The sequence below is a fragment of the Candidatus Roseilinea sp. NK_OTU-006 genome, assembly GCF_012931985.1.
In the GTDB taxonomy this organism is placed as follows: domain Bacteria; phylum Chloroflexota; class Anaerolineae; order J036; family Brachytrichaceae; genus JAAFGM01.
In genome coordinates this window covers 1-43497 of the sequence record NZ_JAAFGM010000026.1, presented here as the reverse complement: position 1 = coordinate 43497, position 43497 = coordinate 1, and the positions used below count along the sequence as shown (strand labels likewise).

At 63.4% G+C, this 43497-nt stretch carries 39 protein-coding genes and 1 tRNA gene; 21 read left to right on the top strand and 19 right to left on the bottom strand.

All coding sequences use genetic code 11. The features are described from left to right. Window positions 1-205: 205 nt before the first annotated feature. The 5 genes from GXH28_RS12310 to GXH28_RS12290 all read right to left on the bottom strand — a co-directional run bounded on the left by GXH28_RS12310 (window position 206) and on the right by GXH28_RS12290 (window position 3915). Entirely contained in the window at window positions 206-625 is a 420-nt protein-coding gene (locus tag GXH28_RS12310) for a cupin domain-containing protein (protein ID WP_169239330.1), read from the bottom strand. Window positions 626-777: 152 nt separating this feature from the next. Next, window positions 778-984, bottom strand: coding sequence for a YgaP family membrane protein (locus tag GXH28_RS12305; RefSeq protein WP_169239329.1), 207 nt, complete (start codon window positions 982-984; stop codon window positions 778-780). 118 nt (window positions 985-1102) lie between these two features. Further along, entirely contained in the window at window positions 1103-1783 is a 681-nt protein-coding gene (locus GXH28_RS12300; RefSeq protein ID WP_169239328.1) for a Crp/Fnr family transcriptional regulator, read from the bottom strand. Window positions 1784-1800: 17 nt separating this feature from the next. Beyond that, window positions 1801-2625: a phosphoenolpyruvate hydrolase family protein gene (locus tag GXH28_RS12295; RefSeq protein WP_169239327.1), complete on the bottom strand. Its 825-nt coding sequence runs from the start codon at window positions 2623-2625 to the stop codon at window positions 1801-1803. A gap of 6 nt (window positions 2626-2631) precedes the next feature. Beyond that, on the bottom strand, window positions 2632-3915 hold the full coding sequence (locus GXH28_RS12290; protein ID WP_169239326.1) for a Tm-1-like ATP-binding domain-containing protein: 1284 nt from the start codon (window positions 3913-3915) through the stop codon (window positions 2632-2634). A 120-nt stretch (window positions 3916-4035) separates the two neighbouring features. Here GXH28_RS12290 and GXH28_RS12285 point away from each other — a divergent pair, with 120 nt between their 5' ends. After that, the gene (locus tag GXH28_RS12285; protein ID WP_169239325.1) at window positions 4036-4290 is read left to right on the top strand and encodes a hypothetical protein; all 255 of its coding nucleotides are present in this window, start codon (window positions 4036-4038) and stop codon (window positions 4288-4290) included. A 210-nt stretch (window positions 4291-4500) separates the two neighbouring features. After that, complete coding sequence (locus tag GXH28_RS12280; protein WP_169239324.1) at window positions 4501-5958, top strand: undecaprenyl-phosphate glucose phosphotransferase; 1458 nt, start codon at window positions 4501-4503, stop codon at window positions 5956-5958. Between the two features lie 114 nt (window positions 5959-6072). On the opposite strand, the gene metG is transcribed toward GXH28_RS12280, so the two are convergent. After that, on the bottom strand, window positions 6073-7854 hold the full coding sequence (metG, locus tag GXH28_RS12275; RefSeq protein ID WP_169239323.1) for a methionine--tRNA ligase: 1782 nt from the start codon (window positions 7852-7854) through the stop codon (window positions 6073-6075). A gap of 243 nt (window positions 7855-8097) precedes the next feature. On the opposite strand from metG, the gene GXH28_RS12270 reads away from it, so the two are divergent. Beyond that, window positions 8098-8171, top strand: a tRNA-Pro gene (locus GXH28_RS12270). Between the two features lie 125 nt (window positions 8172-8296). Here the strand turns inward: GXH28_RS12270 and GXH28_RS12265 are convergent. Next, window positions 8297-9688, bottom strand: coding sequence for an MBL fold metallo-hydrolase RNA specificity domain-containing protein (locus GXH28_RS12265; protein WP_169239322.1), 1392 nt, complete (start codon window positions 9686-9688; stop codon window positions 8297-8299). A gap of 83 nt (window positions 9689-9771) precedes the next feature. Between GXH28_RS12265 and GXH28_RS12260 the strand changes: the two genes are divergently transcribed. The 8 genes from GXH28_RS12260 to GXH28_RS12225 all read left to right on the top strand — a co-directional run bounded on the left by GXH28_RS12260 (window position 9772) and on the right by GXH28_RS12225 (window position 18648). Continuing rightward, window positions 9772-10263 carry a bifunctional nuclease family protein gene (locus GXH28_RS12260; protein WP_240550377.1) on the top strand — a complete coding sequence of 164 codons (492 nt, stop codon included), beginning with the start codon at window positions 9772-9774 and terminating at the stop codon, window positions 10261-10263. A gap of 105 nt (window positions 10264-10368) precedes the next feature. Continuing rightward, a complete protein-coding gene (locus GXH28_RS12255; RefSeq protein ID WP_169239320.1) occupies window positions 10369-10860 on the top strand; it encodes a bifunctional nuclease family protein in 492 nt (163 codons plus the stop codon). Window positions 10861-10960: 100 nt separating this feature from the next. Continuing rightward, window positions 10961-12442: a glycosyltransferase gene (locus GXH28_RS12250; protein WP_169239319.1), complete on the top strand. Its 1482-nt coding sequence runs from the start codon at window positions 10961-10963 to the stop codon at window positions 12440-12442. A gap of 257 nt (window positions 12443-12699) precedes the next feature. Next, window positions 12700-14523 (top strand): ABC transporter substrate-binding protein, encoded by a 1824-nt coding sequence (locus tag GXH28_RS12245; RefSeq protein WP_169239318.1) that lies wholly within the window; start codon window positions 12700-12702, stop codon window positions 14521-14523. Window positions 14524-14743: 220 nt separating this feature from the next. Beyond that, window positions 14744-15661, top strand: coding sequence for an ABC transporter permease (locus tag GXH28_RS12240; RefSeq protein ID WP_240550376.1), 918 nt, complete (start codon window positions 14744-14746; stop codon window positions 15659-15661). A gap of 5 nt (window positions 15662-15666) precedes the next feature. Beyond that, entirely contained in the window at window positions 15667-16581 is a 915-nt protein-coding gene (locus GXH28_RS12235; RefSeq protein WP_169239316.1) for an ABC transporter permease, read from the top strand. Next, window positions 16578-17585, top strand: a complete 1008-nt coding sequence (locus GXH28_RS12230) for an ABC transporter ATP-binding protein (RefSeq protein WP_169239315.1) — start codon at window positions 16578-16580, stop codon at window positions 17583-17585. The genes GXH28_RS12235 and GXH28_RS12230 overlap by 4 nt, the downstream gene beginning before the upstream one ends. A gap of 46 nt (window positions 17586-17631) precedes the next feature. Continuing rightward, window positions 17632-18648: an ABC transporter ATP-binding protein gene (locus GXH28_RS12225; RefSeq protein ID WP_169239314.1), complete on the top strand. Its 1017-nt coding sequence runs from the start codon at window positions 17632-17634 to the stop codon at window positions 18646-18648. Between the two features lie 51 nt (window positions 18649-18699). On the opposite strand, the gene GXH28_RS12220 is transcribed toward GXH28_RS12225, so the two are convergent. The 5 genes from GXH28_RS12220 to GXH28_RS12200 form a co-directional block, all read right to left on the bottom strand. Further along, window positions 18700-19878 (bottom strand): acetyl-CoA C-acyltransferase, encoded by a 1179-nt coding sequence (locus GXH28_RS12220; RefSeq protein ID WP_169239313.1) that lies wholly within the window; start codon window positions 19876-19878, stop codon window positions 18700-18702. A gap of 128 nt (window positions 19879-20006) precedes the next feature. After that, window positions 20007-22382 (bottom strand): 3-hydroxyacyl-CoA dehydrogenase/enoyl-CoA hydratase family protein, encoded by a 2376-nt coding sequence (locus GXH28_RS12215; RefSeq protein ID WP_169239312.1) that lies wholly within the window; start codon window positions 22380-22382, stop codon window positions 20007-20009. Between the two features lie 109 nt (window positions 22383-22491). Beyond that, window positions 22492-22854 carry a four helix bundle protein gene (locus tag GXH28_RS12210; protein ID WP_169239311.1) on the bottom strand — a complete coding sequence of 121 codons (363 nt, stop codon included), beginning with the start codon at window positions 22852-22854 and terminating at the stop codon, window positions 22492-22494. A gap of 128 nt (window positions 22855-22982) precedes the next feature. Further along, window positions 22983-24254, bottom strand: a complete 1272-nt coding sequence (locus tag GXH28_RS12205; protein WP_169239310.1) for an acyl-CoA dehydrogenase family protein — start codon at window positions 24252-24254, stop codon at window positions 22983-22985. Between the two features lie 77 nt (window positions 24255-24331). Then, window positions 24332-24958, bottom strand: a complete 627-nt coding sequence (locus GXH28_RS12200) for a TetR/AcrR family transcriptional regulator (protein ID WP_169239309.1) — start codon at window positions 24956-24958, stop codon at window positions 24332-24334. 224 nt (window positions 24959-25182) lie between these two features. Between GXH28_RS12200 and GXH28_RS12195 the strand changes: the two genes are divergently transcribed. Continuing rightward, entirely contained in the window at window positions 25183-25425 is a 243-nt protein-coding gene (locus GXH28_RS12195) for a hypothetical protein (RefSeq protein ID WP_169239308.1), read from the top strand. After that, a complete protein-coding gene (locus GXH28_RS12190) occupies window positions 25407-26147 on the top strand; it encodes a glycosyltransferase (RefSeq protein ID WP_169239307.1) in 741 nt (246 codons plus the stop codon). Before GXH28_RS12195 ends, GXH28_RS12190 begins: the two co-directional genes overlap by 19 nt. Here GXH28_RS12190 and GXH28_RS12185 read toward each other — a convergent pair. The 3 genes from GXH28_RS12185 to GXH28_RS12175 are packed head-to-tail and all read right to left on the bottom strand — an operon-like array spanning window position 26059 to window position 29228. Continuing rightward, window positions 26059-27387 carry an MFS transporter gene (locus GXH28_RS12185; protein WP_169239306.1) on the bottom strand — a complete coding sequence of 443 codons (1329 nt, stop codon included), beginning with the start codon at window positions 27385-27387 and terminating at the stop codon, window positions 26059-26061. The two genes, GXH28_RS12190 and GXH28_RS12185, sit on opposite strands and share 89 nt — an antisense overlap. Before the next feature lie 12 nt (window positions 27388-27399). Further along, window positions 27400-28584: a glycosyltransferase family 4 protein gene (locus GXH28_RS12180; RefSeq protein WP_169239305.1), complete on the bottom strand. Its 1185-nt coding sequence runs from the start codon at window positions 28582-28584 to the stop codon at window positions 27400-27402. Window positions 28585-28595: 11 nt separating this feature from the next. Beyond that, window positions 28596-29228: a phosphatase PAP2 family protein gene (locus GXH28_RS12175; protein WP_169239304.1), complete on the bottom strand. Its 633-nt coding sequence runs from the start codon at window positions 29226-29228 to the stop codon at window positions 28596-28598. Between the two features lie 155 nt (window positions 29229-29383). Between GXH28_RS12175 and GXH28_RS12170 the strand changes: the two genes are divergently transcribed. Together GXH28_RS12170 and trpD are read left to right on the top strand one after the other, a co-directional pair. Next, a complete protein-coding gene (locus GXH28_RS12170; RefSeq protein ID WP_169239303.1) occupies window positions 29384-30154 on the top strand; it encodes an SDR family NAD(P)-dependent oxidoreductase in 771 nt (256 codons plus the stop codon). 71 nt (window positions 30155-30225) lie between these two features. Then, window positions 30226-31281, top strand: a complete 1056-nt coding sequence (gene trpD / locus GXH28_RS12165) for an anthranilate phosphoribosyltransferase (protein WP_169239302.1) — start codon at window positions 30226-30228, stop codon at window positions 31279-31281. Here the strand turns inward: trpD and GXH28_RS16460 are convergent. The 4 genes from GXH28_RS16460 to argC form a co-directional block, all read right to left on the bottom strand. Then, window positions 31278-33203, bottom strand: coding sequence for an argininosuccinate synthase (locus GXH28_RS16460; protein WP_206156836.1), 1926 nt, complete (start codon window positions 33201-33203; stop codon window positions 31278-31280). The genes trpD and GXH28_RS16460 overlap by 4 nt on opposite strands. 13 nt (window positions 33204-33216) lie before the next feature. Beyond that, entirely contained in the window at window positions 33217-34620 is a 1404-nt protein-coding gene (gene argG, locus GXH28_RS12155; RefSeq protein ID WP_169239301.1) for an argininosuccinate synthase, read from the bottom strand. Window positions 34621-34748: 128 nt separating this feature from the next. Beyond that, the gene (gene argB / locus GXH28_RS12150) at window positions 34749-35999 is read right to left on the bottom strand and encodes an acetylglutamate kinase (protein WP_240550375.1); all 1251 of its coding nucleotides are present in this window, start codon (window positions 35997-35999) and stop codon (window positions 34749-34751) included. After that, window positions 35996-37060, bottom strand: a complete 1065-nt coding sequence (gene argC, locus GXH28_RS12145) for an N-acetyl-gamma-glutamyl-phosphate reductase (RefSeq protein WP_169239299.1) — start codon at window positions 37058-37060, stop codon at window positions 35996-35998. Before argC ends, argB begins: the two co-directional genes overlap by 4 nt. 223 nt (window positions 37061-37283) lie before the next feature. On the opposite strand from argC, the gene GXH28_RS12140 reads away from it, so the two are divergent. From GXH28_RS12140 to GXH28_RS12115, 6 genes are all read left to right on the top strand, one after another. Further along, complete coding sequence (locus tag GXH28_RS12140; RefSeq protein WP_240550374.1) at window positions 37284-38384, top strand: dihydrodipicolinate synthase family protein; 1101 nt, start codon at window positions 37284-37286, stop codon at window positions 38382-38384. Between the two features lie 73 nt (window positions 38385-38457). Then, window positions 38458-38658 (top strand): hypothetical protein, encoded by a 201-nt coding sequence (locus GXH28_RS12135; protein WP_169239298.1) that lies wholly within the window; start codon window positions 38458-38460, stop codon window positions 38656-38658. Between the two features lie 125 nt (window positions 38659-38783). Beyond that, entirely contained in the window at window positions 38784-39497 is a 714-nt protein-coding gene (locus GXH28_RS12130) for a hypothetical protein (protein WP_169239297.1), read from the top strand. Window positions 39498-39548: 51 nt separating this feature from the next. Continuing rightward, on the top strand, window positions 39549-41396 hold the full coding sequence (locus GXH28_RS12125; RefSeq protein WP_169239296.1) for a hypothetical protein: 1848 nt from the start codon (window positions 39549-39551) through the stop codon (window positions 41394-41396). A gap of 232 nt (window positions 41397-41628) precedes the next feature. After that, window positions 41629-42507: a TolB family protein gene (locus GXH28_RS12120; protein WP_169239295.1), complete on the top strand. Its 879-nt coding sequence runs from the start codon at window positions 41629-41631 to the stop codon at window positions 42505-42507. A gap of 158 nt (window positions 42508-42665) precedes the next feature. Continuing rightward, window positions 42666-43349 carry a hypothetical protein gene (locus GXH28_RS12115; RefSeq protein WP_169239294.1) on the top strand — a complete coding sequence of 228 codons (684 nt, stop codon included), beginning with the start codon at window positions 42666-42668 and terminating at the stop codon, window positions 43347-43349. Window positions 43350-43497 lie beyond the last annotated feature (148 nt).

Below are 43497 nucleotides of genomic sequence, written 5' to 3'. Positions count from 1 at the left end.
ACAACGGTTCAATGCGCGCCCACAGACTATCAGACAGCTCCCAACTTGCAACGTCGGCGTATCGCGTCCCACTGGTATTATCCATATCCCTATTATGGCTCGTTCCGTAAGTTTAGAGATAGGTTCTAAGTTATAGGCAAGCACCCTTGTAACACAAGGTGAGTGCCTCGTCAAGGTCGAAAAGCTTAAAAGTTCCGATGCGTCCTCACGGCTTCGACGCATTCTCCGGCGGCGTCACCGTGCAACCGGGCAGCGTGCGGAAGAAGCGCTCTGGTCCAGGCGGCGCGTAGATGATGAACAGTTCGGCCGGCTTCCAGCCCACGTTCAGCGTCGCGTGATACACGTCGGCGGGAATGAAGATGCTCGCGCCGGCGTGCAAGCGCACCGGCGGCTGGTCGTCAATCATCTGTTCGATCTCGCCGCTGATGACGTAGATGATCTCGTCGCTGCCGGGGTGGTTGTGCCGTGCATGGCCCATGCCGGGCTTGACGATGACCACACCGGAGCTAAACCGCTGGGAGCCGGTCACTGCCGGCTCGTTGTGCATCTTCAGCGTGCCCCAGTCGAACTGGAGCGACTCGACGTCTTCGCCGTAAACGACATAACCTGCGCCGATCTTCTGCATGGCATACTCCTCGATAGTGAGATGTCGGACAGATTAGCATGTAGCAGCGCAGCGCGCAATGCGTAAGCCTTCGATGAGCCAAGCCCGTACAAGGGGCTCGGCCGGAGTGCCATGGCGTTCCGGCCGAGTTAGAAGCAGCGATGATGCAAGAATCAGCGCTCGCGCGGGCAGGTGCTGATGCCAAACGGCGCATACAGCGGACAGAAGCCGATGAGGCTGGTGAGCAGGAAGACCGCTGCCAACACGCCTAGAATGACGGCCAGCACACCGCTGATTGTGCCGGTGACGATGAGCGCAGCAACGATGACCGCAACGACGATGCGAATCCCGCGATCCAAATTACCCATATTCTTCTTCATCTCGAAACCTCCTGGATTGTGGACATATCGTGTTGACTATAGGGTAGCGTGCCAGCGGCGATTTGTCGGTGACAATGTCACACAACTGAGGCGATTCGCCCGCGCTCAACCGGCGGCATCACATCGCCCTGGCGCGGCGCAGGAGCCCGGCATGATCCAACAGCATGATCGTCCCCCGGCCGGTCTCGATCAGGCGGCTGGCGCGGAAGTCCTCCAGGATGCGGCTGACGACCTCGCGCGAGGTGCCCAACTCGGCTGCGATCTCCTGATGGGTGATGCGCAAGCTGGAAGCCGAGGGGCTGAGCCGACGAGCCAAGAAGTCGGCGATGCGCGCATCCATGCGCCGGAAGGCCACCTCGTCCACAACAGCCATGACGCTGGCCAGCCGTCGCGAGAGCAGGTCGAACACGTAGTCCCGCCACGGCTGATAACGATTGACCCAATCGCGGAACGCCGTCGCCGGAATCACGATGGCCTCCGCATCGCGCTCGACCATAGCGATGGCGGGGAACTGGCGATTGCCCAGGATGCAGTTGGCGGTGAGGATGCAGCTTTCCCCTTGCTCGAAGCGGTAGAGCGTGATCTCACGTCCGGTCTCGCCGATCTTGAACACGCGCACCACACCGCTGAGCAGGACCGCAATAGTGTTGCATTCATCGCCTTCAGCGAAGATCTGCGCGCCGGCGGGAACGGCGTGGATGCTCGCCTCGCGCAGAAAATCGCGGAGGAGTTCCGCCGGCGCATGCGCCAGAAACGGCAGCGCCGTCGTCGCGCGCTTCAGGTTTTCGGGCCGTAACATTAGATGCGCGGAAGCCGTCAGCGTCGCTGCAACTGCTTGAAGCGTCGGGCGTTTTCGGTGATCGCCACCTCAGTGGGCAGGCGCTCCATGCTGCTGGCGCCGAAGAAGCCGACAACGCCCGTTGTGCGCGAGAGCACATACTGTGCGTCCTCCGGCTCGGCGATCGGCCCGCCGTGGCACAGCACCATCACATCAGCGCGCACGCGCTTCGCGGCGTCGTGCATGCGCTGGATGCGCTCGACGCATTCATCCAGCGTGAGGGCGGTCTTCGCGCCGATGGCGCCTTTGGTCGTCAGCCCCATGTGTGGCACCAGCACATCCGCGCCGGCCTGCGTCATCGCGACGGCCTGATCTTCGTCGAACACGTATGGGCAGGTGAGCAAATCCATCTCATGCGCCAGCCGGATCATGTCCACCTCCAGCCCGAAGCCCATGCCGGTCTCCTCCAGCCCTTGACGGAAGACGCCGTCAATCAGGCCGACGGTGGGGAAGTTCTGCACGCCGGTAAAGCCGGCCTCCTTCACCTGCCGGAGGAAGACCGGCATCAACCGGAAGGGGTCGGTGCCACACACGCCGGCCAGCACCGGCGTATGCTTCACCACCGGCAACACCTCGTTGGCCATTTCCATCACAATGGCATTCGCGTCGCCGTAGGGCATCAGCCCGGCCAGCGATCCGCGCCCGGCCATGCGATAGCGTCCGCTGTTGTAGATGATGATGAGGTCCACGCCGCCGGCTTCGGCGCACTTGGCCGACAAGCCGGTGCCCGCGCCGGCGCCGATGATGACGCCGCCAGAAGCCACAGTCGCCCTGAGCTTCTCTAGCGCAATTGCTCTGTCCATAAGCTGTCAACCCCTTTGTCGCCGGGACGCATCCATCTCTCCCAGCGCCGCAGTACTTCTTCTCTTCTTCTCTTTTGCGCCGGCGATCATCCGATCCAGCTCGCGCGCCATTGCCTGCGCAAATTGCGGGTCATTGATGTCCGTATCCATCTCCCGCACCGGAATATCGGCGCGCAGGTTGGCCTTCAGCTCGCGAATCAGCGCTGCATCCGCTTCGGGATCATAGAACGGCTTGCCCTGCGTGGCGATCATCGAGACGCCCTTGAGCGGGATGAAGACTGCGGTCGGTCCGCTGGCCAAGTTCAACTTGCGGGCGATGATGCGGCCCAGCTCGGCGCATTCCTCGGCTGTGGTGCGCATGAGCGTCACGGCGGCGTTGTGCTGATAAAGGTTACGCCCGCGGAACTGCTCCGGCACGGTGTCCAGCGGCCCGAAGTTCACCATGTCCAGTGCGCCGAGCGACACCACCTGTGGCACACCCAGCTTGCCTGCCGCCTCCAACCGCTCCGGCCCGGCGCTCAACACGCCGCCCACCAGTTCATCGGCCAGCTCGGTGGTCGTGATGTCCAGCACGCCGGCCAAAAAGCCGCCCTTCACCAGCGCCTCCATGCTTTGTCCGCCGGTGCCGGTCGCGTGAAAGACGAGCACCTCATAGCCGCGCTCCTCCAGCCAAGCGCGCGCCGCGTTCACGCACGGCGTCGTGACGCCGAACATCGTCGCGCCGATCAGCGGTTTAGATTTGGAGGCGCGCTTGCGTTTGGCATACGCGGCGGCCATGCCCGCGATGGCCGCCGCTGCATTGCTTAAGATGCGCTCACTGACGCGGTTGACGCCGGCGATGTCCACCACCGAGTACATCAGGGTCACGTCGTTCGCGCCGACGTAAGGGCGCGTGTCGCCGCTGGCCAGCGTGCTGACGATGAGCTTGGGCACACCCACGGGCAACTCGCGCATGGCCGCCGCTGCGATGGATGAATTGCCGCTGCCGCCCATGCCCATGATGCCATCCAGCTTTTGCTCGGCATAGAGGCGCTTGGCGATCTCCGCCGCGCCCCGCGCCATGGTCATCACCGCTGCACCACGGTCGCCGGAGGTCGCCAAAGCGCGGATCTCCGCGCCTGCGGCGCGGGCCACTTCCTCGCGCGGAATGGTGGGCTTGATCTGGGGCGCGCCCAGGACGCCCGCGTCCACCAGGATCACCTCGGCGCCGTGTTGCCGAATCCGTTTGCGGACGAAGTCAAATTCTGCGCCCTTTGTGTCGAACGTGCCGATCAAAACGACGGTTGTCATAGTGCACCTCGCTAGCGTTATAGGCGCAACCTGCGCTTAGCGCAAATGCGCCTCTCAGCGGATGATCAGGTTGCATACATGGGCTTCATATGCGCAACCGGGAGCGTTCTGTCTGCATGGTTGGCCCACGCACAACTGGGCGATGCGGCGCAACCGGAGCCGGCAAGTGACATGATGAGCAGCCTGGTGCCGGCGCTGATGTTCAGCATGTTGGCGCAGAGCATGTTCTGGGGAACGGGCGGCTGGACGATGCCGGGGATGCTGAGCGAGCCGACGCCACAAACGCCGTTGCTCGGCAATGGCGACTTGCTCGAGGCCGGCGCGATGAGCGACTGGGATGACGCCGGCGGCTTAGACTTTGGCGGCGAGTTCTAACCTCCTCGCCTTCCCCAACGTGACATGGGTGCAGGCAGAGCCGGTCGAAGCCTGCGCCCACGCGTCTTTTTGGCTGGGCGTCGGCCGCACAGCAAAGATGAGCCACTGCCGGCGACCCTTGTGCAACGCCCTATAATCAGCGTGCGCCCTGACGACCGGCTTTGTTGGCCCAGGCGATCCGGCAACTCGGGCACATGGGGTGTAAGCGTTATGCACACGACCACGCTTTTTGCGGCCAAGTCGCGGTCCAGCTTTCTCCAGCGACACTATCAGACCCTCATCACGTTGTCGTTGCTGGCCGTGGACGTGCTTGGCATCGCGGCCAGCTTCTTCATAGCCTATCGCCTTCGATTGCTGATCCCCCTGCCCGAGCCGGCGCGCAGCGTGCCCGGCTTCGCTCAGTTCCTTCCTCTGCTGGCGCTGCAGGTCGTCGCGATTATCAGCACCTTCTTCTTCGGGAAGATGTACCATCGGCGCCGCACGCGCTATAACACCGATGACCTGGCCGCCATCTTCTCGGCGGTTTCCGTCGGCACGTTGATTAGCATCGCGCTCGTTTCGCTCACATTCAGGGGCGAATCGGCCATCGCCGACTTCCCGCGCGTTATGGTGATCTACGCCTGGTTGCTGACCATCGTCGCCGTTGTTCTGGGGCGCAGCATACAGGCGCGCATCCAACGCGCGCTGCAAATGCGCGGCATCGGCCGAACGCGCGTGGTGGTGGTGGGTGCTGGCGAGCCGGCAGCCACCGTGCTGCAGCGCATCCAACAAAATCCGCGGCTGGGTTATGACGTGGTCGGCATGGTGCCATACGACAGCCAAAAGCGCTGGGACGACGTGCGGCTGCTTGGCTCGCTGGATGACCTCTCGCGCCTGGTCGCCCGTGAGGCAGTGGACGAGGTGATCATCGCCCTGCCGGAAGCGAGCAGCGAGGACTTGCTAAACGTGATCGCCAAATGCGACCGCAGCACGATCAGCATCAAAGTGCTGCCCGATCAGTTTCAAATCATGGCCGGTCAACTCAGCATCGGCGAGCTGAGCGGCCTGCCGTTGCTGAACCTGCGCGATGTGGCGTTGCGCGGCTGGAAGGTTTCGCTCAAACGGGCCGTGGATTTAATCGGCAGCGCGGTCGGCCTGGTGTTGTTGTCGCCGTTCATGCTGCTGATCGCCGTCCTCATTAAGCTCGATTCGCCCGGCCCGGCGTTCTACACGCAAGAGCGGATGGGGCTGGACGGCAAGCGCTTCCATTTGATTAAGTTCCGCAGCATGCGCGTGGACGCCGAGCAGAGCGGCCCCGGCTGGACACGCCCCGACGACCCGCGCAAGACGCGCCTGGGCGCCTTCCTGCGACGGACCAACCTGGATGAGCTGCCGCAGCTCATCAACGTGTTGCTGGGCGACATGAGCCTGGTCGGCCCACGGCCCGAACGGCCGATCTACGTGGAGGAATTCCGCAAGCGCATCCCGCGCTACATGGAGCGCCACCGTGAGAAGGCCGGCATGACTGGCTGGGCGCAGGTCAACGGCTTGCGCGGCGATACCTCCATCGAGGAGCGCACGAAGTACGACCTGTGGTATGTCGAGAACTGGTCGGTCTGGCTCGACATCAAGATCATCCTGATGACGATCTGGCAGACGATCACCGGCGAGCACGAGAACGCGTATTGAGGAGTAAAGGGTCAGGAGTCAGGAAGCAGAGGTCAGAAGTTGAAAGTAGGGAGTGGGGAATCAGTTGAGTGGCAGATCTCCGACTTTCCACTCCTTATCCTCGAACTTAATTCCTCACCCCTCACTCGCTAACTCGATTTTGCTCACCAGCCCCCTCGGTTCGCCGCCCAGCGGTTGTCCCGGCGGCAGTTGGCTCGCCTTCCACTCGCCCTTCGCTCGGCCGGCGTCATAGCGCAGCACGTCGTGGCTGTGTGTGCGCTCGCGCAGCGTCTCGATGCGTTGTTCGCCGAAGAGCGGGTCGGTGTAGCCCAACTGCGCCCGCACCCGCTCCGACAAGCCCGGGGTGAAGGGCGCGAACAACACGGCCAGCGAGTCAATCACCCGCGCTGCAACGTAGAGTTGTGTGCCGGCGCGCGCCTTATCGGCCTTGATGGTCTTCCAAGGCGCTTCGAAGTCGAGGTATTGGTTCGTCGCCGTCGCCAGGTCGAGCACCTCGTTCAGCGCATCGCGCAGCCTGACTGCGTTCAGCTTCTCTCCCACGGAATCGAAGCTCGCTTCCACTTTTGCGATCAACGCCCGATCGGCCTCGGCCAAGTCGCCGGGTTGCGGGATGCGTCCCTCAAAGTTGCGCCAGATTTGCGAGAGCACACGCTGGATCAGGTTACCCCACTTGGCCAGCAATTCGCTGTTGTTGCGCTGGGCGAAATCGCTCCAGCTCCAGTCGCTGTCCTTGGTTTCGGGCATGATCGAGGTGAGGTAGAAACGCAGTGGATCGGCGCCGTACTTCTGCGCGAGCTCGATCGCATCGAGCGAAACGCCCAGGCTCTTGCTGAACTTCTGCCCGCCCAGGTTGAGGTACTGGTTCGCCGGCACGTCGTAGGGCAGGTTGAACTTCTGGTCGTCCGCGCGCGACGCAAGAACATCGTTGGGGCTATCCCATGGCTCGCCAAGCTGCTTCATGCCCATCAAAATGGCCGGCCACAGCACCGTGTGAAACAGGATGTTGTCCTTGCCAATGAAGTTGTAGATGCGCACGTTATCCGGCCGATACCAGAACTCCTTCCATGCGTCAGGTTGGCCCGAGACTGCGGCCCACTCGACCGTGGCTGACAGGTAGCCCAGCAGCGCCTCATACCACACGTAGATGCACTTGCCCTCCGCGCCTTCGATGGGGATGGGAATGCCCCACGTCAGGTCACGCGTAAACGCGCGCGGCTCCATTTCTTCGGCATAGCGCCGGGAAAACTCCAGCACCGCAGCGCGCCAGTAGCGATCCTTGTCCGACAGGTAAGCCAAAATCGGCGCGCGCAGCGCCGGCAGGTCGAAGAAATAGTGCTCGCTTTCGCGGATCGTCAGCTTATCGTCCGGCTGCGCGCGGCTGCGCGGATTAATCAGTTGGGTGCCATCGAGCAGACTGCCGCAGTTGTCGCACTGGTCGCCGCGTGCTTTGTCGTAGCCGCAAATCGGGCAAGTGCCCTCCACCAGGCGGTCGGGGAGAAACTTCCCCTGCGTCTCCGAGTAGAGCTGCTTCTGCTTCGCCTTAAACAGATACCCGTTCTCCATCAGCCGACGAAACATTTGACGGCCGATGGCGTGGTGATTCTCCGTGTCGGTGTGCGTGAACAGGTCATACGAGATGCCGAGCAGCCGTTGCGTCTCCAGGAAGCGCCCGTGAAAGTACTCGAACACCTCGCGAGGCGTTTTGCCCTCTTTTTCGGCGCGCACGACGATGGGCGTGCCGTGCGCATCGCTGCCGCTGACCATCACCACGCGGTTGCCCTTCAAGCGGTGATAGCGCGCAAAGATGTCGGCAGGCAAATACGCGCCTGCGATGTGGCCCACGTGTAAATCGCCGTTGGCATACGGCCAGGCGACGCAAACGAGAATGTTCTCCATACTTCGGTAATTCGGTGAAGGGTTGTCCGTCGCAAGTCCAGTGAGCCCGGCGTCCCAAACAAGAGCCGCCCGGCGCATACGCGGGCGGCTTGTTCCTCAAGCGACAGGCGGTCGGACGTGATCACCTCGCCCGTGTGGCGTTACACGTCGGGCATGCGCATCGGGGCGCCGGCGATGTTCAGGATGCCTGCGACCGTCATCGGAATGCAATCATAGCGCATGACGTGTTAAAATCAAACCGATCGAGGTGTGGCGCAGCCTGGTAGCGCACTTGCATGGGGTGCAAGGGGTCCCGAGTTCAAATCTCGGCACCTCGACTGGGACTTGTCCGGATACAGCGCAGGCGCACCTTGGCCTATGCCTCAGGCGCCGCGCCGTTTCGTTTCAGACAGGTTTACGGAGGGTGATCGTATTCCTGGAAGAACTTCGCCCCGCGATGTGTTCATAGCTCAAACGATTCGCCCCGCTTCGGCAAGCGCACATCGCCGATCCCCAGCTCGGTCAATCCCTGCGCCAACGCGCGCATCGGCCCGCTCTCGCCATGCACCAGGAAGACGCCGCGCAGCCGGCGCGCCTGTGGGCGCACCCAATCGAGTAGCTCATGGCGATCGGCGTGCCCGCTAAACGCCTCGATGCGCCGCACCTCGGCGCGCACGGCGAACTCATCGCCCAGGATCTTCACGTAGCGCTGGCCGTCCAGGATGCGTCGGCCCAGGGTGTCCTGCGCTTGAAAGCCGACGAACAGGATCATGTTCTTGGGATCCGCGATGGTGTGGCGCAGGTGATGCAACACGCGCCCGTGTTCGGCCATGCCGGATGCGCTGATGATGACAGCCGGCCCGTCCAGTTCATTCAGCGCTTTGGAGTCCTCAACGCGTCGAATGTAGGTCAGCCGGTTGAAGCCGAACACGCTGCCGTCGGCGTCCGCGTGCAACATCCGCTGAGTTTCATCGTCATAGCACTCCGGGTGGGTTTGAAAGGCTTCCGTGACGTTCACCGCCAGCGGGCTATCTACGAAGACCGGCACGTCGGGCAACTCGCCGCGATTGACCAGGTCGTTCAGACGGTACACGATCTCCTGCGTGCGGCCCACGGCGAAAGCGGGGATCACCACTTTGCCGCCTCGGGCGACCACATCGCTGATGGCGCGTTGCAAATCCAGCGTCGCCTCGTTGACCGGCGGGTGCAGACGGTCGCCATAGGTGCTCTCCAGGATGAGATAATCCGCCTCGGGCAGGGGCGCCGGATCGCGCAGGATGGGCAATCCGCGCCGGCCCAGGTCGCCGCTAAAACAGAGCCGCGCGGTGCGCGCGCCTTCGGTCAGTTCCAGGAGCACCCACGCCGAGCCGAGCATGTGGCCGGCGTCGCCGAACATGGCGCGGGCATGCCGAGTGATCGGGATCCAGCGCGCGTAATCGTATCCGGCGAACCGGCGCAGCGATCGCTCGGCGTCGGCCAGGGTGTAGATCGGCGCCAACGGCTGAGGGGATTTGCGATGCCGGTTGAGATAGCCGACGTTTTCTTCCTGGATCGCGCCGGAATCGCGCAACATCACTGCGCACAAGTCGCGTGTCGCATGGGTGCAGACGACGCTGCCGCGGAAGCCATTCTTGACCAGATTAGGGATGTTGCCGGCGTGATCAATGTGGGCGTGGGAAAGGAGCACCACATCCACGGCGCGCGCGTCGTATGGCAGTTGTTGATTGACGGCGTACGACTCGGCGCGCCTGCCCTGGAAGAGGCCACACTCCAGCAGGATCCTGTCGCTTGCGGCCTCGATGAGATGTTGCGAACCGGTCACGGTTTGGGCAGCGCCCCAGAAGGTGATTTGCATGGCATCCGAAAGTGGTCTAGCGCACTTGCGTGAGTATAATTTTGCGCCACAGATAAGCAGGAGGCTGCTCGCGCATGATCGAGATGAGGATCGAAAGCATTCGCATTAGCCTGATGAGCACGAATCAGCAGGTGGTGATCCTGAAAGAGCTGGATGGTGAGCGCCGCCTGCCCATCTTCATCGGCAAGCCGGAAGGAGACGCGATCGTGTTTCACCTCAACGGAGTCAGCGTCCCGCGCCCCCTCACCCACGATTTGGCAGCCAACATCCTCAACAAGCTCGACGCGCGACTCAGCCATGTGCTCATCAATGACCTGCGCCATCAACACTTCTACGCGTCCATCATCGTGCACGCGGGGGACGATGAGCAAGAAATCGCGCTGGACGCCCGACCGAGCGACGCGATCGCTCTCGCCGTGCGCCTGGATTGTCCCATCTTCGTTGCGGAGCACGTCCTGGACGAAGCCGGCGTCGAGCCGCTGGGCGCACCCGAGACGAGCAACAAAGAAGACCTGGGCGCGTTCAGCGATTTCATCAGCTCGCTCGATCTGAGTGACCTGGATAAGGATAAATGACCGTCCGCGCGGCTTGGCCCACTTTATGAAGGCCGTTGAGGCAAAATCGCCGCGACGCGCGGTTGCGGCTTGGCAGGAGTATAGATACGAGGAGGCATATACCCCATGGTGGAAGTGAAGGTGGATGCAGTGCGGGTCAACCTGATGGGTTCGCACCGAGTGGTCATCCTGAAAGATGTGGAATCTGAGCGCTTTCTGCCGATCTGGATCGGGCAGCCCGAAGCTGAGGCAATCACCATTCACCTCACGAATACGCGGGTCGCTCGTCCGCTGACGCATGACCTGATCGTGAACGCCATTCGCGAGCTGGGAGCCACGGTGCGCTATGTGGTGGTCAACGATCTGCGTGAGGAGACGTTCTACGCCCGGATCGTCCTGAGGACGCGCGACGGCAAAGACCTGAGCATAGATTCGCGCCCCAGCGACGCGATCGCCATCGCTGTGCGCGTCGGTTGTTCGATCTACGTGGACGACGACATCATGGCCCAACATGGCCAGGAGCCGGAAGAAGAGGCCGGCCAGGAATCGGAAGAAGACCTGGGGGCCTTCAAGGACTTCCTCGGCACACTCGACCTGGACGACCTGGACAAGAAATGACCCCCGAGCGCAGCCGGGGTGAGCCACGCGTGTTCATTCGCATTGAATGAACACCTGCGTGGCTTTTTGTTTGCTGCGCTTCGCTGCCATTGCCACCTGCATGGAAGTTGTCATCGCGCTGCACGCCTTGTGTCTGATCCTGCTTTCGGCCTATGCGTTCCATCAGGGCGTGCTGCTAGTGCTGTATCTGCGCCCGCGATCGCACCACCCTGCATCGCCGATGCCCCGAAGACAGGCGCGCCACGATGCGCCGACCGTCACCCTGCAGATCCCCCTGTTCAACGAGCGCTACGTAGCCGAGCGGATCATCGCTGCGGCGGCGGCGCAGGACTACCCCCCCGACAAACTCCACATCCAAGTGCTGGACGACTCGACCGACGACACGACGGAAATCGCGCGCCGGTCTGTGGCATGCGCGCGTCGGCGCGGCGTTCGCATCGAGCTGCTGCACCGCACCCACCGTGCCGGATACAAAGCCGGCGCATTGGCCGCCGGCCTGGCTCGCGCCAAGGGCGAGCTAATCGCCATCTTCGACGCCGATTTTCGGCCTGCGCCGGACTTCCTCCGCCGGCTGATCTGCGAACGACGCATCTTCGACGACCCGCGTGTGGGCTTCGTGCAGACGCGCTGGGATTACCTCAACCGCGATGCAAGCCTGCTCACCCGGGCGCAGGCCATGACGCTGGACGTGCATTTCATCATCGAGCAGCCGGTGCGCAGCCGCCACGGCCTGCTCATGAACTTCAACGGCTCAGGCGGCATCTGGCGCCGCGCGTGCATCGAGGACGCCGGCGGCTGGCAACACGATACGCTGACGGAGGACCTCGACCTGAGCTATCGCGCAGCGTTGCGCGGCTGGCGCGGCGTCTATCTGGCCGACGAGTCGGCGCCTGGCGAACTGCCCAACGACGTGCCGGCCTACAAACGCCAACAGGCGCGCTGGGCGCGCGGCACGTTACAGACCGCGCGCAAGCTGCTGCCCACCCTCGTCGCCTCTTCGCTGCCGTGGCATTGCAAACTCGCCGCCTGGATGCATCTGACCGGATATTTCGTTCACCCGCTCATCTTCCTGACGAGCCTGACTACGCCATTGCTGGTGTTACACGCCCTGCTCGGCATACATCGCGGCGCGTCCGCCGACTTGCCCGTCTGGGTGAACGCAGTCAGCTTGCTGAGCCTCGCGCCGATCGCCTCGATGTTCGCTGCGCACGCCGCGCGTGGGCGCCCCGTGCTTCAATTCCTGCGCGACCTGCCGGCCTCCCTCATGCTCGGCATCGGCGTCTCCTTTTCTAACACCGTCGCTATGCTCAAAGCGCTCTGCGAAAGGCACACCGGCGATTTCGCACGGACGCCGAAGCTCCACTGGAGCACGCCTCACGCTGCGCCCAAAGCCTACCTGATCCGGCCGGATTGGACGATGTGGATCGAGCTAGGGTTGGCGCTATATGTCGGCGGCGTCGTGATCTCCATCCTGACGCTGGGTTACTGGTTGTCGGCCGCGCCGATGCTGATCTACCTGTTGGGCTTCGGCGGCGTGTGGCTCAACCAGATGATGAACGTGCTGCGCAGCGCGGAACGCTAGCGCATCTCACGAACCCCTGCACGATCCCCCTATGCGCCGAGCTGGGGATACGGCCATTGGTTTCGACCGATGTCAAAATCCCCCGGTGAACCTACAGCAACCAGAGTTTGTCAATCCCCGGAGATTGTGCTAGAACAACGATCTGTGCTGATGAGGCGACAATCGGTTGCACTCGAGAACCCGTCCAGGCTTCTGCAGCTAGGTCGCTGATGAATGCCCAGCATATCCAGCATTCGATCCAGGAGGATAAACCCGATATGACACGGAACAAGATCACTCGAAGACAACTCTTGCGCCTGTCTGCCCTCGCCGGCACCGGCGCGGTGATTGCCGCATGCGCACCTGCCGCGCCCGCCGCACCGGCGGCCGAACAACCCGCGCAGCCCGCTGCCGGAGCTACAACTGCGCCCGCAGCCGCAGCGCAAATTCCGGAAGTGCCCCGCAACCGCACTGTCATCATGGGCTGGACCGTCAGCGACTTCGACAACATCGGCGTGACCAGCCCGTTCGCAGCCGGCCACAATCACCAGAACTTCAATTCGTCGCTATGGGATCCGTTGTACTACTGGGCGGCCTTCTCGGACACGGTGTATCCGTGGCTGGCAGCCGGCGACCCGGAATACAACGCCGACTACACCGAAGTGACGATCAAGCTACGCGACGGCATCGAGTGGAGCGACGGCACGCCGATCACCTCGAAGGACGTGGTCTTCACCGTCAACACCTGGCGCGACAACGACAAGCTGGACTACCACAGCCGCGTCGCGCCCTATGTGAAGGAAGCGGTCGCCGTTGACGACAAGACGGTCAAGATCATCTTCAAGCAGCCTTCGCCGCGCTTCGTGTTCGACGTGCTCACGGTGCACTTCGACACCGGCCGCCCAATCGTGCCGGCCCACGTGCTCGAGAAGGAAGCAGACGTCACCGCCTTCCCCGGCGGCCTGGACATGCCGCACTCCGGCCCCTACAAGCTGGTGTCGTGGACCAACAACCAGAAGATCTTCGACCTGCGCGAGGACTGGTGGGCGATCAAGACCGGCTTCCAACCCGTGCCCGAAGTCAAGCGTGTGATCATGCAGCGCATCGGCGACGATATGGGCGTCGTCGCCCAGCGCGTGGTGAATAACGAACTCGACACGGCGCTGGACTTCCGCAACGACATCATCGCCAACATCCTGAAGCAGAACCCCAAGGTGACCACCCATACCGGCGATAAGGAGCCGCACGGTTATCTCGACTGGTGGCCGAACTCGCTATGGATGAACCACGAGATCGAGCCGTTCAGCGACGTGCGCGTGCGCCGCGCCATCAATCGCGCGGTCAACCGCGAACAGATTGACGAGGTGGTGTATGGCGGCGCAAAGGTGAGCACCATCTATCCCTTCCCCCTCTATCCGCCGCTGCAGAAGTTCGCCGATTCGCCGGGCGTCCGGGCGATCGTCGAGAAGTATCAGCCGGGCAAATTCGACCTTGAAGAGTCGGCCAAGCTCATGGAAGAAGCCGGCTACAAGAAGAATGCCGACGGCCTTTGGGAGAAGGACGGCAAGACGGTGCCAGCGCAGATCAGCGGCTTTGCCGGCATCCACTCGGACATCGTGCCGGTCTTGGCCGAGATGCTGCGCCAGGCAGGCTTCGACACCGGCGAAGGCCCGGACTTTTCGCCGGAAGCCTACAACAACATGGCCCAAGGCCGACCCGGCCTGTACATGTTCGGCCACGGCGCCAGCCTGCGCGATCCCTTCGCCGTGTTCGAGCTATTCAATACCAAGCCGACGGGCAACACCGCCGGCAGCAACAACTTCTCACGCTACAACAACCCCGAGTTCGAGAAGCTGGTGTTGGAGATGGCGAAGTATCCCGCCGGCGATCCGAGGTTCGACGAGTTGGCGCTCCAGGCGATGGAGTTCTACTACAAGGACGTCATTGACGTGCCGATCATCCAGTGGCTGCACCGCATCGCCTACAACCAGACCTACTGGGTGAACTGGCCGACCGAGACGAACGTGGGAGAAGGCTACAACGGCGCGTTCTGGCACTGGACCGGCCCGCGTGTCATCGCCGCGTTGAAGCCGGCCAGCTAAACCCGAAGCGTGCGCTCAGCACTCGCCCGCAGTTCGCCCTGGCCTTCCTCTTTCGGGGAGGCCAGGGCTTCATTCCCCTTCATTACAGCTCACGTTCGGCTATGATTGCTCTTGCGGCGCTTCGAGCAATCCGATGAGGCTAGCATATCTCGTTAAACGCGTTCTCTTTTTAATCGCGGTGGTGTGGGTGGCCGCGACGATCGTTTTTTTCATCCCACGCTTGTCCGCTCGCAATCCGATCCGCGAGCGCTTCGCCGAGATCGCTCGCTCAACGGGCTTCGCCCCGAAGGACCTGGAGCAAATCATCGCCGCCTACGAAGTGAAGTTTGGCCTGAACAAGCCGCTGCTCCAACAGTATGTCGAGTATATGGGCGGCGTGCTGCGCGGCGACCTTGGGCCGTCGCTGACGCGCTTCCCGAAGACCGTCCTGGAGCTGATCTTCTCTGCGCTGCCGTGGACGATCGTGCTGTTGATGCTTACGACGCTGCTCTCATTCGCCCTGGGCAACCTGCTCGGCGCGCTGGCCTCATGGCCGCGCAGCCCGAGGTTCGTGAAGGGCTTGATGGCCCCGTTGATGATGTTGCAAGCGGTGCCGGCTTACCTGCTCGGCCTGCTGCTCATCTTCTTCATCGCCTTCCGCTTGAAGCTGCTGCCGATGGGCGGCGCGTATTCGCAGGGCGTCACGCCCTCGTTGACGCTGGAGTTCATCCTCGACGCGGCACGGCACCAAATCCTGCCGGCCATCTCGCTCATCCTCGCTTCGCTGGGCTTCTGGGCGCTGGGCATGCGCGGCATGGGCATCACCATCCAGGGCGAAGACTACGTGAACTTCGCCGAGCACAAAGGACTGCATCCGCGCACGATCTTCACCCAATATTACGTGCGCAACGCGCTGCTGCCCCAAGTCACCGGCTTAGCCCTGGCGTTCGGCAGCGTCATCGTCTCCGGCGTGCTGGTCGAGCAGTTATATGGCCTGCCCGGACTCGGGGGCTTGCTGGGAGACGCCATCCTGAAAAACGATTACTTCGTCATTTACGGCATCACACTCTTCGTGATTCTTTCGATCGCCATCCTGATGTTCTTGGTTGACCTGATCTATCCACTGCTCGATCCACGGATACGCTACGAATCAAGATGACGCAGATGGCTGCTGTTGGACCCCAACCGGACGCTCAGGAGATCCGTTACGAGCAGCCTTCGCGGCTGACGCTCACCGGGCGTTACCTTCGGCGCAACAAGAGCCTGGTCCTGGGCCTGGCCATCGTGATCGCTCTGACGCTGTTCACGGTGATTGGCTCGTTGACCATTGACACCGAGAAACGCGCCTACCCGCTGGCGGTGAAGCCGAAGCAGCCGCCCAGCGCCGAATATCCGCTCGGCACCGACTTCTTCGGTCGCGACCTGTTAGCCGTGATGGTGCGCGGCATCTGGCAGACGGCGGTGATCGGCCTGATCGCCGGCGCAATCGGCACCGGCGTGGGCGTGATCCTTGGCTTCCTGTCGGCTTACTACGGCGGCGTCGTGGATACGCTCATCCGCGCCATCACCGAGGTGCTGTTGCCGATTCCGGCCTTTCTGATCCTGGTGATCATCGCCGGCTCCATAGACCGCAAATCGGTCACCATCTACACCATGGCGCTCATCGTATCGCTGCTGGCCTGGATGGGGCCGACGCGCGTGATGCGCGCGCAGGTGCTCACGCTGAAAGAGCGGCTGTTCGTCAACGTCGCCCGACTCTCCGGCATGAGCAACCTGGAGATCGTCTTCAAAGAAATCCTGCCGAACATGCTGCCGTTCATCCTGGCCAGCTTCGTCAGCGGCGTATTTGCGGGCATCTTCGCCTCGTTCGGCCTGTCGGTGCTCGGCCTCGGGCCGCTGCGCGAGCCATTGATCGGCAACACCATCTGGTTTGCGCAGCAGCAGGCTGCTTTCTTCAACGGCTGGTGGTGGTGGCCGCTGTGGCCGTCGCTGGCGCTCGTGCTGATCTTCGTGTCGTTGACGTTGATCAACGTCGGTCTGGACGAGCTGGCGAACCCGCGCGTGCGGAGGGCGGAATGACCGCTTCATCGCCAATCCTGCGAGTCATCGATCTCCAGGTGAGCTACTACACCGAAGCCGGCCGCGCGCTGGCGCTCGACCGCGTCAGCCTGGAGCTGTATCCCGGGGAGAAGCTGGGCATGGTCGGCGAGTCCGGATGTGGCAAGTCCACCATGGCGCTGGCGATGATGCGCATGATCAAGCCGCCCGGCCGCATCGAGGGCGGCAAAGTCTTCGTGGGAGACACCGAGCTGACCGCCCTTCCCGAAGAACAGATGCGCCGAGCGCGCCTGAGCCTGATCAGCTACATCCCGCAGGGCGCGATGAACTCGCTCAACCCGGTGCTGCGCATCGAGACACAAATGCGCGACGCGATCCAAGAGCACCGGCCGGAGATGAGCAAGGCCGAAATCCAGGAGCGCATCTATCACGCGCTCGAATCGGTGGAGCTGCGTCGCAGCGTCGCGCGCATGTATCCACACGAACTGAGTGGCGGCATGAAGCAGCGCGTCTGCATCGCCATCGGCATCTTGCTTGGCCCGAAAGTCATCATCGCCGACGAGCCGACCAGCGCGCTGGACGTAGTCACTCAACGTCAAGTGATGGAGACGCTCGGCCGCGTGCAACAGCAACTCGGTTCCGCCGTGATCTTGATCGGCCACGATATGGGATTGATGGCGCAATTCGTGGACAAGGTGGCGGTGATGTACGCCGGCAAGTTCACCGAAATCAGCCCGGTGCGCGACATGTTCACCCATCCCCTGCATCCCTACGCGCGCGCGCTGATCGAGAGCCTGCCCACGCTTGACAACAAGGGCGTGTTCAAAGGCATCCCCGGCTTGGCGCCATCGCTGATTCGCCGGCCGTCCGGATGCGCCTTTCACCCGCGGTGCGCCTACGCGATGGAGATCTGCCGAAGCGTCACGCCGGCCCTCGAACGCCTACCCAGCGGACGATTCGTCGCCTGTCACCTGTATGACCGGGAGGGCAATGTGGTGAACGCCGAACTGAAGACAGCGGGGTGAGCATGGACGGCGCCGCCGTGCGTCGCCCACATTCTCAAACACACGCATGACGCCCCTACTCGAATTTCGCAACGTCACGAAGATCTATACCAAAGGGCTGCTGTCGCGCGCAGCGACGACGGCGCTGGACGACGTCTCGCTCAAGATCGAGGATGACCAGCCGACGATTCTGACGATCGCTGGCGAAAGCGGCAGCGGCAAAACCACGCTGGCCATGCTGCTGCTCGGGTTTATCGCGCCCACACATGGGCAGATCCTCTACAAAGGCAACGACATCACGCGCCTGCAAGGCGAGGCGAAGACTAACTTTCGCCGAGAAGTGCAGGCGGTCTTTCAAGACCCGTTCGCCGTATTCAACCCGTTTTACCCGGTGGATCACTTGCTGAGCGTGCCTATCGAGAAATTCAAGCTGGCGCGCAACAGACGCGAAGCGCGCGACAAGATAGACGAGGCGCTCAACGCCGTCGGCCTGCGCCCCGAAGATGTCTTGGGGCGCTTCCCGCACCAGCTTTCCGGCGGGCAGCGCCAGCGCATCAACGTGGCGCGCGCGCTGCTGCTCAAGCCGCGTTTGTTAGTCGCCGACGAGCCGGTTTCAATGGTGGATGCCAGCCTGCGTGCCACCATTCTGGAGAGCTTGCGCAACCTCAACCGCGAATACGGCATCTCGATCATCTACATCACGCACGACCTGACCACAGCGTACCACGTGGCCCACTCGATCATCGTGCTGTATCGCGGCTCGGTGATGGAGGCCGGCAGCATTGACCGGGTGATCCGCGAACCACAGCACCCTTACACGCGCTTGCTGATTGACTCGATCCCCTGGCCGGACATCAACCGCAAGTGGGGTCAGACGGAGATCGTCGCGCGCGAACAAGAGCACGGCAGCATCGAAACTGGCTGCAAGTTCGCCTCGCGTTGCCCGTTCGCCATGGACAAGTGCCGGCAAGCGCCGCCGCCGCTCTACAGAGTCGCGCCGGAACAGGCCGCCTCATGCTATCTATACGACGCCCAGCCCGTGGTTGCGCGCGAGCGGCTGAGCGAGGTGTTGCCGGTGTCATAGGGTCAACCCAAGCAGCCGCCCCCGCCTGTCCCTACCCCGTTGCTTGGGGCGCTAACTGAGATTCTCGAAGATGCCCGCTGCGCCCATGCCGCCGCCGATGCACATGGTCACCATGCCGTAGCGCGCGTTGCGCCGGCGCATCTCATGCAGCAACGTGACGGTGAGCTTGGCGCCGGTGCAGCCGAGCGGATGGCCAAGCGCGATCGCGCCGCCGTTCACGTTCACCTTCTCGAGATCCAGCTCCAGCGCGCGGATGACGGCGAGCGCTTGCGCGGCGAATGCCTCGTTCAACTCGATCAGGTCAACCTGGTCGAGCGTCAATCCGGCTCGCTTGAGCGCCTTGGGCACGGCGACAGTGGGGCCGATGCCCATCACCTCCGGCGGCACGCCCCCTACGGCGAAGCTGACGAAGCGCGCCATCGGCTTGAGGCCGAGCTGCTTGGCCTTGTCCGCGCTCATCACCACGACGGCAGCCGCGCCGTCGCTGGTCTGCGACGCGTTGCCGGCAGTGACGGTGCCGCGCGCATGGAAGACCGGTTTGAGCTTGGCCAGCGCTTCGAGCGAAGTGTCGCGCCGCACCCCTTCGTCGGCCTGGAAGGTATAGGATCGGGTCACGGCGCGCGCGCCGTCGAACTGTGTGACGCTCACTTCCAGCGGCGTGATCTCCTCATCGAATTTGCCGGCATCAATGGCCGCTGCTGCGTTACGGTGCGAACGCAGTGCGAACTCGTCTTGATCCTGACGAGAGACGTTGAAGCGTTGTGCTACTTCCTCGGCAGTCAACCCCATCGGCATATACACCTCCGGGTTCACATCCACCAAGTCGGGGTTGGGCGAGAAGAAGTTGCCGGACATCGAGACCATGCTCATGCTCTCCGTGCCGCCGGCGACGATCACCTCGCCCTGTCCGGCCATGATCTGGTTGGCGGCCAGCGCGATGGTCTGCAGGCCGGACGAGCAAAAACGGTTGACCGTCTGTGCCGGCACGCGGTCCGGCAGTCCGGCGCGGAGGGCGGCCAGGCGCGCCACATTCAGGCCCTGCTGGGCCTCCGGCATGGCGCAGCCGATGATCACGTCGTCAATCTCGTTGGGGTCGAGGCCGGGCGCGCGCTCGACGGCGGCACGGATGGCGGCTGCCGCCATGTCGTCCGGCCGCACCGTCCGCAGGCTCCCTTTTGTCGCTTTGCCTACGGCGGTTCTCGCGCCGCTGACGATGACTGCTTCGGGCATGATGACTCCTGTTCAGGATGAGATGATAGGTTGCAGGTTGCGGAAGGCGCGGGCCGGCGGCCGCGCCGCCGCCTCGAGGCGTTGAATCGTCGCTATCGCTCGCCCGCGATCCGCACTTGTCACCTGCACTAATTCCTCAACGGCCTGGCGTATTTCAGCATGTGGCTGATGCGCTCTTGGGTCTTCGGCTCGCCGAGCAACGAGCAGAACGCCTCGCGCTCCAGGTCGAGGATGTATTGCTCGGTCACCCACTGCGGGGCCGATAAGTCGCCGCCGCACAGCACGTGCGCCAGCTTGCGCGCGATCAGCGCATCGTGCGCGCTGATGTATTGGCCCCAGCGCAGCGTATTCACGGCCATCTCCATCGCCGCCTTGCCGCGCCGGCCGATGGCGTAGATCGAAGCCGCGTTGCGGTCGGGCGGCGTGTAGCCGGTCTCGGCCAGGTGGATCGCCGTCGCCTTGGCTGCGCCGATCAGGTCGTCGTCGTTCATCACGATTAAGTCGCAAGGCGAGAGAAAGCCGCGCTCGCGCGCGACGAACGCGCTCTCGCTCACTTTGGCGTAAGCGATGGTCTCGAACACTTGCTGCAGGTAGCCGAGCGCGTCCACTTGGTCGTTGGTCATGTGCGGCGAAACCACGCGACGCAGCAGTTCTTTGCAGCCGCCGCCGGCCGGGATCACCCCCACGCCGAACTCGACCAGGCCGATGTAGGTCTCCGCGGCAGCGACGGTGCGCGCGCCGGCCATCACCACCTCGGCGCCGCCGCCGAGCGCGCGCTGGCGCGGCGCGGTCACCACCGGCTTGGGTGCGAAGCGGAAGGCCATCAAATAGTCCTGTAGTCCTTTCACCGCGTTCTCAATCGCGTTCGGATCGCCCGTGCCGGCCAGCAAGATGAACAACCCGATGTTCGCGCCGAGGCAAAAGTCCTTGCCCTGATTGGCGACGACCAGTCCGCGCCACTCATCGCGCTCGAGCATCTCCAGCGCTGCCAGCGCCAGGTCGTTGATGTAGTGATCCAGCGTATTGCCCTTGGAGTGAAACTCCAGGTTGAGGATGCCATCGCCCAGATCGTGGATGCTGGCGCTGGCGTTGCGCCGCAGCTCGCGCGGCGTGCCCCGGTTCTCGGCCAGCACGATGTGAAATTTGGAGCGACGCAGCGGCGCATAATGCGCCTGCGGCTGATACACGCCGACCACGCGCCCATCCACGCGCTGATAAAACGACTCGACGCCGGCAGCCAGCATCTCGTCCACCCACTGCGGCACGGCGATGTCGCGTTCGCGCATCATTTCGCGCCCGCGCCGTACGCCGATCATGTCCCACAGCTCGAATGGTCCGGCCTCGGTGTTGAAGCCCCAGCGCATGGCGTTGTCAACGTCGGCGATGCTATCGGCGATCTCCGGGATGCGTCGCGCGGCGTAGGCCAAAATCGGCAGCGTAGTCTCGACGATGAACAGGCCGCCGCGATCGTCGGCGAAGCGATCGAAGATCGCCCGGATGCGTTCGGGCAGCGCCAGGTCTTTGGTCTGGTCAATCACGTCGAAGCGCGGTTGGGTCGGCGGCTCGTACTGCATGGTCTGCAGGTTCAAGACGTGATATTCCGTTGCGCCGTCGGGCGTTGTGACTTTCTTGTAGAAGCCGGCGCCGGTCTTGTTGCCGAGGGCGTTTTGCGCGATCAGGCGCTGCATCACCTCGGGGATGACAAACGCCGCGCGGCTCTCGTCCTCCGGCGCATACTCGTACAAGTTGTTGACCACGTGCGCCATCACGTCCAGCCCCACCAGGTCGGCCAGGCGGAAGGTGCCGGTCTTCGGGTTGCCGATGATCGGGCCGGTCAGCGCGTCCACTTCCTCGACGGTGTAGCCGTTGTCAATCGCAGCCTGCATGCGGTACTGGCCGATGAACGCGCCGATGCGATTGGCGATGAAGTTGGGGCGGTCCTTGGCGATCACCACGCCCTTGCCCAACCGTTGCGCGCCAAAGTCGCGCATAAAGGCCACAACTTCAGGCCGCGTGTCTGCCATGGGGATGATTTCGAGCAGCTTGAGGTAGCGCGGCGGGTTGAAGAAGTGTGTGCCCAGGAAGTGCCTGCGAAAATCTTCGCTGCGCCCTTCGGCAATGGCGTGAATTGGGATGCCGCTCGTGTTCGACGACACGATGCTGCCGGGCTTGCGTGCTGCGTCCACGCGCGCCATCAATTCCCGCTTCGGACCTAACTGCTCGATGATCGCCTCGACGATCCAGTCGGCGCGCCCGACGGCGTCGAAGTCGTCTTCCAAATTGCCCAACGTCACGCGCCGGGCGGCATCGGCATAGAACAGCGCCGCGGGACGGGCCTGCACTTGCCGTTCCCACAGCGCCTTGACGAGCCGATTGCGATCGCCTTCTTGCGCCGGCAGATCGAGCAGCGTGACGGGAATGCCCACGCTGGCAAGCAAGGCGGCGATTCCCCCGCCCATCGTGCCGGCGCCGAGGACGACGGCGGTTTGGATTTTGTAAGTCATGGTTAGAGAGTCCAGAGTCCAGAGCCAGAGGCCAGAGTCCAGAGGCCAGAGGCCAGAGTCCAGAGTCCAGAGTCCAGAGGCCAGAGGCCAGAGGCCAGGTTGAAAGATGTTATTTGGATTCACTCCGCAATTTGCGGATGAGGCCAATAAGCATGCCTACGATTTCGTGAGCTTCTTTCGAGAGCCTGGCAGCGTGTTCGTTCTCGACATAGCCCAATCTCCGAGCAATCTCAATTGCAGTGAGTGCTTCGTATCCAGAGCGCATCGCGATCTCGAGGAAGCGACAGAATTCTTTGTCCGATGAGTTACCCGATCCTTCGGCGATATTCATCGGAATCGCCGAGGATGCTCGACGTAGCTGGCTCGTTAGGCCAAATCGTTCCTCTGACGGGAATCTTGCACTCGCTTGATACACGCTCACTGTGAAATCCATTCCGCGCTGCCACACCTTGAGGTTCTCATAGTTGTGCATCGAGCACCTCCACTTGGAAGTCTGGTTTCTGGCTTCTGGTTTCTGGCTTCTGGATTCTGGCTTCTGGATTCTGGCTTCTGGCTTCTGGATTCTGGATTCTGGATTCTGGATTCTGGATCCTGGCAGCTTCACGCAAACGCCTGCAGCCCCGTAATCTCGCGCCCAACCACGAGTGTGTTGATCTCGTTCGTGCCTTCGTAGCTGTAGACCGCTTCCATGTCGGCGAAGTGGCGCATGACGTGATGCTCCAGGAGGATGCCGTTGCCGCCCAAGATCTCGCGCGCGATGGCGACGATCTGCCGCGCCTTGGCCGCATTGTTCATCTTGGCCAGCGAGGCCATGCCGTCGGTCAACTTGCTCGGCGTCTCGCTCAGCCGGCTGAGGTGCGCCGTGGTGATCTTCATGTATTCCAGCTCGGCCAGCATCTTCACCAGTTTCTCTTGGATTAACTGGAAGCCGGCGATGGGGCGGCCGAACTGATGGCGCTTTTTGGCATAGGCCAGGGCCAGCTCATAGGCAGCCTGCGCATGCCCGATCGCTGCCCACGCCACGCCCAGGCGCGTGGCGCGCAAGACGGCTGCCGTATCACGGAAGGAGTTGGCCTTCTCGAGACGATTGCTCGCCGGGATGACGCAGTTTTCTAGTTTGATGTCTGCGTTGGGCAAGGCGCGCAGCGCCAGCTTGCCCTTCATCTTGGTTGGATAGAAGCCCGGCGTGTCCTTCTCGACCAGGAAGCCGCCCACCTGGCCGGTCTGGTCATCCTGTGCCCAGATCACCGTCACATCGGCAAAGGTGGCGCCGCCGATCCAGCGCTTGGCGCCGTTCAGCACGTAGGTGTCGCCGACCTTCTTCGCTGTGGTCTGGATGTGCGAGGCGTCACTGCCGATATATGGCTCGGTCAGGCCGAACGCGCAGAATGCCTCCATGCGCGCCAGCCGGGGCAACCATTGCTGCTTCTGCGTCTCGCTGCCGCACAAGTAGATGCTCATCATGCCCAGCCCGCTGGTCACACCGAACATCGTGCCGATGGAACCATCGCCGCGCGTGAGTTCGAACTGCACCAGGCCGGTGAGCAGAGGCGAGAAGCCTGGGCAACCGTAACCCTGGATCGAGCCGCCGCAGATGTTCAGCGCGGCCAGTTTCTTCAGCAGGAACATCGGCGTCTCGTCCTTCTCCCAATACTCGTTGATTACCGGCGTCACCTCCGTCTCGACGAAAGCGCGTACGCGGTCGCGCACCTCGCGCTCCTCGGGCCGCAGCAGCGAATCGAAGTCGAAGTAGTCCAACGCCTTGTCAACAGGTTTCGTCGTGGGCGCCTGGGCAGCCTCGGCCGCAACGGTGGACGTCGCGCCGTTGCCGGTGTCGCCCTTCTTTGTCGCGAACGGCTGTTTGAATTTCATGCTGTCCCTCCAAACTCTTCACCACGAAGAGAAGCCATCAGCCCTCGTGCCCTCAGCGCGTCTTCGTGGTGAAACGGCTAGACATGCTTCGCCACACGCCAGGCCGACAACAAGTCATCCACGACGCGGGCAGCCAACGCGGCGGCGTGCTTCTTGCCGCCCACGATCTGCTTGTTCAACGCCAGCGACGCAATGCCGTGCAGCGTGCTCCACAGAATCAGCACAGCGTCATCCACGCGGGCGGTCTTCACCCCTTCGGCTTTGGCCCAGGCCTCGAGCGCGGCGCGCGCCTCGGCAATCACGGCTTCGCCTTCTTTGCGATACGCCTCGGGTTCGATAGAGACGCCGCTCAGGCCGTGCATCGCCTCGTAGAGTTCACGGTGTGTCCAGGCGAAAGCGCAATACGCCTGCGCCATGTCACGGACGACCTGCTCAGGATCACGCGCTCTGGCGCGGGCAGCCTGTAGCTCGGCCAGCAGCAGCCGGTAGCCCTCGCGGGTCAGTTCGGCCAGCAACGCGCCTTTGCTTTCGAAGTGTTCGTAGATCGTGGGGTGCGTGTATTCGATGCGCTCGGCGACGCGGCGGGTGGTGACGGCGCCCCAGCCCTCGCTGGCGGCGATCTCACGCGCAGCATCGAGGATGGCCTGGCGCTGCTGGAGCTTATCGCGCTCGCGTCGCGCGCGCGCCGGTGTCATTTCTACCATTGGTAGGTTTTATACCAGAGGTAGAAGATCGTGTCAAATCCTCGCCGGACCACCCGGCCCAGCCGAAAATCTCGCGTAATGTGGAGTCGCTGGGAGGACGGCGCTCCAATTCAGGACGTGATCACGCTGAACTCGACCAGGTCCCCACCGTTTTTTACCTCGATTCATACGAGCTTAATCTGCCCTTAATTGCAGTGCAACACGCGCGACCGATGATTCAGGCCGTGCAGCGATTCGTATATCGGATCGAGACCGTCGCGATTGAGCGCGGCAAGCCGGACGATGCGCCACCGATGCGGGCGTGCAACAAGCAGGGCCGGCATAACCGGCGCGTGCGTCAGCTTACGCTCCGGCCGGCCGCACAGGCCGGCGACGCTGCGGACGCTGCCCAACGGGCGCTGGAGCGCCGGCGGGCCAATCGGCTGTTGAGCGAAGAGGACGATGAATTGTGCAGATCGAAGACCTGACCATCATCCTACCGACGCGCAACGAGCGCAACAACATCCGCGCCTTTCTGGCGTCGCTGCCCGAAGACGCGCAGCTCATCGTAGTAGACGCCAGCGACGACGAGACGCCCCAGCTTGTGCGCGACATCCGGCCGCGCAACACCACCCTCATTCAGCAGCCGTGCAACGTTGTCGCCGCGCGTCAGATCGGCGCGGAAGCGGCCAACACCCCTTGGCTGCTCTTCACCGACGCCGACGTGATCTTCTCGCTCACCTACTTTAGCGATCTGGCTCGGTTGGATGCGAGCGACCCGCGCCTGGGCGCGATCTATGGCGCGAAGAAAGCCTGCGACCGCTTCATCGCCTACCATCGCTGGTTCACCCGCGCCCAGCGCTTCTTTGCCGGGTTGGGCATTCCGGCGGCCACCGGCTCGAACTTGCTCATCAGCCGCACGGCCTTCTGCGACGTGGGCGGCTTCGACTTGCGCCTGGTCTGCAACGAAGATTCCGAGATCGCCTGGCGCATCAAGCGGCGCGGCTATCGGACGATGTTCGCACCTGGCCTGGTGGTCTATGCGCGCGACCACCGCCGACTGGAACGCGGCGTGATGCGCAAGGTCGTGCACTCTGCGCTGCGTTGCTTCCTGCTGTATTTCAATCTGCTGCCGTCGCGCTGGCGCGGGCGCGACTGGGGCTACTGGTCGGACGCGCCGCCGGCGCAAGCGCCATCACGACTGCGCTGAGCAGGAAGAAGAGCGCGACGACCGCATAGAGCGCTTGATAGCCCATCACGCTGGAGCCGCTCACGTGGTTCAGCCCACTGATGAGCGCGCCGCCGCCCAATCGAGCCAACGCGCTGCCGCTTGCCGTCGCAATGTTGGCCACGCCCAGGTGACGCGCCGCATCCGCCTTTGGCACGATGTCGTTGATCAGCGCCACGCTGCTGCTCAAATAGACGCCCGTGCCTGCGCCGATCAGGATCGCCGCCGGCAGGATCAAGTTGAAGTTGACCACGGCGAACGCTGCGCCGGCGGCAGCCATCAGCCCGGCGACGATGACCATCGGCCGGCGCCCTATTCGATCCGCCAGCCAGCCCGCCGGCAAAATCACGAGCCCAAGCGCCACACCCAACACAACGATCAACCGGCCGATCACGCGCTGCGCCTCGGCCTCGCTCATCCCGAACACGTCGCGCGCAGCGAACAGCAAGAAGACGCTCGACCCGATCGCCCCGGCCCAGAACAACACGCGATTGGCGAACCACCAGCCGAAGGCCGGATACGCGCGCACATCCACGGTGAAGGCCTGGCGCAACGTGCCCGCCAAGGTCAGAGGCGCTTCGGCCTTGGGCGGCGACCGGTCTACACCCATGGCCCACATAGCAGCGAACAGGGTGAGGAGCAGTCCGGCAATCGGGACCGCGATCGCCGCATAGAGCGCTGCACTCCCCCACTCCGGCTGTAGCCTCACCAGCTCCGCAGCCGTCAACCGGCCGACGATCGCCGCCAGGAGATCGAAACCAGCCTTGAACCCCGCGGCCAAGCCGCGCTGCGCCTGCGGCACGCCCTCGGCGATGACCGGCTGCCACGAGGCCAGCACGCTGTTCGCGCCGAGCTGGGTGAGGAGCAGGCCGATCGCCAACAGCACAAGCGAGTCCGCTGCGACAATCAGGATCAGCCCTGCCACAACGCCGACCGCCCCGGCCTGCATGAATGGTCGCCGCCGGCCTAGCTGCGTGTTCGCCCGATCTGACCAGGCGCCGACGAGCGGTTGGGTGAAGACAGCTACGAGCAAGCCGCCAAACGTCACCGCGCCAAACACCGCAGCGTCGGCCGAGCGGTCGGGGACGAGTGCGATGATTTTGCTCCCCAGCAGCGCCGGCTCGAGCGTGCTGCTGATGAGGGTGAGGCCAAAGCTGATGGCGACGATGGCAGCCAAGCGCAGGAGCGTGAGGCGCGCTTCGGTTGCGGAGTGGGGGGCCATCGGCCGGGCAAGTTATGCGAGGCCGCGACGGTCGGCTTGTGGCAAGCGGTGCGGCGCGGGGGAGCGCGCGGCGACGGGCGCAGGCTGCGGCGCCAGGAGCGCGCGATAGTCATCCAACAATCCGTCGAGGACCGACGCCCATGTGCGCGGCTCGACGCGCGCGCGGCCGGCCTGCCCCATCTGCTTGGCTCGCGTCGGGTCTTGCACCAGTGCACGCACGGCAGCGACCAGCGCCTGGCAATCTTCCGGCTCGAACAGCAGCGCCGTCTCGCCATGCACAGCGCAATCCAGCAAGCCACCGGAGCGCGGCGCGACGACCGGCAGGCCGGATGCCATCGCCTCGAGCACGACATTGCCCAGCGTCTCGTTGGCGGCGGGGAAGACGAAGAGGTCTGCGCTGGCGTAGGCGGCGGCCAAGTCCTCGCCGCGCAACACACCGGTGAAGACGACCGGCGCGTCGAAGAACAGACGCTGCAACGCTGCACGCGCCGGCCCGTCGCCCACGATCGCCAGCCGAACATCCGGGAGGGCTTGCAGGGCGCGATAGATCCAATGCACGCGCTTCTCGCGCGAGAGCCGCCCGACGAACAGCAGCAGCGGGCGTTCCGGTTGCCCGCACGTCAGGCGGACGCGCCATGCTGCGCTGCGCTTGTCAGGATTGAAGAGGGCGGTATCCACACCGCGCCCCCACACCTTCAGCCGGCAATAGCCCTGGCGCGCCAATGCTTCCAGCGTCACCGACGAGGGGCACAAGTTGAGGTCGGCCTGGTTGTGCACCCAGCGCAGGTAGCGCGCCACCCACCGGGCCGGCCAGGTATAGCCCCAACGCATCATGAAGCCCGGCGCGTCGGTGTGATACGACGCCACGACCGGCACGCGCATCGCGCGCGCCCGGCGGATCGCCGCCAGACCCAGCGTGACGGGATTGAGCGTATGCACCAGGTCGGGCGCGAAGTCGCGCAGCGGCCCGGCGATGGGTGCCAACGGCGAGATCAGCTTGAAATCTGGATACATCGGCAAGCGTCGGCCGGGCAATCCAATCACCGGCGTATGCGCATAGCGCGCCGGGCTGCCCTCCGGCGCGAACAAGATACTCTCGTGCCCGCGCGCTGCCAGGTGATCGAGCAAGCGGCACAACGTGTTCGTCACACCGTCCACGCGCGGCAGGAAGGTCTCGGTAAATAGGGCAATGCGCATCGCGTCCTTGATCAGCGCAGCACAATCCAGGCGACAGCGACGCCGAGCATCGCACCGGCCAGCACTTGTAAGACGTCGTGTCGCTTCAACCACACGCGCGCCCAGGCCACCGCCGGCACAGCAGCGCAAAACGGCAAGCTGCCGGCGCCGAACAGCGTCCAAGTCAACACAGCGAGCGCCCCCATCGCGGCGCAATGCGCGCTGATCTTCCAGCGCAGGGTCGCCAAGAACAGCGCAGCGGACTGGATGACGTTGATCAGGGCTATCTGCTGCAGCAGGCGCGGCGCATGGGTCCATTGCAGCGCCAGCGCAGCCAGCGCCATGCACGCCGTGGCGACGCAATATGGCTTGAGGCGCTGGCGCCGGTTCGGCAGTTGCATGTCGGTGATCTCGCCGCGCCGCACCATGTAGGCTACGTAGAGGGTGGGCAGCAGGACGGCAAGCACCAGATACCCTGCGCCCCACAGCCAGGCTGCGACGCTGGCCAGGACAAGCGCGGCGACGAGCACACTGAAGGCGCCGACGATGGGGGGATGGGTGGCGTTGGAGATCCAACCGGCGACGCGGTCGAGGCGCAGCCGGCGCAGGGGCGGCGCAAACAGCGCATCGGGCGCAACTTGGCCGGACACAGCGGGATACGACATGGTTGCTTACCTTTGCCAAGAAAGCACAATATCGCTCTAGCGTTAAGCTCAGCTTGCCTCTCCGTTAACAACAGATTAGCCGACTGCATGGTTCAGGATAGCGGGCGGATTCATCGTCTGTTGCGCCGGAGACTGCCTCGGGCTTAAATAAGGTCATGAGTGAAGTCGCATCGCTTCCCGTCGCCGTCATCACCGGCGCAGCCGGCGGCATCGGCAAAGGCTGCGCTGACCAACTCGCCGCCGATGGCTACGCCGTCGTGATCGCCGACCTGCGCGATGACGCTGCGCGAGCAACCGCCGAGACGTTCGTCGCGCAGGGCCGACCGGCCTTGGCGCTGCCGGTGGACATCACCGACCCCGACGCGTGCGCCGCCATGATCGCCCGAACCGTTGAGGCGTTCGGGCGGGTGGATGTGCTGGTGAACAGCGCCGGCATCAGCCGGCCCGAGCCGTCGCTCGATGTGTCGCCCGAGAACTGGCGACGCATGATCGAGGTGCAGCTCAACGGCGTGTTCTTCGCCTCTCAGGCCGCCGGCCGACAGATGGTCAAGCAGGGCTGGGGCGGCTGCATCGTGAACATCTCCTCGATCAACGCCGAGGCCGCCTTTCCCATGCGCACGGCCTATGCGTGCGCCAAAGCCGGCGTCAACATGATGACCAAGACGTTGGCCATTGAGTGGGCGCAATACGGCATCCGCGTCAACGCCGTTGGGCCGTGCCACACCGAGACCGACATGACGTTCGAGAACATTCGACGGGGCGTGGTGAGCGTAGAGGCGTTGAAAAGGCGCATCCCGCTGGGACGGCTGGCGACAGTCGCGGACGTCGCCAACGCCGTATCCTTTCTGTGCTCGCCCAAGGCGGCCTTCATCACCGGTCACGCGCTCTACGTGGACGGCGGCTACCTGGCGTTCGGTTATTGGTGAAACGGATCGGCGATGCCGGAGCGGCTCGCCGCATTGCGCAACGCCGACGCGCTCAGCGATAATCCATCCCTATGATCCAACAAGCCATCGCCAAGCTGTTCACCCACACTTCGCTCACGGCTGAAGAGGCCGAGGAAGCGATGAACGACATCATGCGCGGCGCGGCTACGCCGGCGCAGATCGGCGCTTACCTGGCCGCGCTGCATATGAAGGGCGAATCCGCCGATGAGATCGTGGGCAGCATGCGAGCGCTGCGGGCGCACATGGCGCGCATCCCCACCCATCAGCCCAGGCTGATTGACGTGGTCGGCACCGGCGGCGACCGCTCCAACACCTTCAACATCAGCACAACGGCTGCATTTGTGGTGGCCGGCGCTGGCGTGCCGGTGGCCAAACATGGCAATCGCGCCGCATCGTCGCAAAGCGGCAGCGCCGACGTGCTCCACGCGCTGGGCGTGAAAGTGGATCTGACGCCGGAGCAGGTCGGCCGTTGCATAGACGAAATCGGCATCGGCTTCGCCTTCGCGCCGGTGCACCATCCCGCCATGAAGAACGTCGCCGGCGCGCGCCGCGAGATCGGCCAGCGCACCCTCTTCAACATCATCGGCCCGGCCACCAATCCCGCCCTCGCCCGCCATCACTTGCTCGGCGTGTGGGATTGGCGCTACGTGCGCCTGATGGCCGATGTGCTGGTGCAACTGGAGGACGCGCACGCCCTGGTCGTCAGCGGCTCGTCGCCGCAGGTGACCGGCATTGACGAGCTGACGACCGTTGGCCCCAACAGGGTCGCCGAAGTGCGCGACGGCCGGGTCACGGAGTATCCACTCGACGCGCTGGATTACGGCTTCAAACCGGCGACGCTCGATGACCTGGGCGGCGGCTCGCCGGACTTCAACGCGGCCATCACCCGCGCCATCCTCTCCGGCGAGGACGTGCAGGCGCGCTGCGATGTGGTGCTGTTGAATGCGGGCGCGGCGCTCTACGCCGCCGATGCTGCGCCGGACATCGCGACCGGCATCGAGATGGCGCGCGAGAGCATCCGCAGCGGGGCCGCGCTGAAGAAGCTCGAAGCGCTGATTGCGCTGAGTCAGAAGCTGGGCGGCGATTCAAGCGTCGCTTCACGTTAGCCCGCGTCCTGCGACGTGGCGCGCGTCACGCGTCGTCGGTCAAGCTGCGCCTTGACGCGCATCGGCAGGCCATAGAGCTTCACGAAGCCGTCGGCGTCGTCGTGGTCGTAAGCCGCGTCGGTGTTGAAGGTGGCGAGGTCTTCGCGGTAGAGCGAATAGGCGGCGCGGCGCTGCACGACCATCGCGTTGCCCTTGAACAGCTTGACGCGCGCGCTGCCGGTGACGTCGCGCTGAGTGACGGTGACGAAGGCCTGCAGCGCGTCGCGCAACGGCGTGAACCACTGGCCGTTATAGACCACCTCAGCGTACTTGAGCGCCACCATCTGCTTGAAGTGCATGGTCTCGCGGTCGAGCGTGATCTCTTCCAGGCTTTGATGGGCGACGCGCAGGATGATGCCGCCGGGGGCTTCGTCCAGCCGGCGCACCTTCATGCCGATCAAGCGGTTCTCCACCAGATCGGCGCGGCCGATGCCGTGCAGCGAGCCGATCTCGTTCAGCCGCTCGATGAGCGCGGCGCCGCCCAGCGCGACGCCGTTCAGCCGTTTCGGTATGCCGTTGATGAACTCGACTTCGACGTACTCCGGCTGATCGGGCGTCTCTTCGATGGCGTTCGTCCATTCCCATAAGCACTCCTCCGGCTCGTACTCCAAGTCCTCCAGCCGGCCGCCTTCATGGCTGAAGTGCCAGAGGTTCTCGTCCGTCGTGTACACGCCTTTCTCGTATTCGCCCAGCGGCACGCCGCGCGAGCGGGCGTATTCATAGACCTCCTGCCAACCGTTGAACGCCCACTCGCGCCAGGGCGCGATGACGCGCAGTTTGGGGTTCATCGCCATATAGGTCAGCTCGAAGCGCACCTGATCGTTGCCTTTGCCGGTCGCGCCGTGCGCCACGGCGTCCGCGCCTTCGGCTTCGGCCACGGCCACCTGATGCTTGGCGATGAGCGGGCGCGAGATGGAAGCACCGAGCAAATACTTGTTCTCGTAGATCGCGCCGCTTTGGATCAGCGGGAAGAGATATTCGTTGGCGAACTCATCGCGCAAGTCTTTGATGATGACCTTGCTCGCGCCAGTGCGCAATGCTTTCTGCCGGATGGCCTCAAAGTCCTCGCGCTGGCCGATGTCGGCGACGAAGCAGATCACCTCGCAGCCATAGTGTTCGATCAGCCACGGCACGCTGGCCGACGAATCAAGCCCGCCGTTGTAGGCCAGCACCACCTTGCGCACATCGCGCTTGGGAACGGCGAAGCCCTGCGCGCGATGGGCCTTGACCTCTTCGGTCAGCCGGGCGACTGTCTCCAGCGGGATGAGGTTCTCGCGGCTGACGCCGCGCCGCGCGATGCGCCCTGCCTGGATGGCTTGTAGCACGCGCTCACGATCCTCAGGTGTGACGCGAATGGCGCCGGGTTCGCCTTGCTGCAACGGCATCATCACGGCGACCTCGTCGCAGTTCTCCAGCATCGGGCAGGCGACGCAGTCGTTCCATACCTTCTCGGGAAAGAAGGCTTTGGGCGCTACGGTGAAGCCGCACCTTTCAAAAAAACCGACGACGCGGGTGAGCGCGAAGATGGTGCCGAACCGGCGCCGGCGCGCTTCTTCAACCAGGGCCGCAACGAGGCGCTGACCGATGCCGGCCCCGCGCGCCGCTTCGTCCACCGCCAGCGAACGCAGCTCGACCAGCGTGGCGTTCATCGGCAGGAGCGAACCACAGCCGACGATCCTGGATGGAGCGCCGAGCGCGTCCGGTCCGGCCTCCGACGATCCTTCGTCTAGGGCCACTTGCACGGCGACGAGGAAATTGCCGATGTGCGCGCGCACGCTCGCCTCGTCGCGCGGCAGTAGGCCGCCCTTGCGCGCGTTCTGCGCGATCAGCATGACGATGGCCGGCACATCGTCGAGCGTCGCGGGTCGAATGATGACGGTCACGGCAACCGGCCCTCTAGCCCTCCAGATCCGTGATCCACTCGCCGTCATCGCCGGGGGGCTTGGGCTGAGGCCCAGGCGACGCGGACCGCGCAGTGGCTTCCAGCAAGCCCAATTCGGCGCCGCCATCTAGGTTCAGCACGCCGGCCCGGGCATACACGCCCAGCTTCTCCCGGCTATCGGCAATATCGAGGTTGCGCATGGTCAGTTGGCCGATGCGATCGAGCGGGCCGAACTCGGCTTGGCCGCTCTCCATGCTCAGCCGTTCGGGATGGTACGTCAGGTGCGGGCCGGTGGTGTTCAGGATGGTGTAGTCGTCGCCGCGGCGCAGCTCGAGCGTGACCGTGCCGGTGACCGCTTTGCCCACCCAGCGTTGCAGGCTCTCGCGCAACATCATGGCTTGTGGGTCGAACCAGCGGCCCTCGTACAGTTTGCGCCCCAGCCGGCGGCCCAGCGTGCGGTAGTTCTCGATGGTGTCCTCGTTGTGGATGGCCGTGACCAGCCGCTCGTAGACGATGAACAGCAGCGCCATGCCGGGCGCTTCATACACGCCCCGGCTCTTAGCCTCGATGATGCGGTTCTCGATCTGGTCACTCATGCCCAAACCGTGCCGGCCGCCGATCTTGTTCGCCTCCATCACCAGCGCCACCGGGTCGCGATATTCACGCCCGTTGATCTCGACCGGCATGCCCTCGTAGAAGGTGACTTTGACCACCTCCGGCTCGATCTTCACGGCCGGGTCCCAGAACCGTACTCCCATCATGGGATTGACGATGTAGGCGCTGGCGTCCAGAAATTCCAGGTGTTTGGCTTCGTGCGTGCACCCCCAAATGTTGGCATCTGTGGAGTATGCCTTCTCGGCCGACATGCGGTATTTGAAGCCGCGCCGCTCCAGCCACTCGCTCATCTCTTTGCGACCGCCCAGCTCGGCGACGAACTCCGGGTCGAGCCACGGCTTGTAGATGCGCAGGTTGGGATTCACCAGCAAGCCGTAACGGTAGAAGCGCTCGATGTCGTTGCCTTTGTAAGTGCTGCCGTCGCCCCAGATGTTGACGCCGTCTTCCTTCATGGCGTTTACCAGCATGGTGCCGGTCACGGCGCGGCCCAGCGGCGTGGTGTTGAAGTAGGTCTTGCCGGCGGTGCTGATGTGAAAAGCGCCACACTGCAATGCTACGAGTCCCTCTTGAACCAGTTGCCTGCGACAATCCACCAACACGGCTTTCTCCGCGCCGTGTTTGAGCGCGCGCTCGGGGATTTCCTCGTAGTTCGGCTCATCCGGCTGGCCGAGGTTGGCGGTGTAGGCGTATGGGATGCCTCCTTTCTCGCGCATCCAGGTGACGGCCGCGCTGGTGTCGAGGCCGCCGCTGAACGCGATGCCGATCTTTTCGCCTTTGGGGAGAGATTGCAAGATTCTTGACATGGTGCCGACTCAATCAAACTTTCAATAGCTGCCGAATAGGTAAATCGCTTGTGCCGTGGGAAAGTCGCGCCGAATGATCTCGACGAATCCCTTGACCTGCTCCGCTGCCTGTGTATCCGCATTCACCGTTAGACCCCTCCGACGCGCGATGCGGGCAACGCGAACACCGTCCCATCGCCGCTGGCCAGCCCGGCCAAGTTGGTAATGCGCACGCGACGCACGCCGGCGCTGAGCGCCTCCAGCGCCGTGCGCACCTTAGGGATCATGCCGCCGGAGATTGCGCCGTCGGCGATCATGGCTTCGGCTCGGGCCGCGGAGAGATCGGGAATGAGCGAGCCGCCTCGATCGAGCACCCCCGGCACGTTGGTCACGAACGTGAGCATGCCGGCGTCCACCGCGACGGCGATCGCGCCGGCGATGTGATCGGCGTTGACGTTGTAGATCTCGCCGTCGGCGCCCAGCGACATCGGCGCAATCACCGGTGTGAGGCCCTGCGCGAGCCATGCGGCGATCAACGACGCGCGCACGCTGACGGGCCGACCGACGAACCCGAGGGCGTCGTTGAGGCGCGCCACGCGGACTAAGCCGGCGTCGAGGCCGCTGAGGCCGATGGCGTCCACGCCCTGCCCAATCAGGGCGGCGACCAGTTTTTTGTTTGCCAGCCCGCTTAATGCCATCAGCGCCGCGTCGCGCGTCCGGGCGTCGGTCACCCGCAGGCCCTCCACGAACTGCGTCGGCGCATCCATCATCGCCAGCAGTTGGGTCAGCGCCTTGCCGCCGCCGTGCGCGATGATCGGCTGCGCTCCGGCGCGCTTCATCCGCGCGATGGACCCGGCGAACTGCGCCACGAAGGCCGGATCGTCCAGCTCGCCGCCGCCGACTTTGATCACTTGCGCACCGGCCGGACGAGCCGGCGATAAGTCGAGGCCCAGGTAGATGAGGCCGGGGACGGTCGAAGGCTTGAAGGGCGGGATCTCGGTGAAGCCGAGTCGGCGATACAGCGCGACGGCGTCCTCGGCATCGGCCCAGGTGCTGATGACCACCTGCGCAAATCCGCGCGCGCGCGCAATCGCGATGATGTGTTGCGCGAGCGCGCGCGCGACCCCCTGGCGACGATATTCCGGGCGCACATAGACGCGCTTCATCTCGACCAGCGCCGGCGTGTGCTGCGTCCAGGCCGCCGTGGCGATGGGTTGGCCATTGCACAGCGCCAGGAACATCCCGCCGTGCGGTGCCGCGTAGCGCCCAGGCAGGTCTTGCAAGTCCTGCGCCATGCGCTCGCTGAAGCTGTTCGGGCGCTCCTGGTAGTAGTCCATCAGCAGCGCGCGAAACTGCGCGATCTGCTCCGGCGAGGTGACCTCGATGATCTCGATGCTCATTGCAACCCCTCGCATTCGTCCAGGCCGAACATGACGTTCATGTTTTGCACGGCCTGGCCGCTTGCGCCCTTCACCAGGTTATCTATACAAGAGACGATTTGCAAGCGATCGGGCATGCCGGCGACCGGATGCACCGAAAGCACGGCGTAGTTCGTGTGCGCGGCGTGGGCGATCGTCGCAATCTGGCCCTTGGGCAACACGCGCACGAACGGTTCGCCCGCGTAGCGCTGCGCGAAGATCGCGTGCCAGTCCTGCCGCGCCGCCTCCGGCGTGAGCCGGACGTAGATCATGCTGAGCATGCCGCGCGAGATCGGCAAGAGGTGAGGGGAGAAGATCACGGAGATGGGAGATGGGGGGTTAGAGATTGAATCTCCGGTCTCAAATCTCCAATCTGCACCTTGCCAGGCAGCGTTCAACTCCTGTTCGATCTCCGGCACGTGGCGGTGCACATGGCCGATGTTGTATGGGGCGAGCGATTCGTTCACTTCGACGAAATGGGTCGCCTGGGTTGGCTTGCGCCCCGCGCCGCTCACGCCGCTCTTGCTGTCGGCGATGATGACCGGATCGGCCAGTGCGCCCAGCTCTAACAACGGCAACAGGCCAAGGAGGATGCTGGTGGGATAGCAGCCGGGGTTGGCCACCAGTTGCGCGTCGGCGATGTCGCGCCGATAGACCTCGGGTAGGCCATAGATGGCCTCGGCCAGCAATTCGGGATGCGGGTGAGCGTGTTTATACCACTCGGCGTAGGTTGCGGCGTCGCGCAATCGGAAGTCCGCCGAGAAGTCCACGACGCGCTTGCCGGCCGTCAACGCCCGCTTGCACAACTCGGCGCTGGCGCCGTGCGGCAGGCACGAGAACACGAGGTCCACTTCATCCAGCGGCGCATCGTCTGCCGCAACGAGGGTCAAGTCGAACAGGCAAGGCATCACCTCGCTCAGCTTTGCGCCGGCGTGGCTTTCGCTGTGCGCAAAGACGATGCGCGCGCGGCGATGCCGCGCCAGCCATCTGACCAGTTCCGCGCCGGTGTAGCCGGTCGCCCCGAAGATTCCCACCTTGATCATCTTTCGTTGGTGATTGAGCTGCTCAGCCGATAGAACAAAGGATGCGTGCCAAAATGGAAAGCCCCCAACACCGCGCCGTGTGTCAGGGGCTTCGCTGCGAAACCGAGCGCAATCGAGACTAGCCTCGTCGCGCGCGCGCGCATGCGCCGGACACACGGCCCATGGAACGCGGACGACGGAAGCGGATCTCGAAAGCCACCATTTCGCCGCGCATTATATGAGGATGAGCGCACATGTCAACGCAGTGCGGCGGCGCGCGCCGGGCGCGCGCAAAGTGTGCCCGCGCCCGGACAACGCGTTAGACGACGTGGAGAACTCTGATACGATTGGGCCGGCGCTGCATCGGCTATCGCCAGCCACTAACCTAGCCATGAACAACGCGCACCCTCATCCCATCGCCGGCGTCTTGCCCGTCTTCCAAACGCCCTACCACGAGGACGAAACAATTGACTTTGAGACGTTGGAGAAAGAAATTCACTGGCTCTTCGATCAGGGCGCGGATGGCATCGTCATGGCGATGGTATCGGAGACGCTGCGGCTAAGCAGCGACGAGCGCCGCGCGCTGGCCGAAGCGGCCTGCGCCATCGGTGGCCCGCGCGGCGCGGTGATCATCAGCGTTGGCGCAGAATCCAGCCGAGTCGCCGAGGACTTGGCCCGCCACGCCGAGGCCGTCGGCGCGGATGCGGTGATGGCCATCCCGCCGCTAGCGACCCATGCCGACGAGTCTGAAATCGGGCGCTATTACGCGCGCATCCTCAGCGCCGTCTCTATTCCGGTCATCGTGCAAGATGCGAGCGGCTACGTCGGCCGGCCCATGTCCATCGCGCTACAAGCCGACCTGTTCAACACACATGGCCCGCGCGTGATGTTCAAGCCGGAGGCGCACCCCATCGGGCCGCGCCTGAGCGAACTGCGCTATGCCACCGGCGGCCGCGCCCGCATCTTCGAGGGTTCTGGCGGCGCAGCGCTGACCGACAGCTACGCCCGCGGCATCGCCGGCGTCATGCCCGGCGCCGACTTGGTGGACGTGATCGTCGCGTTGTGGCGCGCGCTCAAGGCCGGCGACGCGCATATGGCCAATCGGCTCTCTGCCCCGCTCAGCGCGCTGGTCGGTCGCTTGACGAACCTGGACGCCTTTCTGGCCGTGGAGAAGCACCTGCTTGTCAAACGTGGTGTGTTCAAGAACGCGATCGTGCGCGGGCCGGTCGGCTATCGCCTGGACGCCGACCTGCGCGGTGAAGTGGATCGCTTGTTCGACGAGCTGCAAGCGGTCTTGTCGGATGCTGCTTCCGCCGACCTGCGGCGCGCGTCGCGCACAGTGTGAGGGCGCATCGCGCGCCCCGGCCCCCCAGCCGCGCTTGACACATGGGTACATCCTCGTTACATTTCCGTCTGACATGCGCGTATCGTTCTATGCCGGTCGGCGCGTCGCCTGGTTGCGCTTTCATGCGGAGTCCGGCGAGTTCATCCTTCAGAAAGACTGGGATCAGTATGAGAACTGTGCGCAGTGCCATGGGCGCGCTGAGATAGACGAAACGCCGGAAGGCGATTTGATTTGTCATATCTGTCGCGCTATGCTCCCCCGTCCGGCAACCTGATAAAGCCAGCCGCTCGGCAAGCGTGTCTTGCCATGCCTCTCACCTGAAGCGCCGCGCTTAAGACCTATCCCTCAGATATCTGCCCGAATGCCGCGCTGTGATCCATGCTGCTGTAGAATGAGATTGTGCAGGTCGAGTCGCAGCAGGAGCGGGCTGAGCAAAAACTTAAGCGCTATTTCCCTCCCCAGCAAGCCGAAGTGCTGGCGGAGGTGATTACGGACGCCTATAACAGCCTGGTCAAGACCAGTGACTTCAATGAGCTGAAGGCCATTGTCGCTCAACTCGCGCAGGCGCAGCAGCGCACCGAGCAGCGCATGGAGGAGCTGGCGCAGGCGCAACAGCGCACCGAGCAGCACATGAATATGTTGGCCATGCGCATGGATGAGCTTGCCCAGGAGATGAAACTGTTTGCGCGGGGGCTGACTCAGGTGCGGGCTGATCTGGGCGGGTTGTCTCGCAGTGTTGGGTATGCGCTGGAGAACGAGGCGTATCGCATGCTGCCGGCTTTTCTGCTGCGACAACACAACTTGCAAGTGATCGATCGTCTGGTGCGCACCGAGATAGCCGGCGAAGAGATCAACATCTTCGGCAAAGCGCGTCGCAACGACCAGGAGCTTTTAATCGTGGGCGAGACCAAACTGCAACTGGACGAACGGCGCTCGAATCGCCAGGAAGAGAACGAGACGCTGGCGCAACTTGCCCGGAAAGTGGCGGTGGTGCGCCGGTCCCATCCCGGCCTGGAGATTGTCCCGCTGATTATCACGCACTTTGCCCGGCCATCGTTTGTGCGGCGCGCTGCCGAGCGGGGCGTCATCGTCGTGCAAAGCTTTGAGTGGTAGCAGGCCGGCTTGCCTGGATTCATGGTCCCCTCGACATCGCACCGCACTCTCATGACGCCGCGCGCCCGCGCGCTGGTGGTTGGCCTGTTCTTCCTGGCGGCTTTTTTGCACGCCAACCTATGGGGCGCGATCATCCCGCTGTGGCAGATCCCGGATGAGGCGGCGCATTACGAGTATGTGCGGCTGCTGGTCAAGCTGGGCCGGCCTCCCACGCCGGCCGACGCCGACCCGGAACTCCAGGCGCAGATGTTGCGCTCGATGTGGGAGAACCGTTACTGGGAGTATCTGGGTTTTCGCCGCCCGGAGCAGCCGCCCAAGCGCATTTTGCCGGGGGGCTGGACCTCGGGCGGGGCGATTCCAGACACTGCGGTGATTGACGACGCCTATGTGTATGCCTTCAGCCAGTTGCAGAACAGCACGCCGGCCTATTACGCCATGTTGGCACCGGTGCAGGCGCTGGTGGTGCATTGGCCGATTGACGATCAGTTGCGCGCGTTGCGCCTGGCCTCGCGGGTGATTTTTGCGCTGGGGGTGGTGTTCATCGTGCTGACCGCCGGCGAGGTGATGGGCTGGCGCATTTGGCCGGTGCTGGGCGCCGGCGCCTTTGCCGTCTTGCAGCCGATGTTTGTGTACATCGGCAGCGGGGTGAACAATGACAACGGGGTGATGCTGTTTGCCTCGGCGGCGGCGTGGCAGTTGGCAGCCGGCTGGCGGCGCGGTTACCCCTGGCGGCGGGTGGCGTTGATCGCAGCGTTGATCGCGCTGGCGGTGCTGGCCAAGCGCACCGGGGTGTTTCTGGTGGCATGGGCGCCGCTGGTGCTGGGGGCATGGTGGTTGCGCCGCCGAGCGCCGGCAACGCGCCGGCGGGTGTTGCTGGCGGCCGGCGCCTTGGGAGTGAGCGTGCTGGCGTTGGCCGGCGCGCTTTACTTCGTCCCCGGCCCGGTCCCGGCCAACTGGCGCAGTGCGGCGCGCTGGGAGCCGGCCTGGACGCAGGAAGCAGCCCGCGATGGCGGGCGGGCGTTTCGCCTGCGCGCCGGCGCAGAACCTTCCGCCGCTTGGGTGCGCACTACTGTGCGGCGGCCGGTGGGCTTGGCCGATGGCGCCATGCTGACGCTGGAGGGCTGGGCGCTGGGACGGGCGGCAGTGCGGCTGGATGACGACGTGGGCAATACGGTGCGCGTCAGCCTAGAGGCCGCCGGCTGGCAGCCGCTGCGCGCGACTATGCCGCTGGACCCGCGCGCGACGCGCCTGACGGTGTGGCTGATGGCGGGCGCGCCGGGGCAGACGGCGTTGTTTGACGGCTTGGCGCTGCGCGCCGGTGACTTGCAGTTGCCCCTGCCCAATCCGTCTGCCGAGATGGCGCGGCCTGTGCTGGCCGAGCTGTTGCTGGCTGTGGCCGAGCCGTTGGGGGCGTATGGCCAGATGGTGCGTTTCGTCAATGACTATCGGGCCAACCTGGCGGCTTTTGGGGAACGCCTGCCGACGGCGATTGCGTTTGTGCAGCAGAGCTTCTGGGGCAAGTTTGGCATCTTTGCGCGGGCGGCCAATCCCACCATACACATGGGCTGGGTGACCTTGCTGGCGATGGGCGTTGGGGCGGCGTTTGCGTTGGCAGCGCGCGACGTGATCGCGCGCCGGCCTGATCCCGACGCGGCGGCGCTATTGGCGCTGTGGGGCGTAGGGCTGGGCTTGTTGGTGGCGCAGACCTTTGCGCCGCTGCTCAGCTTCGCCGCCGAGGGCACCTGGCTGCCGCAGGGCCGGTATCTGTTCGGGGGAATGGCGGTGCTGAGCCTGATGGTCGCGCCGTTGTCCCGAAACTGCCTTTTTGCTTTATCATGCGCCCTTATCTTAATCACGCTATGGATCATGACATTTGCGCAGACTGCGCGCTTTTTTTAAGAACATTTGAATTTGTGATCTCGCTCACACTTGGAGTAGCTTTATGCCAAAACTTGCGATTCCACTATGCTGGTTCTTTGGTCTAATGGCCCCTGTGATTGTATCTTGTCAATCCGGGAGGGATGCGCAATCCTCGACGCTCAGCCCTCTAGCAACGACGGAATTGCGTCCAGTCAGAGTGGTCACTGCGACGCCGTCTTCATCGTCGATGGATAGTGGCGGACGTTCAACGATGATTCTTCCCCCCTCCAACACGATGGCTTTTACGGGACGACCTGACATAGGAGGCCAGCTTGCTTTAGCAACCAACGAAGGGGGCGTGTTCCAAATCATGGTCATAGACTTTGCCACGGGTCAACGAAAGCGACTTACACAATCACCTGAGCCTGGTGATGCAGAACCTTTCTGGTCGCCCGATGGCCGTCGTGTGGCTTTTACAGCAGGTAAACTGCTGGGGGGTGAGTATCGCTATCATATCGAAAGTGTGGATCTGGATTTTAAGCGCCAAGTGCTCGTCACGGAAGGAGCCTACAATGGCGCTCCTGCCTATAGCCCAGATGGAAATAAATTAGTCTTTCATACAAACCGGGATGGAGATTTTGAGGTGTACCTAGCCAATGCTGATGGCAGCGATCAGGTAAATCTGTCCAACAATCCTGGGTTCAACGATGCTTCAGCAGTCTGGTCGCCGGATGGGAAGCTCATCCTCTTTGCTTCCGATCGTGGTGACGGTAATTTTCGACTCTATACAATGAAACCCGATGGAACTGAGCAACGCTTGTTGGTCAATTTGTCTGGTTACGCTTATGACCAAGGGAGATTCTCGCCGAGTGGTAATCGGATTGCAATAACAGTGCGGCAGGTTGCCGAGCTTGAAATTCACATTGCACTTGTTAACGCTGATGGTTCTAACTATCAGCAGATTACCTCTGGCCTTGGGCAGTTCCGTGATCCGTTCTGGATAGATGAGGATACCCTTTTGGTCAGCGCACGTCCCTCGCTGGAAGCAAATTGGCAAATTTATCTTCTAGAACTGGGTCAATCTGGTATCTTGCTGACCCCCATCACTTCTGGTCAAGCCGATCACCGCAATCCTGTGTGGATCAAATGACAACCCTACCGTATCGTCTGATGCGCGTCTCTCGCCTAGGCCTGGATTATATTCGTTCAGCGTGGGGGGGCCATCTTTACAGGTCTGTATTTACTCACGTAGAGATGTTTTGCCTGTTTGTTGGCTATCCACGGAGTGGGCACAGTCTGATTGGCTCTTTGATTGATGCCCATCCCGATGCAATAATTGCTCACGAACTTGACTCTCTTCGTTATGTAAATTTCGGATTTTCTCGCAATCAACTTTTTTGGCTGCTCTTAGACCAGTCTCGCACGTGCGCACAGCGAGGGCGAAAGTGGAGCGGCTACTCTTATGTGGTTCCTGGGCAGCATCAGGGCCGTTTCAGACAACTGCGCGTGATCGGCGACAAACGTGGAGGAGATACCAGTCGTCGTCTGGCCAATGATTTTGCTTTGCTTGACCGCTTACAACGTCGGGTCAGTGTACCGGTGAAGATCATTCATGTCGTGCGTCACCCGCTTGACAATATCACCACAATGGTTCTTCGTGGTGATGCCCCTTCTCTTGAGGGAGCGATTGATGCCTACAAGCTTATGGTGAATACCGTGCAGCGAGTCTTTCGTGCGGTCGGAGACATTTACTTCAAAACAGTCTGGTTGGATGATTTGACCAGCAAGCCGGAGCAAGTTATTCGTGAGCTGTGCACCTTTTTTAGTTTACAGCCGCATGAAGATTATGTGAAAGACTGTGCGAAAATCGTTTTCAAGCAGCCTAAACAAACCAGACATCAGTTATCTTGGTCTCCGCAGCAGCGTGATCTTCTTCGGCGCTTGGTAGAAGAGGTAGATTTCCTTGCGCGCTATGCTGAAGAGCTGGCCTAGGGAAGAGGTTAACCCAAGCGTGTAGCGCAGATTTGTGACAGTCACCGCCGGCGGCGCTGACCGATTGCGGCGCCTAGCCGATTGCTGTGCATTCACATAAGGTGGCGAGCATGGCTGCGGCGTGCCGCCGTTCCCCCCGATCAGATGT

Coding starts and splice junctions, on each gene's coding strand:
- GXH28_RS12230 (WP_169239315.1), top strand. CDS start 16,578: ATGACCGCTTCATCGCCAATCCTGCGAGTCATCGATCTCCAGGTGAGC.
- GXH28_RS12290 (WP_169239326.1), bottom strand. CDS start 3,915: ATGACAACCGTCGTTTTGATCGGCACGTTCGACACAAAGGGCGCAGAA.
- GXH28_RS12200 (WP_169239309.1), bottom strand. CDS start 24,958: ATGGTAGAAATGACACCGGCGCGCGCGCGACGCGAGCGCGATAAGCTC.
- GXH28_RS12125 (WP_169239296.1), top strand. CDS start 39,549: ATGACGCCGCGCGCCCGCGCGCTGGTGGTTGGCCTGTTCTTCCTGGCG.
- GXH28_RS12225 (WP_169239314.1), top strand. CDS start 17,632: ATGACGCCCCTACTCGAATTTCGCAACGTCACGAAGATCTATACCAAA.
- GXH28_RS12260 (WP_240550377.1), top strand. CDS start 9,772: ATGAGGATCGAAAGCATTCGCATTAGCCTGATGAGCACGAATCAGCAG.
- argG (WP_169239301.1), bottom strand. CDS start 34,620: ATGTCAAGAATCTTGCAATCTCTCCCCAAAGGCGAAAAGATCGGCATC.
- argB (WP_240550375.1), bottom strand. CDS start 35,999: ATGAGCATCGAGATCATCGAGGTCACCTCGCCGGAGCAGATCGCGCAG.
- GXH28_RS12310 (WP_169239330.1), bottom strand. CDS start 625: ATGCAGAAGATCGGCGCAGGTTATGTCGTTTACGGCGAAGACGTCGAG.
- GXH28_RS12135 (WP_169239298.1), top strand. CDS start 38,458: ATGCGCGTATCGTTCTATGCCGGTCGGCGCGTCGCCTGGTTGCGCTTT.
- GXH28_RS12305 (WP_169239329.1), bottom strand. CDS start 984: ATGAAGAAGAATATGGGTAATTTGGATCGCGGGATTCGCATCGTCGTT.
- trpD (WP_169239302.1), top strand. CDS start 30,226: ATGATCCAACAAGCCATCGCCAAGCTGTTCACCCACACTTCGCTCACG.
- GXH28_RS12280 (WP_169239324.1), top strand. CDS start 4,501: ATGCACACGACCACGCTTTTTGCGGCCAAGTCGCGGTCCAGCTTTCTC.
- GXH28_RS12210 (WP_169239311.1), bottom strand. CDS start 22,854: ATGCACAACTATGAGAACCTCAAGGTGTGGCAGCGCGGAATGGATTTC.
- GXH28_RS12175 (WP_169239304.1), bottom strand. CDS start 29,228: ATGTCGTATCCCGCTGTGTCCGGCCAAGTTGCGCCCGATGCGCTGTTT.
- metG (WP_169239323.1), bottom strand. CDS start 7,854: ATGGAGAACATTCTCGTTTGCGTCGCCTGGCCGTATGCCAACGGCGAT.
- GXH28_RS12235 (WP_169239316.1), top strand. CDS start 15,667: ATGGCTGCTGTTGGACCCCAACCGGACGCTCAGGAGATCCGTTACGAG.
- GXH28_RS12215 (WP_169239312.1), bottom strand. CDS start 22,382: ATGACTTACAAAATCCAAACCGCCGTCGTCCTCGGCGCCGGCACGATG.
- GXH28_RS12255 (WP_169239320.1), top strand. CDS start 10,369: ATGGTGGAAGTGAAGGTGGATGCAGTGCGGGTCAACCTGATGGGTTCG.
- GXH28_RS12120 (WP_169239295.1), top strand. CDS start 41,629: ATGATTCTTCCCCCCTCCAACACGATGGCTTTTACGGGACGACCTGAC.
- GXH28_RS12250 (WP_169239319.1), top strand. CDS start 10,961: ATGGAAGTTGTCATCGCGCTGCACGCCTTGTGTCTGATCCTGCTTTCG.
- GXH28_RS12180 (WP_169239305.1), bottom strand. CDS start 28,584: ATGCGCATTGCCCTATTTACCGAGACCTTCCTGCCGCGCGTGGACGGT.
- GXH28_RS12220 (WP_169239313.1), bottom strand. CDS start 19,878: ATGCCCGAAGCAGTCATCGTCAGCGGCGCGAGAACCGCCGTAGGCAAA.
- GXH28_RS12170 (WP_169239303.1), top strand. CDS start 29,384: ATGAGTGAAGTCGCATCGCTTCCCGTCGCCGTCATCACCGGCGCAGCC.
- GXH28_RS12140 (WP_240550374.1), top strand. CDS start 37,284: ATGAGCGCACATGTCAACGCAGTGCGGCGGCGCGCGCCGGGCGCGCGC.
- GXH28_RS12300 (WP_169239328.1), bottom strand. CDS start 1,783: ATGTTACGGCCCGAAAACCTGAAGCGCGCGACGACGGCGCTGCCGTTT.
- argC (WP_169239299.1), bottom strand. CDS start 37,060: ATGATCAAGGTGGGAATCTTCGGGGCGACCGGCTACACCGGCGCGGAA.
- GXH28_RS12265 (WP_169239322.1), bottom strand. CDS start 9,688: ATGCAAATCACCTTCTGGGGCGCTGCCCAAACCGTGACCGGTTCGCAA.
- GXH28_RS12205 (WP_169239310.1), bottom strand. CDS start 24,254: ATGAAATTCAAACAGCCGTTCGCGACAAAGAAGGGCGACACCGGCAAC.
- GXH28_RS12295 (WP_169239327.1), bottom strand. CDS start 2,625: ATGGACAGAGCAATTGCGCTAGAGAAGCTCAGGGCGACTGTGGCTTCT.
- GXH28_RS12245 (WP_169239318.1), top strand. CDS start 12,700: ATGACACGGAACAAGATCACTCGAAGACAACTCTTGCGCCTGTCTGCC.
- GXH28_RS12185 (WP_169239306.1), bottom strand. CDS start 27,387: ATGGCCCCCCACTCCGCAACCGAAGCGCGCCTCACGCTCCTGCGCTTG.